This window comes from Gudongella sp. DL1XJH-153, from assembly GCF_049310905.1.
In the GTDB taxonomy this organism is placed as follows: Bacteria; Bacillota; Clostridia; order Tissierellales; family Tissierellaceae; genus Gudongella.
Window position 1 is genome coordinate 1 of record NZ_JBMEMN010000018.1, and the last position, 57,671, is coordinate 57,671.

Genomic DNA, 57,671 nt, shown 5'->3' on the forward strand with positions numbered 1-57,671 from the left:
TTGGGCTTGGAGACAGAAAAGACCACTTCCCTTCACAGATGTCTGGTGGAGAGCAGCAGCGTGTTGCCATCGCAAGGGCTGTTGCAAAGAATGCTGACCTTCTGCTTTGTGATGAACCAACAGGAGCCCTAGATTTTGAGACGGGAATCAAGATTCTGGGACTTCTTAAGGAGATTAATAAAAAGTATAATAAAACAGTAGTAATAATAACCCACAACGTGCCAATCGGTGAAATGGCTGATCGGGTCATTAAGATGCGGAGTGGTGAAATAATTGAAATAACGGAGAACAAGGATCCAATCGACCCTGAAAGGATTGTATGGTGATGAAAAAGCTGGATAAAAGACTTCTTCGCACAATTGGACATTCCAAGGGGCAGTTTATTTCCCTGACCATTGTTGTTATAGTGGCATTGATAGTTTATGTATCCTTTTCAATGGTTGCAGATCAGCTGTATAATTCCATATTCCAATACTATGATGAGACCAATTTTGCACATATATTTGTGGATGTTAACAGGGTTCCTGGCAATGAAGTTGATGACCTGCTTTCAATAGATGGTGTAAAACAGGTTCAGGGAAGGGTAGTATCTGATGTTCCATTGCGAGTGGAAGACCCCAATGAGAAGGTCAATGCAAGAATCATATCAGTTCCATCAAATGAGGACCAAATCAACAGCCTCTTAGTTCTCGAAGGAGAAGAACTCCGTCCAGGAACAAGAACCACCTCTGTACTTAAGCAGTTTTTTATAGGCCGTGATATGGAGATAGGTGATACACTTCGGCCATATATCGGTGGGACGGAATATTCCCTGGAGGTTGTTGCCCAGGTAGGAAGTCCTGAGTACATATATTTGATGGAGAATGAACAGGCTTTGCTGCCTGATGAAAAGGGATTTGGGGTATTATACGTCCCTGAGGAGTTTGCACAGTCAGCCTTTGGTTTTCATGGAAGCTACAATAACATTATAGTTACAATTGATGAAGATCAGGAAAACAGGATAGATATCATCGCTGATGATATTGAGAATCAGCTGGACAGATTTGGAATTAGAAGTATTGTAACAAGAGAGGATCACCTTAGCCACAGTGTAATGATCCAGGAGGTGGAATCCCTACAGCTGATGTCCCAGTCAATGACCATAATATTTCTTCTTGTTGCTTCTGTTGTAATCAGTATCATGCTTTCAAGGATAGTGAAGAAGGATAGAATCGGTATTGGGGTCTTAAAGGGACTAGGATATAGCACAGGGCAGATTCTGATGCATTATGTCAAGTATTCCATGGCGATTGGCTTGACTGGATCGATTATTGGGATTCTGCTTAGTATTCCTGTATCAAGAATGATGGTTGGCATATATATCCAATACATGAATATTCCACTATTCAGATCAGTAATAGACAACAAGTACCTTATATACGGAACAATTCTAACCACAATATTTTGTGTAACTGCAGGATTGTTTGGGGCAAGAAGCGTCTTGAAGATATCACCGGCTGATGCAATGAGACCGGAGACTCCAAAAGCAGGCAAGAGAATGTGGATTGAAAATTTCAAGGGCTTCTGGAGAAGGCTCACATTTAGCTGGAAGATGGTGCTTAGAAATATTTCAAGAACAAAACGTCGGGCATTCTTCCTAGTAATTGGTATTGCCTTGACCTTTGCAATAACAATGATACCGGTATTTATGTCAACAGTATGGGACACCTTGTTTGACAAGCAGTACACTGAGCTGCAGAAGATGGATTACAGCATAGATTTCTCGGTGCCACTTGAAGAAAGCGTACTTCTTGAATTGCAGCAACTTACCCAGATTGAATATATTGAGCCTAAGGTGGAGCTTCCATTTGAGCTGACGGATGGCTGGAGAAAAGAGATAGTAAATGTCATAGCTATTCAAAGGGATACCAGGATGTATGGCTTTAGAACCCCATCAGGAAGGCAGATCGAACTTCCTCAGAAGGGGATAATCATTACAGACATACTTGCAAGACAACTGAAGGCAGAAGCAGGAGATATAATTGAAATCAACAGTGTTCTTCCAGGAGTACCCAATAAGACAATTGAAGTCAAGGCTGTTGTAGAGCAGTACTTTGGAAAGAATGCATATATGGACATAGAGCAGATGTATGACATGGTAGGGGAAAGGGATATTATCACAGGAGCTCTTGCCTTTACAGACACAGATATCGTTCCTGACCTTCGGGATGTCAAGAACATCAAGGCAATAAACTCAGTACAGGATATGAGGGATATGATAATGGAGTATATGGATATGATTATTGCATCGATGGGTACCATGATGATATTTGGTGGAATTTTAGGCTTTGCAATTGTCTACAATATTACCATTGTAAGCATAAACGAGAGGATAATGGAGTTCTCATCCTTAAGGATTCTGGGCTTTGAAAAGAAGGAAATATTCAAATTGATTACTAGGGAGAATTCCCTAATGACCTTTTTCGGTTTGATACTGGGTGTGCCAATTGGGTATGCAATGTGTACAGGACTTGTGGATGCGGTATCAACAGAAATGTATACCATACCTGCTGTAATCGAACCCTTTGTGTATGTATATTCAGGGATTGCAACAGTGGTATTTGTGATTGTTGCCCAGATGGCAACATATAAGAAGATCAAGAACTTGAATTTTATAGATGCATTGAAAAACAGGATATCATGATTCTAATCTATTACGGGGATGTGAGATGATGAAAAAGAAGATTATAATTATTGGAGCCTTGGTTGTTGTGGCTGGAGCGGTGGCATTCTTCTTACTGAGAGGAGGAGACGGACTCCAGGTAAACGGAGCAGAAACTTCAAAAGGAAGCATTGAGGAGTATGTTGAGGAAACAGGAACTGTCATGGCAAGAAACAATATCCAGGTCTACTCTCCGGCATCTGGGAAGGTCACAGAGGTCCTTGTTGATGTAGGTGATACAGTTGTTGAGGGTGATGTCCTTGCGACGCTAGACGGGGAAACCTTGTCCCTACAGCTTGCCCAGCTGGATGCCCAGAGAAGCGCAGCGGTTGCTCAACTTAACGAGGCAAAAAAAGCAGGTAACGCCAATGCCATCAGAAGTTTGCAGCTGGATATTGAGCAGATGGAAGGAACAATCCAGCAAGAGGAAGAGAAGTTTTTGGATACCAGAACTCTATATGAGGCAGGAGCAATAAGTCAGGACCAGTTAAGAGCATCAGAAAGAAGCATAGAAAACCAGATGACAAACCTGGCAAAGATGAAGCTTCAGCTGAACCAGTTGAATAGTCCTGTATCTGGAAACCTGATTGCCCAGTACGAAGCACAGATAAGACAGATTGACCTTCAGAAGCAGGAGATTTCAAGTTCAGGAGATGACTACACAATCGTGGCAGGTACAACTGGAACTGTTCTTCAGAAGACAGTGCAGGAGGGAAGCTTCCTTCAACCTGGAATGAGTCTGATGGAGCTTGGGGATACAGATAATCTTTACATCCAGAGTGATATCCTTGTAAGCGAGATTTCAGATATAGAGGTAGGATTGGCTGTTAAGTTGCTAAATGAAGATCTTGGAATTGAAGCAACTGGAAAGGTACAGAAAATACATCCCAATGCATTCAGCAAGATATCCGATCTTGGAGTTGAACAGAAGAGAATAACCGTCGAAATCCAGATGGACACCATCCCCGATTTATTAAAGCCAGGATATGATTTACAGGTAAGAATAATTACTGAATCCAGTGGTGATACCTTGATAATTCCTGAGAATGCGGTGTTTACAATGAACCACAAGGACTATGTGTTTGTAGATGCAGTAGGGATCGCAGAGTTAAGAGAAATTCAGACTGGGATACAAAGTGGAAGAGTGTTTGAGGTTTTATCGGGTCTTGTAGAAGGAGAGGTTGTAATAATGTCTCCTGATGGGGAACTGGAAGAGGGAAGTAAAATTGAAGTGATAGTAGAATAAAATTCACAATTGAAAGACTAAAGGCAATTAAAAATTATATATTAAAAGAAGAGAATTCGCATTGAGAATTCTCTTCTTTTAATATATAATAGATTCTACCGACCGACCATTCGGTTTTTGGATTATATATATTAGATCAGGAGGAGTTTATATGAATAAGAGAATAATATCACTACTTATAGTAATGATAATGATAGCTGCATTTGCCTCAGGTTGTGCTGGAGGCAATGAAGATGAAGCGGAAGTAGAAAGCTTTACATCTGTTCAAACTAAGGCTGCTGAGCTTGGAACAATTGAGAATTCAGTTACAATCAACGGAAAGGTTTCAGCAAGTGAAGAGGTTTCCGTAATGCCAAAGGCAATGGGAACCGTAACATCTCTGAATGTAGCGCTTGGAGACCAGATCAGCGAAGGAGATGTCCTTTTCACAGTTGAGCAGAAGGATATGAACCTGAGTGTATCTCAGGCTGCCAATGGAGTTGACATCGCAAGAAAAAGTGTTGACCAGGCAGCAAACGGGCTGAATTCAGCAAAGATCAACTATGAATTGAACAAGGAAAAGATCCAGAATGCCCAGTTAAATCTTGAAAGAACAAGAATCCTTTATGAAGAAGGAGCTGTATCAAAATCACAGCTTGAACAGGCAGAGCTCAGCGCAAGTCAGCTTAATCTTGATGCACTGCAATCACAGGTTAACCAGGCCCAAATCTCATACCAACAGGCTCAGGAGCAGCTTCAGCAGGCTCAGATTTCCTATCAGCAGGCGCAAAGCGGATTAAGCAATACCGTAGTCCTTTCACCCATGACTGGCATTGTATCCACTCTTAATGTCAAGGAGGGACAGATTGCTGCAAGCGGTCAGCCCGCGGCAACAATTACGAACACAGATACCGTCTATGTAAGGATAAATGTTGTGGAAAATATTGTAAACAGGCTTGAAGAAGGCCAGGAAGTCGAAATTGCAGTACCTGCAGCTTTTGAGGGTTATGTCGACAGTGTGATTGACTATGTCAGCCAGACCGCTGATCCAATGAACAAGCTTTATGAAGTTAGAATTTATGTAAATAATGCTGAATATGGAATAAGATCAGGAATGACCGGTTCGGTTAAGCTCAGTATTGACAAGGCTGAGGATACACTTGTAATTGATTCAAATGCCGTGCTTGATAAGGACGGAAGGAAAATCATATATATAGTCCAGGAGAATAAGGCTGTTGAGAAGGAAGTCAAGATTGGTCTTGACACGGGAGATCAGGTTCAGATCACTTCAGGCTTGTCACAAGGTGACATGGTAATAGTTGAAGGTCAGCACTATGTTTCTGATGGAGTTGTTGTGAAAGTCGTAAGGGGTGAATAGATATGAATTTATCTAAACTGTCAGTAAAACGACCGGTCACCATTACCATGATTGTCCTAATCGTGGTTCTAATTGGTGCAATATCCCTAACGGAGCTTCCAATCGACCTGTTTCCTGAGTTTGAGGTACCGGTTGCAGTAGTTGTTACCACTTACTCGGGAACGGGACCACAGGAAATGGAGAATCTTATAACACGACAGATCGAGGGTGCAATAGCAACAGTTGTAAACATTGATAATGTTTCTTCAATATCATCGGAAGGGACTTCGATAATAATTGCCCAGTTCAACTTTGGTGTTGATATGGATATGGCTGCTCTTGAAATGCGTGAGAAAGTTGATATGGTCAAGGGATTCCTTCCAGAGGATGCTGAGGATCCAATGGTTATGAAAATTGACCCCAATGCTATGCCAATAGTTCAGATTTCACTGTCAACTGAAGGAGACCTTGCCGGGCTACAAGACCTTGCTGAGGATACCTTCAGTCAAAGGCTTGAAAGGATAGACGGGGTTGCCTCAGTAGATATATTTGGAGGCTATTCAAGAGAGATTGAAATTGCAGTTAATCAGAATGAGCTGTCAAACTATGGTCTAAGTACTGGTCAATTGACTCAGCTGCTTGCTGCATCAAATATGAATCTTCCTGGGGGAAGTGTCAGTAAAGGGGATCAAGAGCTTTCAGTTAGGGTTACGGGAGAATTCGAGGGTATAGATGATATCAGGAACATGCCTGTACCACTCAGCTCAGGAGATGTAATAAGACTTGGGGATATATCTGAAGTAAATCTTGTTACACAGGACCTGGGTACAATATCAAGGACTGATGGAAATGACAGTATTACAATGTCCCTTCAAAAACAATCTGGACGAAATACTGTTCAGGTATCGGAGTTGATAAGTGAAGAAATTGAAAAACTTCAAAGAGATTATCCAAATGTACAGATTGACGTAGTTCTTGATACAGCTGATTTCATTGTTCAGTCAATCAATACTGTTGCCAAAAATGCATTATTTGGTTCACTTCTTGCAGTTTTCATTCTGTATATTTTCCTTAAGAACCTTAGGACTACACTGATAATTGGTATAGCTATACCAATTTCATTGATAACATCTTTTATTCTGTTGTACTTTAATGGTATAACATTAAATATAATGACATTGGGAGGACTGGCCCTTGCGGTGGGTATGCTCGTTGACAGCGCCATAGTTGTGCTTGAGAATATATTCCGCTACAACTCTGAAGGCCACTCAAGGGAGGAGTCTGCCATAGAGGGAGCATCAGAGGTTGGAATGGCAATTACTGCTTCAACCCTTACCACAATTGCAGTCTTTGTACCAATAATTTTTGTTGAGGGAATTGTAGGTACAATTTTTAGGGACTTTGCACTTACTGTAACGCTATCACTGGCTGCATCCCTACTTGTGTCTCTGACCATTATTCCAATGCTATCATCAAAGATACTGAAGGTAGCTGATACTGAAAAGGGCAAGAAGAGAAAGCTGGAGAAATTGTACAAGGCCTTTGATGACATATATGGTAGGGTTGAGAAGACCTATACCAAGCTTCTTACCAAAAGTCTTGCAAGAAGAAAAATAACAATGTTTATTGCGCTGGCAGTATTTATCGGGAGTATAGCGAGCCTTCTTGTTGTAGGGATGGAATTTCTACCATCAACTGACGAAGGTATCATAAATATATCTGTGGATCTGCCACTTGGTTCAGGTATTGAGAAGATAGACCAGGTAACAAGGCAAGTCGAAGAGAGGATTGTCGAAATACCTGAGCTGCAGATCATATCAACAAGTGTAGGCGGAGGAAACTTGATGATGGGACCCGGAGGTGGAGGAAGCGCCACGATATCATTGCTGCTGGTGCCTTTATCAGAAAGAGACCGTTCAACGTCTGAAGTCTCAGAAGAAATAAGACAGCTGGCTAAAGATATCCCAGGAGCTGAGATTTCAGTATCAGCTACATCGACAACTGCTATGATAGGCTCAGGTAATCCAGTGAGCATAACAATCAAAGGTTCTGAGTTGGATGTTCTGGAAGATATTTCAGAGGATTTAAAGAGCATAGTTGAATCCGTCGAAGGAACAAGGGAAGTCACCACAAGCATAAGTGATTCAGTTCCTGAGCTTCAGGTTCTTGTGGACAAGGAGATGGCTGCAACATATGGACTAACAACTGCACAGGTTGCAAACAGTGTAAGGAACAACGCATCGGGAAGCACCGTAACAAGACTTAAGGACGGTGGAGAAGAGATTGATGTGGTAATAAGGTCAGTTGGAGATATAACAGAAAGCATCGGAAACTTTGAACAGATGGAAATATCAACCCCAATGGGAAGCAATATACCCCTTAGTCAAATTGCAGATGTGTCAATCGAAAGAGGACCAACATCAATAAACAGGGAGAATCAGGAAAGGGTTGTAACTATAAACAGCCAGATTGTTGACAGAGACCTTAACAGTATAGTATCTGATGTTGAAGGAGAGCTTGCCCAGTATCAGATGCCTGAAGGCTACAGCTACAGCATTGGTGGGGAAAATGAAGAAATGATTGATGCATTCCAGCAGCTTGGATTGGCATTGGTTCTTGCTTTGATTCTGATATACATGGTAATGGCAGCTCAGTTTGAGTCCTTGATTTATCCCTTTATAATAATGTTTACAATTCCACTTGCATTCTCAGGTGGTGCCCTTGGTCTGTTCCTTACAGGAAGGTCTCTTGGTGTCACAGCCTTGATTGGTGTTATCATACTTTCAGGTATAGTTGTAAACAATGGTATAGTCCTTATTGATTATATCAATACCTTGAGAAAAAGAGGAATAGAGAGACAAGAGGCCATAAAAACTGCAGGGCCAATCAGACTTAGACCAATCCTTATGACGAGTCTTACGACTATTCTTGGTCTTATTCCAATTGCATTGGGAGTTGGTGAAGGAGCAGAGCTGATGGCTCCTCTGGGAAGCGTTGTAATCGGTGGATTGATTCTTTCAACAGTCCTAACTCTTGTAGTTGTACCGGTCATGTATACAATTCTTGATGATATGTCAACCAAGGTTAAGAATAAAGTCAAAAGAAATGAAGAGTCAGAAAGCGAGGCTCTGTAATGTCTGGAGTAAGAGAAGAAAGAAGAAAACAGATTATTGAAGCCGCTATGGATGTATTCGGCAGCAAAGGATACCACAGGGCTAAGATGGGAGAAATTGCGGAGGCTGCTGAAATTGGGAAAAGTACAGTTTACGAGTATTTTGACAGCAAGAAGGACCTTTTTGAGGAAATGCTTAGGTTTATAGCAATGGATTATCAAAATGACGTAAAAGAAGCACTCCATACTGGCAATGGATGCAGGGAAAAACTCCTTGCATTCGCCAGAAACCATGGAAGCTTCATTAAAAGCCATATGGAACTTGCTGAAAATACAATGTCAGAATCAAACAGTGTCTCAGAAGAAATAAAAAAAGAGATGATGGCCTGGAAGATGGAAGTCTTCAGGATGATTGAGGATATCCTAAAAAGCGGTGTTGAGTCAGGTGAACTTAGGGAAGATCTTGATACAAGAACCTCCACAGCAATAATCCTTGGGGCAATAAACGAAAATTATGCCATTCAGTGCATTGTAGATAAGAAAAAGCCAGAGAAAATTGACCCTGAGCCAGTTATAGATATAATTTTTAAGGGAATAGGGATTTAGTTTTCGGTTACAGAAGTGTTACAATCAACGTTTCACCGCGTTATTACTTTGACAAACATATCACTTCAGGTTAAAATATAGTAGATAGAATAGTGAAATACTAATGGGAGGGAAATGTGATGAAAAACAAGAGAAACAGAAGGATTGCATTAGTTGTAGCAGTACTTATGCTTACAATGGCATTTTCATCAACAGGATTTGCTGCGTGGATGGGAAAGACTATGGAAGCCCAGTACAGAAATATCTCGATCTTTGTTAATAGTGAGTACAAACAGGCAACAGATGTAAATGGTAAGGTTGTTGAGCCGTTTATCGTCGATGGTACAATTTATGTTCCGCTTAGAGGAATTGCTCAGATGTTTGGATACGAAGTAGGATTCAATCCACAAACCTACCGAATCGATATCACTGGAGATGCAGCAGGTAATAGTGCGGCAGCTCAATATGAGATACTTATTCTAGAGGCAAGAATTGCTGAACTTGAGGATGAACTGGAAGAGCAGGAATCATCATCCATGGATCTTGGAGATTTGGAAGATGCACTTAACGATGACTATGATGAGTTTGATGGTGTTGATGTTGAGGATATAATCCTTGACGGAGATGAGGATGACATAGAGGTAGAAATCTATATTGATACTACCAGCTCCTCACAGTGGGATGCATGGAAAGCTTTAAGTGATGCTGACATCGAAGATTTCCTTCAGGATATTGTTGATGATATTCTTGATGAGTATCCAGATGCAGATATTACAGGATTCATAGAAGATGAATATGATGATAAGGAACTTGAATCCTTTGGAATAGACACAAGAGGAGATGTGGACCTTGGTGGTGGAAGCAGTGCATCAGGAGACCTTGGTGACCTTGAGGACCAGCTTATAGATGATTACAGGGATATCGAAGGAATCGATATTGAGAATATAATTATTGATGGAGATGAAGATGATATAGAGGTAGAAATCTATGTTGATTTGACAGATACACCTGACTTTGAGTACTGGACTGATGATATCAGTGATACAGAAATTGAAAACTTCCTACAGGACATGATTGATGATATCCTTAATGAGTTCCCAGATGCTGATATCACAGGATTTATCGAGGATGAGTATGACAATTCTGAGATAGTTGATTTTGATATATTCAGCGATGGCGATGTGGATTTTAATAGAGATTTATAGAATTTAATGAAGCATGATTAACAAGAGATGTCTATTCGGCATCTCCTTTTTGTTCCCTTTTGGCCAATAATGGGTATATATAAATTGCGAGATAAAACGTAGAGGAGGAGTGGTATAATGAACAAAAAAATATTATCCCTGATGCTAGTACTTGTAATGATCCTGGGATCATTCAGCTTTGTAAGTGCACAGACAGGGAATGAAAAGGTAGATTGGTTGATAGAAGAAGGTCTAGTTCTTGGAGATTCAGGTGGGTACAGGTTGAATGACCCAATCAGACGATCAGAGGTAGCAGCAATGGTGACAAGGGCTCTTGATGCCGAATCAGCTGCAGTGTTGCTTGAAACAATACCTAGCGCCTTTTCGGATGTTCCAGTAAGCCATTGGGCAAATGGATATGTAAACTATGCTACCAGCATGGAATATGTTAATGGATACCCAAATGGAACATTTGGTCCAGACAGAAATATTTCCTATGCTGAGCTGATCACGATTCTTGTAAGGACAACAGAGACGGAAGTCGACACCAGCAATTTTACTGGTGATTTCTGGGCAACTCCCTATATAATTGAAGCAATTGAACAAGGGATTACTGAGGGAGTAACTATTCCGGGCAGTGATTACAATGCAGCTGCCTCAAGAGAAAAGGTCTTTGAGATGGTCTATAATACGGTAATGAAAAGACTAATGGCTGACAGAGAAGTATACAAGGCAATATTTGTAGAAAACGAGAGAATTGGAGACCTTGATGAAAATGAGGTAATGGTGGTTATTCTTGCTGAAGGCGAAAATTCACCAGAGGCTGAGTTGAGATATGAAAAGGATGATGAGGAACTCCTGGTCTTAAGTCCAGATATGGATTCGGAGATGCTTCTTGGAAAGGTAGCAGATATAACAATTGACAAGGATGACAATATTTTAAGTGCAGTAATAGATACAAGCTTTGACTATTACACGGGACCTTTTGCAGCAATGGATCTTGAAGTAATGCTAAATACAGGTGATTATTTTGATGTAATAGAGGAAGCTAGTTCTTCAAGATCAATCGAACAGCTTTATGGTGTGTACCTTAATGAGGAAGCTTATGGCTACCTTGATTACGTTGAGGATAATGACAGTTCAGACGGTACCCTGGATGGTTCTTTTGTTGCTGAATTTGCCAGAGTAACCGTTAAAGACGATGTTGTTTTCTTTATTGAGTCATATATGTTTGATGACATTGCTCCTGTAATTGATGTGGAAGATGATGGTGAAGAGCTTTATGTAAGAAGCGATTATCCTTCAGCAGATGAGGATGTGTATTTTCTTGATTCAGTAGTCGGCTTTGAGAATGGTGATTTCATGACCATGGGACTTGAAGATGTATCTGTAGGGGATGTCCTGCATGTATATGATGATTTTGGAATTGTAAGGACAGATGGACAATTCACTGGTGAGTATGAGCGAATTAGAGAGTCCAGTGATGTGTTTTACGTTGAAATAGATGATGAGCTCTTCCAAATAAGAGCAACAAACAACAAGAGACCGGTTTATTCCCTTAATGGAACAGGATTCTTCACATTGTTTGATATAAATGCTGATGGCCTTTTGGAATATCTGGAAGACGAGGATGTAATGTTCATTCTGGATGTAAATGATTCACTTCAACTGATTTCAGGTGAGCTGGAGTACAATGAAAAGACAGTTCTTGTAATGGATTCTGGGACAAGAGATATTTATGTAATCGAGAAGGATGGCTCAGAGGAAAGTTACAGAACAGATAATTATTCAGTCCTTATGAGGAATCCCTCTACAGAAGGAAATATGGCCGATTTTTACAGAGGGATAATTGCGTATCTGGTCTATGACGATAACATAGTAGATAGGATTGTAAGGATAGCTGATCCTGTGGATATTGATGATGATGCAGAACTGGTACTGAGAGATGCAAGAGATAGATTTGATATTGACCTTGAAAACATGGACATCAGACTTGCTGACGATACCTATGATTACAATGATAATACCAATATATTTGTTTTAAATCTTCAGGGAGATGTTGTGACAAGAATAGATGCCATGACAATGGAGAATGTTCTTGATATGGCTGAGCAGGATTCGGATTTGAGAGCCTATGTAATCACCAACGAGGAATTCACTATTATGGACGTAGGAAATGAAATGAATTTTGGAAATTCTGATGAGATTGCTCACACAATAGTATTTACAGACTTTGTGCTTGATGATGAATTCGTAGAGAAAGAAACTTTGCTTCTTGAATTTGCATATGATCCAGATAGAGATGATTCAGTAGAAGGTGAGAATTCTGAAGGCGACACAATGGAGATTGATATTGCTGAGTTTGCAGTGATACCTGAGCTTGATTCAGGTGAGCTTGTAAGATTTACCCTTGAAAATGGAATGGTCATAGATGCTGAGATTCTTCTGGATTCTGAAAGCGAAGAATACCAGGTAATTGACATTGATACCAGGAATGAGAGAATCACACTTGATATTGATGGAACAGAAGAAGAATTCTGGCTTGCCCCTGATTATGAAGTATTCGGAGCGACATCTGTGGATGATGGAGATATGATAGCTGTTATATTTAACCCAGAAGTAGATGTTGAAATTGAGATAATATTTGTAAGATAGACCTAAAAAATAGCAAGGCGAGATAAAATTCTTGCCTTGTTGTTTTTTTGCTGTTTAATTTTCGAAATATTGGCTAAAATATAGTTGTAGGCTATAAAATCACATAGAGGAGGAATGTCCAGATGTATTTTAACAAAAAGTTTTTAAGCATTGCCCTTGCGCTTGTAATGGTGCTTGGTACATTTGCAATGCCTGTAGGGGTACTTGCTGATGGTCATGAGGTTACAATAACCATTATTGGAACCACAGACCTGCATGCCAATATCTATAACTATTCCTATGAAGACGGAAAGGATGTTGAAGACCGAGGAATGACGAAGGTGTATTCTGTCATCCAGTCAATCAGGGAAGATAATCCAAACACCCTGCTTGTGGACAACGGTGACACAATCCAGGGTACAATTCTTTCAGACGACCTTTACAACACAAAGTTGGAACTGGCAAATCCGGTAATCGATGTGATGAACTTCATGGAGTATGACGCAATGGTCCTTGGAAACCATGAGTTCAACTTTGGACTAGAGCTTGTTGATAAGATTGTAGAAGAAGCAGAGTTCCCAATACTTGGAGCAAATGTGAAGTATTCAGAGAGCGGAGAGTACCTGACAGGAATGCCTTATGTCATCAAGGAGATAGCAGGTGTAAATGTTGGAATACTTGGAATAACTAATCCAAATATTCCAAGATGGGATGGACCCAAGGTAACCTCACTCCAATTTGACAAGCCTGTAGACTCTGTTGGAGAGCATATTGACAAGATGAAGGAAGAGGGAGCAGATATAATATTTGTAACATCCCATATAGGCTATGAAGAGGAGTACGATGGCTCAGGAGACGGAGCAGAGATTTTTGTGGCAGAATATCCAGAGATAGCTGGAGTGCTTACCGGTCATGCTCATGTGACTGAAAGCCAGAAGGTTGGCAATACACTTGTTGGAGCTGCAAAAGATGCAGGAAGACAGGTTGTTAGATTTGACTTTGATCTTGTAATGGATGGGGAAGAGTGGACAATAGCGGATAGTAGAGTAGAAGTAATAGATGTACTGGAATATCCGGCAAGTGAAGAGTTGAGAGAATATGCAGCAGAGTATCATCAGAATACATTGGATTTTCTGGTTGATGTTATCGGACAAGTAGAAGCAGATTTTGCGCCTCCTTCAGAAATTCCTGGAATTCCTGAGGCACAGATAAGAGACACTGCAGTTATTGATCTGATTAACAACGTACAGCTTGAAGCAACTGGTGCTGATGTTGCAGGAGCCGCATTGTTCAGTCCGAACTCAAACCTAGAGGCTGGAGATGTAACATATGCAGATATTTTTGGAATCTACAAGTATCCAAATACACTTATAGGCATTGAGGTAACAGGAGAAGAACTTAAGGATTACATGGAGTGGTCAGCAAGCTACTACAACACATATACACCTGGTGATATCAATATAAGCTTTAATCCAAACATAAGAGGCTACAATTATGATATGTTCCAGGGAGTGGAATACAAGGTTGATGTAACCAAACCTGCTGGGGAGAGAATAGTAGACCTTATGTTTGGAGGAGAGCCTGTACTTCCTGAGGACACACTAAAATTGGCAATAAACAACTACAGATACGGTGGACTTAAGGATATGGGAGTAATAAGCGGAGAGCCATATTTTGAATCAGATCCAAAATCACTTAGAAGCTATATAGCTGACTATATTGCAGAAAATACTCCAATTGCTCCTGAGGTTGACAACAACTGGGAGATTGTAGGAGCTGACCTTGAGCATCCTTTAAGACCATACTTGATTGATCAGATTATTGCTGGAAATCTTGAAGTTCCTGTATCAGAGGATGGAAGAAGCTACAATGCAGAGGCTATTAATGCCAATGATATGATCCTTCAGGGACTTATTCCTGATGAGGTGCTTGCAGAATATGGAATAGAGGTAACACCTGTAGAACCCGCACCAGAACCAGAGCCTGCTCCAGTACCAGAGCCAACAGGAGATGATATTGAATATATCGTCAAGCCTGGGGATTGGTTATCAAAGATTGGAGCGACTTATGGAGTGGATTGGAGAATGCTTGCTGAGTACAATGAGCTAGCAAATCCAAATCTAATCTACCCTGGTCAGAAGATAATGATTCCAAGAAACTAAATAAGCTATTAAAAATGGAGCACTTCTTAAGAAGTGCTCCAAAGCTTTAGTCAGCTTCATTTTTTCTATCTCGTTCAATTGTTTTCTTGTTGAGGATAAATCCAATACCAAGAAGTGTCCAAAAGACCGGAGCAACGGATACAGTGCTGTCGTTGGAAATACCAGTGAAAAGATAGATTACAACAGCCATAAAAATTGCCAGTCCTGCAGTGTCGATAAAATCATCATAATCTCTTTTAAAGAAGTATGCCTGAAAGCTTGATACAATATACATCCCAAAGAGAACCAGAAGTGCAAGAACTGAAAGAATACCTGTATTTACAGCGCTTTGAAGATACATGCTATGTGGCTTGTCAACAATGGTATTTGTGCTTGTAAAGCCAAGGAACTTTCCAACATAGTCATTGTTTGGAAAATGCAGTGCATAGGTATCTGCACCATGACCAATAAAGATAGTTTCTTTCAGCATAGGGATTGTTCTAGACCATATATATCCTCTGCTTGAAGCAAGCCTTTCCCTACCTTCAAAGCCAACATAGGGGGCACTGATATCAGTGATATATTCTCCTCCATAGCCGATTACCTTAATTTCTCCATCATCTTCAACAAACTTAATGTTACGTCTTCCTCTGTTGGTTGATATTGTAGTCTCTAGAACTGGATTTTCCTCATGAACTTTTATTGCAAATGAGTGAGAATTAAACGGTTCGATAGCAGGCATAATAACATTTTCTTCGACACTTGCCTCAATTAGATTCCCATCACCATCCATTAATGCAAATGAGTTTTCTGAGAATGTAATTTTCATTGAGTAGTCTTTGAATATAATCTCAGCTGTATCATCTTCAAGCACAATATCCTTTAAGTCAGCCTCTTGAGAGGTTTTGAGGGATTCATAACCAGCTTTTAGTCTGTTAACAAGTAATCCATCTCCTGTTTGATTCACGCCAACAAATACAACACCAACTGCAATTGCGATGATGGCAAATGATTTCCAACGTCTTATGACAAGTCTTCTGAAAAATATTATCATAAGTATTCCAAAGACAACCATCGAAAACATTCCGGCTCTTGATCTTGATCCAAGAAGTGCAAGGAAGGAAGCTACGCTTACAATACCAAAGAATATCTTGTATCTGTAATCCTTTAAAAGCAGAAACAGCGTAGTCCCAAGAACAAAGATCATACTCATATAAACGCCGACGTAGTTGATATTATATAGCGTTCCATAAATGGACTGGCTTGATGCAAATGTAAATCTAAGACTTTCCGCGATATGCTCATATTGGGCAGGTAGAATCAATTTCTTACCAAGGTCTGTCATTAGAAAGTCTTTCCCGAGGAACTGAGAAAAGCCCAGAGCAAACATTGCTAATGCTGAAGCCCCTAGAGATGAAAGTACGACTTTAACTTGTTTTTCATTGTCAATAAAGTTATATCCCAGGAAAACCAGCACCATATATGCAAGCAATACATACATGTTCTCATATCTGTCCACAAATCCTTGCAGGGAAACCTGCCTGTAGGTTGCAAACAATGTGGATAAAATAACCAATACTCCATATGCAATCATTGGATAATAAATTTTACTTCTTCTTAGTTCAATATTCTCCAGGAAAAATTTTCTGTAGAGGAATAAAAGAACTCCAAATCCTGTAAATATAAGCAGCCAGTACATTTTGTAGTATGAGAAGAAATCAAAATTCTCCGCATAGTTTGTAAACATAAGAGTAGCACCGTTTGGTGGAACGACCTTAAGGAATACTATCAAGGGAACCACTGCGGCAATCAGTGCAAGAGGTATTACAAGGAATATATTGTAATTATTATGGTTTCTATTTGATCGTTTCTTTTTATTTTTCAATATGTATCCTCCGTTCGTTGTCTATTTGCTTTTAATATTATACCATAACTATAGAAAATTTAACAAAGACATCAAAATAGATTCGTAAAACTGTTTCAGAATAAAGGAAACTATAGAATTCTACGTGAATTAATGATAAAATAAAATTCGATTCGTCCATATAACAGGTTGATTTTTCCATACGTGTGGGTTATGATATTTGTGTGAGTTCATGATGAGGAGGAAATAAATTGGAACAGCAATATAATGAGGATGAGATAAGTCTAAGGGAATTGATCGAAGCCCTGTTAAGACAAAAAAAATTAATAGCAATAATAACAATTGCATCGGTATTATTGGCTGGAATATATAGCTTCGTAATACTTGAGTCTACATATGAGTCCAGAATGATGCTTATGGCAGCGAATGTAAATCCCCAGAATACTGAAATGGCAGTAGATGGAGATGTTGACAAATTGCTTGATGCCATGACAAATATTCCAACAATGAATGTTGAATCATACAGGCAGCAGATAACTACACCAGAGGTATTAAGAAAGACAATCGAGGAACTTGATTTAGGGGAGATATATACAATCGGTAGTCTGGCAAGAAAAATTCAGCTTGAAACTGTTAAGGAAACTCAGCTTATTACCATAAAAGTTGAGGACACAGACCCTGAAATGGCAGCTGCAATAGTTAATTCCGTGGGAGAGAATTTTATAAAGTATGTTACTGAAAGCACTAAGAGCAGAGCAAATGCGTCATCTCAGTATGTTGCAAATCAAATGGAAATTGAAAAGAGCAATTATGAGGATGCACTACTTGAACAAAAGGAGCTTCTTTCACAGCCAAGAAGCAGCCAAGAAGTTTCAATGGAGATGGAAGCTATTCTAACTCAGCTTACAGAGTTTAAAACTGATAAGAATTCCCTTGAAGTCAGAAAAGAAGCATTAAATGCTTCAATACAAGTTTCATCAAATACTCCTGGGAATGGAAGCTCCCTCACCTTAAACCAAAATACGGGAAGAGTGATTTTGGATTCAAGTGAAACCACCTTAAGAATGGAGCTTGCTGAGGTGGAAAGTGAACTTGATAGTATGGATAGGATGATTCCAGAGCTTGAAAAAACTGTAGAGGAACTAAGAGTAGAATATCAGGATAAATATCACAGAGAGAGTATAATAACCCAAAGAGTTGACAGAGCCAAGGGAATCTATGAATCATTCCTGAAAAAGTACGAAGAATTGAGAGTTACCGAGTCTGCACAGATTGGTGAAGCTAGTGTTGTTGTGGTTTCAAGAGCTTATGCTCCTGTAAATCCAGTTGGTCCACGAAAAGCACTTAATATGGCAATTGGACTGGTACTAGGACTAATGATTGGTGTGTTTGCTGCATTCTTTATAGAATACTGGAAACAGTCTGAAGTAGACAGTAAAAAAGGATTATCATAGTGCAATAGTCAGACTGAGAGGTCTGGCTTTGTTTTCTTAAGGAGAGGGTAGTGTGTTAAGGCATAGAAATAGAATAATACTGCTTGGGATAGATATTTTTCTTGTCAATCTGTCCATTTTGCTGTCTCTATTCGTAAGGTTCGAGGGACAATTAAACGATCAGTTTATGCAGTATTTTGTAGTCTACAGGGAAAATTTCATATTGATAACAATAATCAAGATACTTGTCTTCTATTACTTTAAGCTTTACTCCAGTATCTGGAGATATGCCAGTATAAATGAGATGATAAAAATAGTATCGGCGAGTATAGTAGCAAGTGCGCTTATGATAAGTGTTCTTTTTCTAAAACAATCTGTGTTGCCAAGATCCGTTTATGTCATTGCAACATTGTTTGACATGATGTTTATTGGTGGTTTCAGGTTTAGTGTTAGAAGTATAAGTACCATGTATTTTGGAATCAAGAAAAAAGGACAGGTCAGAAAGCGAATCATGGTAGTCGGAGCAGGAGATGCAGGTGCCATGATTATCAGGGAATACAAGAATCATTACAGTTCCACCAGCACACCAGTAGTTGTTGTGGACGATGACAGAGCTAAGCAAGGCCAAAGGATCAGTGGTGTTCCCGTTGAAGGCGGGAGGGAATACATTCCTGAACTCGTTAAAAAGTACAGCATAGATGAAATTGTAATAGCAATTCCTTCTGCATCAAAAGTGGAGATTTCAGAAATCGTTAGAATCAGTAAGAAATCAGGTGCAAAACTCAAAATTCTTCCAGGGATCTATGAGTTGATTGATGGAATGGTAAGCGTTAATTCAATACGAGAGGTTCAGATTGAGGACCTTCTTGGAAGAGAGGAAATCAAGATTGATATTGATGAGGTTAAGGAGAATCTTCGAGGGAAAGCCATTATGGTTACTGGAGGCGGAGGTTCAATAGGATCAGAACTATGTAGACAAATTGCTATTCAGAGGCCTTCAAAAATTGTTATGGTGGATATATATGAGAATACTACATATGATGTCCAGAATGAGCTTAAAAACACCTACAAAGAATTGAATCTAAAGGTATATATAGCATCTGTAAGAGACAAACAAAGAATTGGGGAACTTATAAGACGAGAGAGACCAGACATCATTTTCCATGCGGCTGCCCATAAACACGTTCCTCTAATGGAAGATAGTCCTAAGGAAGCGATAAAAAACAATGTATTTGGAACATGGAACCTGGCGAGGGCTGCCATCGAATCCGGAGTGGATAGGTTTGTAATGATATCCACTGACAAAGCTGTTAATCCAACAAACATTATGGGTGCCAGCAAGAGATTGTGTGAGATACTAGTTCAATCTATGAACCCACTTTCCAATACAGAATTTGTTGCAGTCAGGTTTGGTAATGTTCTTGGTAGCAATGGAAGTGTAATTCCTCTTTTCAAGAAGCAGATTGAGGCCGGTGGACCTGTCACGGTTACACACCCTGATGTTATAAGATATTTTATGACAATACCTGAAGCTGTTCAGCTTGTATTACAGGCTGGAGCAATGGCAAAAGGTGGGGAGATTTTTGTACTTGATATGGGAGAGCCAGTAAAAATTATGGATCTTGCAGAAGATTTGATAAGACTTTCTGGATTTGAGCCATTTACAGAAATCCCAATTGATATTGTGGGTTTAAGACCCGGAGAAAAACTATTTGAGGAACTTCTTTTGGATGAAGAGGGAATACTTGAGACAAAGAACAACAAGATTTTTGTTGCAAAGCAATCCAAAATTGACTATGAGAAACTAAGCGGAGAACTTAACAGACTGTACGAGGTCATAATCTCGGAATCAGATGAGAAAACCAAGGACTACGTTAAAAAGTTGGTTCCAACCTATGTAGAGACAAATGAAAATGGTGTAAATCCTAGTTAGGATTTACACCATTTTTTTAAGTCTTAGAATCTTTTCTTCTTAAGATAAAGACCAAGTGCCATAAACGCTGCTCCAAATCCTGCAAATACTGTTGGGTCTGAAGCGCCAGTTGCTGGAAGTGTAGCTTGTGGAGTTTCTTCTTCCACTACTTCAACTTCTGGTTCTTGTTCTGGTTCAGGCTGTTGTTCTACAACGATAACTGGTGGTAATTGAGGAGTAGGTTCAGTATCAATGGTCAATACTTCTTCATCGTCATCTTCCTCAGGTTCATCATCGTCGTCTTCTTCCTCATCATCATCGTCGTCATCACGTGGTGGACGAAGTCTGTTTATAAATTCAACTTCCTCTGAGGAGCTTTCAAGGATTTCTGCTTCAACATTATTGTCTGAGAAAAGTCTAAATGCACTGTTTATGCTAACCTCTCTTACTCTGTATAGGCCATCTTCAAGATCTTCGAAGGTTAAGCTTCCATTACCATCAATAAAGCCATCATCAATGGTTACCCAGCCACCTTCACCTTGCACTTGCAGTTCAAAGTAGAATCTAGTACTCCTGCTTATATTATTCCCTGAGCTGTTTTGAACTATCTTAGTTACTTCGATTTCACCAAGCTCTGGTGGAGGAGTATCTTCTTCCCTAACATTGGTGAATATAGCTTCTCCCATATCACCATCATTTTCAAGTTTAGTTTCTTGCTCATTTTCGCTTTCGCTGTGAAGCATATATCCCTCTGGAATATTAATTTCTGTTACCCTATATTCACCTAGAGGCAAACCAGTTAATGTTTCAGATTCTCCACCTTCTAGTAGGACGGTACTTTCATCAATTTCTACCCAGCTGGTTTCCTCATCTTCTTCTACCATCATTTCTATCTTGAATTCAAACTCGGTAGTATCATCATCAATTTCTTCATCATCCTCATCGACCAATATCTTGGAAATTTCGATTGATCCTTGAGGAACTTTCATGTTTTCAAATAGAACTGAATCTTCAGGCTCATTTTCTGTAAGCTCTACTTTAAGTCCATTCTCACCGTTAAGAATGTAGCCTGTTTTTGATTCTTCAGTAACCCTGTACTCACCAAGCGGTAGAACCAAATCTAAGGAGCTTCCTCCTGCTACAACAAACGGACTGTCTTCTAGTTCAACCCACTCTTCTGCATCCTCATCATACATCTCAACGATAAATGAGAATTCTGTAGAGTCGACTATTTCAGATGCTTGACCAGGTGTAACTATTGATTTTATAATTGTCAACATACCATCCGGTATCTTAACATTAGTAAATAAAACTGAATCTGCAGGTTCTTCTTCTGTAAGTTCTACTTCCAGTTCATTTTCACTATCTAGCCTATAGCCAAATTCTGATTCTTCAGTAATTCTATATTTACCAAGTGGCAGATCCAAATCTAAAGAACTGCCTCCAGCTACAGCAAATGGACTGTCTTCTAGTTCAACCCACTCTTTTGCATCCTCATCATACATCTCAACGATAAATGAGAATTCCGTAGAGTCAATTATTTCAGATGCTTGACCAGGTGTTTCTACTGATTTTATAATTCTAAGTGAGCCATCTTCTGGAGTGTCCATTATATTGGTAAATGATACATATTTGCTATCGCCATTATTCTTTAACTCAATCTCAAGTTCGTTGTCAGTATCAAGAGTATAATCACTATCAATGTCAATTTCGGTTACTCTGTACATACCAAGAGAAAGTCCAGTTAAAGTATCTGAATCATTCCCGGTTAGGATAACGGGGCTGTCATCAATTTCCCCCCACTCACCTTCAACCTTCATCTCTACCTTGAACTTGAATTTTGTGTCATCATCTTGTATTACTTCATCATCCTCATCTGTGACGATTTTCTCGATTTCAATTTCTCCTACATACTTTGTATAGAATGTGATATTTGAAAGGTCTGGTTCTCCACTAGGATTGCTTAGGTCGCTGTTGTCAAAGCTTCCTGAGTAAACACCATCATCAAAATAGATTACATCGTTATCTGTTCCACCTTTTATTACTACAGCATAAATAGGATAATCATCACTTTCGAACTCAACTTCTATAGCACTTCCTGTTACTGTAATTCCATTGCTAGATCCTTCTGCTTTCCATGAGTTCCCTTTCCATTCAAACTTTGCTAGTTCAACATAAGGGTCTTCAAGATCCAGATTTCCTCCGCCTTGTACAGCAAAAGATACATGCATGCTTAGTATCATTGATAAAGCTATAAGGAAGGTTAATAGTTTCCTATACTTGCCCATCATCATTCTCACTCCTTTTCTTTTTTTTAGACTCTATGTTTGTGAGTCTATGTAATTGTGCATGCAATTTTCAGCTTTTAATTTCTACTTCTGATTAGTCTAACAACTATTATCCATAAGCTTCATCCCCTTATAATTATCCAAATAAAAAGCCGCTATGAATTAACATAGCAGCTGAACGGCCATACCCAGAACGGGCTTTAGACTTCGAGCTTTGCGCCCCTGGCTTTCGCCAAGTTTGCCTTTGTATGCTGGAGGCTTATAATAAATTTGGTAAATACATCCTAACATTTACAAACATTTCCTCATTAAAATACGAAAAGCTACCATGTTTTCACATAGCAGCTGAACTATCATAGCCTAATAGCTTTAGACTTCCCGCTTTGCGCCCCTGACTTTCACCAGGTTTGCCTTTTTTATGTTCTATCTTAACCTATTTATACCACTATTTTAAATGGCTAAACCACAATAGCATTAAAACATAAATTCAAAAAAGTGGTAAAACGTTGTCATCAGGGGTATATAGTTATTGCGTATTGATAAATAGATAAATTAAAGGAGGAGAGACAATGTTTAGAAACAAAAGAATCATCGGTATGGTAATGTCATTAGTCTTGGTTCTTGGGCTTATGATTATGCCAGCTACAGTATCATTTGCAGCTGGGCATGATACTCTTACAATTGTTCATGTCAATGATGTTCATGGAAGATTGGAAGAAAATGATTATGATGGAACTCTAGGGTATCCAAAAATGAAGACTTTCCTGGATGGACTAAGGGAAGAGGATCCAAATCTTCTATTATTACATGCAGGTGATTCATTCCACGGAACAATCCCAGCGAACCTGACTGAGGGAGAAGCAGTAGTTGACGTTATGAATGCCATGGAGTTTGATGCAATGGTTCCTGGAAACCATGATTTCAACTTTGGCTATGAAAGATTGCTTGAGTTAAAGGCAATGTCAGATTTTGATATTCTTGGAGCAAATGTTGTAAAAGAAGATGGTACATCAGATTTTGATCCATACATGGTTTATGAGATGGAAAATGGTATGAGAGTTGGAGTTTTCGGTTTAGCCACTGAAGAGACAAAAACAAAGTCTCATCCAAATAATACAATGGGTATAGAGTTTGCAGACATTATTGAATCAGGAAATGATGCAGTTGAAGCTCTTGAAGAAATGGAAGTAGATATTATAGTTGCACTTATCCACCTAGGTATCGACGAATCCTCAGTTGACACAGCATATAAGCTGGCAGACAATGTTGAGGGAATAGACCTTATAGTTGATGGTCACAGCCACGATGTAACTGGTGAGGAGAGAAACGGTGCATATATTGTACAGGCTGGAAACTACTTGAACCATATTGGTGTGGTTAAGGTATCCATGGTTGATGGAGAATTAGCATTCGAATCAACCCAGCATCCTTATGAGGAGCTTAAGGAACTTGTGGCTGATGAGTATATAGCTGGAATGATTGCGGAAACAACTGCACCAATTGAAGAAATGCAGCAAGAGGTTGTTGGAAATACTCTTGTTGAGCTTGATGGTGTAAGAGATAATGTAAGAGCAGGTGAAACTAACCTTGGTAACCTTATTACAGATGCTATGATAGTTGCTTCCGGTGCAGATGTTGCACTTACAAATGGTGGAGGAATCAGAGCAAGTATCGATGCTGGAGAAATAACTCTAGGAGAGGTATTGGAAGCATTCCCATTTACCAATGTATTGACTAATATTGAGGTGACTGGAGAAGAACTTATGTTAGCGCTTGAGCATGGAGTGAAGGACTATCCAGCAACAGCAGGACAGTTTCCACATGTTAGCGGAATGAGCTACACCTTTGATCCTAACCAAGAGGTTGGATCAAGGATAGTTTCACTTATGATTGGTGGAGAACCAGTTGTAATGGAAGAAACCTATATGCTGGTAACTAATGACTTCCTTGCTGCAGGTGGAGATGGATACACAATGTTTGAAGGAAAAGAGATCCTTGCTTACTCTGGATTGCTTTCAGAGGTACTTGAAGATTATCTAAGAGCTAATCCTGAAATAAGCCCAGCTGTTGAAGGCAGAATAGTAGCACTTCCTATGACTGAGCCTCCTGCTGAGCCAGAGCCAGCACCAGAGCCAGAGCCGGCACCATCTGAGGATATTGCATATGTAGTTAAGCCAGGAGACTGGTTGTCCAAGATTGGGGCAGCATATGGAGTAGAATGGAGAGTTCTTGCAGAGTATAACAACCTTGCAAATCCAAACTTGATATTCCCAGGACAAGTTATTAATATACCACAATAATAAATTAAAAAGATTAATATGATTAATTTGGGGGAGCCTGGCTCCTCCAAATTTTTTTGTCTTTTTTTAAGATCATATAGGTACATTTTCATCTCTTCTGCAATGTAAGAAGTAGAAGGGAGGTGAGACAATGGCGATAGAGGTTATGGCAGAAAAGAAAACGTTGAAGCTTGAGCTTGATGCTGGAATCGTTGATGGTAGACAAAGGATTTCTTCAAAATCCTACAGCAATGTCAAGCTGGATGCTACTGATGACAACATTCATGTATCCGGAGAGACTCTTGCAGGGCTTCAGAATCTTCCACTGATGAAAGTCAAGAAAGTTGAGGAATCAGTAATTACAAACGTATAGTAATATGGGATTATTTTAAGGAGGAGGTGAAAGGATGGTAACAACAAAACTAGAAATGGATTTTCTGGATGATCAGAACAAGAACTACAGAATCAGCATCAGTGAACCAAGAGCTGATCTTACGGATATGGAAGCAATTGCTGCGATGGATTCGCTGCTTGCAGCAGGTGTGTTCCAGTCTAGAAATGGTGACCTTGTAGGAAAGGTCGGTGCAAGAATAGTAACAACTACGGTGGATGAAATGGTAGTTTAGAAAGAGGGCCTTTGGCCCTTTTTCCATTAATGAGTTACCTGGGGGACGTGAGTTACCGGGGGGACGTACCCCGCGGGCACATTTTTTCAAAGGAGAGTGATAATCTTGGAAGATATTTATTCAAGTGTTGCCAATCTGGGCTTTCCAATTGTTATCTCAGTCTATCTGCTGGTCAGGATAGAAGGGAAACTGGATGAGCTCACAAAGAGCATCACTGAATTGGCGCATGCCATAGCAAAATAGGCAGAAGAAAAGGCAGAATCAATTGATTCTGCCTTACAACATTATTAAGGAACTAAAGGGTGTCGTTGGTTTCTATTGGTGATGACGGCAATACAAGGTTACCTGATAAGTCTCTTATATATGATGGTGAATCAATTACTCTTACTGCATATTCAGATTCAACTGATGTACTCTTAGGTGAAATAATAAGTGTATCAGGATAACTTGAATCCAAAGTTGTTGCATACTCATCTTCACTTAAGACCTTGTTGTCTGCAAGTCTTGTAACTTCAATGTCCCTTCTGTAAAGGCTAGCACCGTCATCCTCAAGATCCTCGCTAAATTCAATCTCCAGATTGCCGTTTCTGATGTCAACCCTTTTGCTTACTAGCATCGGAGCAACTTCATCATGAACGTCGAAGCCACCGTATGCAACACCAGTGTCAATGGATGTTCTAATGTTATTCCTTCGTACAATTGAAGCATCCCCATCCTCTATGGTAGTAACTGATTCGCCAAGTATTATAGTAACAACATTTGTTCCATCAGCTATGACTCTTGAAACATCTATACCATCAAAGTCAAAGTCAGTAACCGCTGCTTCGATGATGGGCATGTTGAATTTCACTTTAACAACCTCTGGTTCAGTAAGAACTGCCTGCTTTCCAGGAATCGAGCTGTAGAAATCTACAACATTCGCTTCACCAGTGGAGCTTTCATCAAATTCCAAACTCAATAGCAGTGGGTTAGTAAGATTTCCAGAAACGCTTCTAAGGCCAACAACTTCAAGTTTGGTTAGGTTATCTTCCATCCCAACCATTGTATCTTTTCCAGAAATAGTATCTGGAAGAGTAAGGGTTAGAGTGTTTCCTGCATCATCAAGATATATATTTGTTCCTGAAGATAGTGGAAGCTCTGATCCATCGAATGTCATCACATAGTTGGATGTGTAGCTTGCACTTTGTCTGTCCATTTCCTTGTCAAACTCCATTACGATAATATTGCCATATCCTGTGTAGTTAAGGAGTCTTGGTCTTTCCAGATCCTTCATTTCAAGAGTGGTTCTGTAATCCTTGATTGTCGTACCCGATAAGTCCTTTACTCCTGATATGTCCAGTCTTAAATCTCCTGCCGGAAGCGTTGTATAGAGTTCGAGTGTAAACTCTCTGCCTTCTCCGGTTACCTGTCTGATAAATATGTTCCTGCCGCTTGAATCTCTCAAACTGTAATATGAGGTATCATTAGCTTTTACATTCTTATTGTATGTTACCCTGATTGTTTTTCCATCCTCTGATACTATTGCACTTAAGACCTCGGGATCTCTGGTTTCATCCTTTGGAGTAAGTTTGAATTCCTTTATTTCCATCATATTGCCCCAATAGTCTGCAAAAGTGTTGACATAGAGGGAAATTTCCTTTGTAGGAAATGGCTGTTTTTCAAACAATCCCACTACCTTGTTTCCGTCAATTATAATTTCATCTGCATAGTTTATACTGGTGCCTTCCCTTTGGAATATATTGCTTCCCTGTGTTGCGGAAGGATCAATATCCTCTGAGAATACCAGTGTAACTCTTTCTGTTGTAACGTTTATACTGTCAACTGCAGGAGCAACTTTATCCCTGTCAACTTTAAACTGTCTGTAATCAACATTCATTCTCTTTCCTGAATAATCTTCCAGCCCGGAAGTCTCAATGGAATATGTTCCTGACTGAAGAACTGTACTGGTTGAACTGTAGCTTAAGGTTATGTGGTTATCCTCTAGTACAGGATTTCCAAGAGTGTTTGTCTGATTGAAGCTGAAGTTATTCATAGTTGGTATTGTTCTTATTGGCTCCGAGAAATATATTCTTATTCCCTTGTAACCAAGTACATCAATGCCTGTTACTCTAGGTGCGTCATCATCAGATGCACCAAATGCTTCGTTTATATCAATGGCTTCTCCTGATTCTGAAAGGATATTTGCAGCCTTGATTGTGTATTGGTTATTATCAGTCATTGTTCCATTAAGTACCAAGACGATTGTTCTGTCACTGTCTTCAAACCTTACATTGTTGATTGTACCTGCGCTTGTTGAATAATTGTAGGTTGATGATGCAAGTGTTGTATCAACTGCCTTGTTGAATTTGAGTTTAATCTCCTTAAGATTGTCTGCGTAAACATCCGTCAGATCAAACTGTATGCTGGAGATTCTAAATGACTTATAGGATGTTGCCTTTGTATCTGTATAGTATCTGTATTCGTATTCACCTAAAACCAGTCCATCCACATCAAAGCTGAAATCCCCGTCAAGATCCAATGGAATATCATAGTTCTTTGCAGTTCCCTGAGATGTTGATTTGGGTCTTATGTTTAGTTGGAGTTCGTCTATTTCATCATCATTTACTCGTCCACTGAAGGTCACTCTATCGTTTCTTATAACTGTTGTTTCAGTAATATCTATTGGATTAAGTCCAAGCATAGCAGCAAGGGGAGTAGAACTCCCCTTCATGTTTAAGCTTAATGCATTTACAACCATTGCAGCTACTTGTCCTCTGTTAAGTGTGGCATCTTTTGAAAAGCTAAGACCTTTCATAATTCCGATACTCTGTGCAAAGGCGGGAACACCATGCCAGTCCTTTGCTTCTTCGTTGTATCCAAGTGATCTCAAGAGAACTGTCTGAAACTGCTGAACTGTAACACTTTCTGTGATACCAAATCTACCTGTGTTGTCACCTTGAATCAAACCTTCATCCCTTGCCCATAAGATATATGGGATGGCCCAGCCGTGCTCAGGTCTTAGATCTGGGAAGGTATTATTCGCGACATAAAATTCTGCCTCGTCCTCTTCACCGTATAGCCTTGAAATAAGTACTACCATTTCTTCTCTTTTGAGATTCTGTTCAAGCATAAGATCTCCGCTAGGAGTACCTCTTAACACACCCAAGTCCTTTAGGAAATCACCTTCTTTGGTGTAGGGACTTGCTGCTGAAACCGGTGCTGCCAAACCCAGAAGCATTGTTAATGCAAGGGCTAAAGACAATATTTTTTTCATGGAATCAATCCTCCTTGTTCTTTATTCCTCATGATTGTATTATACAATAAATAGAGGGTTAAAGATATTACAATTAGGTTAAAGAGCTTATGATATTAATTTAGCTAGGTTTTGCTAATTTACTCAAATTTTGGGTATACGAAATTAAGGAGGGATGCTTATGGAAAATATATTAAACTCAATGGTAATACCATTTGTAAAAAACGTAGCATTGTCAATAATTGTACTATTGGTTGGACTTGTTGTGATCAGAAGGATTACAGAGTTTGTAGGGAAACAGGTTGAAAGGTCAAAGATGGATGATACACTTAAACCTTTTATGATGTCACTAATAGGTGGAATCCTGAAGGTATTGTTGCTTATCAGTGTAGTTGGAATTCTTGGAGTTGAAACTTCATCATTTGTTGCTGTCCTTGCTGCTGCAGGTTTTGCTATAGGCCTTGCATTTCAGGGATCGCTTTCAAACTTTGCAGGTGGAGTACTTCTACTGATAGTAAGACCAATCAAGGTTGGGGATTACATCGAATCAAATGGCTTTGGCGGAACAGTTGAGGCAATCGATATACTTAACACAACTTTAAAGACTCCTGACAACAAGGTGGTATATATTCCAAATGGAGACCTGTCAAACTCTAGTATAGTCAATTATTCAATAAAGGAAACAAGGAGAGTTGACTGGAAATTTGGTGTAGGATATGAGCAGGATGGAGACAAGGTAAAGAGAGTTCTTAATGAAATCGTAACTGCACACCCACTTGTTCTCAAAGATCCGGAGGTGTTTGTAAGGATGAGCGAACACGGCGACAGCGCTGTAGTATTCACTGCAAGAGCATGGGTAAATGCACCGGATTATTTTACGGTTTTCTTTGATGTTATGGAGACAGTAAAGAAGAGATTCGATGAGGAAGGAATTTCAATTCCATATCCTCAAATGGATCTTCATATGCCGAAGTAGATCATTAGGGCAGGGGAACCTGCTCTTTTTTGTTATCCTTTTTTAATCCCTTTGTCATTTTTCTGTCACCTCTTATCATTCTCTCGTTGGTATAATTAAGTTGTCAAAATCACTAAGGAGGGAACAAAATGACAAATATGAAAAGAGTCTTATCTCTTGTACTAATCCAAGTAATGGTCCTTACAGGAGGAACAATGGGATTTGCAAATGAGATGGATGAAACAGATGTTGAACCAATATCAGCACCAGTTGAAGAGCAGGAATTTGAATATATAAGGTTTGAAGGGGAAGTTGAGGAAGTTGATGAAGGTGACGACAATTTTAGAATCCTTGTTAAAAGGGATACGGAGGAAGGACTTGACGCCCTATATGCATATATCCACGAAGATATGCTTCTATTAAGTGAAAAGAATATGGATGCTGCAGTTAAAGAGGATATCGAAGTAGGAATGGATGTTTCAGTAATCTATCATAAGACAACTGTTATGGCTTTAAGCTATCCGCCACTTCTTGGACCGGATGTAGTTGTTCTTCATGACGGAGAGGAGCATTCAACATATGTTGAATATTTTAATGAGGATCTTTTAAGTGCAGACGGGTCCCTTGTTTTGAATATAGCAGAAGAAACAGAGATTATTGATTTTGAGGGCAATGCATTAACAGAAGAGGATTTATATGAAAGAGATCTTGTAATATTCTATTCAATAGTTCTTGAAAGCTATCCTGCACAGACAACTCCACACAAGATTATTGTGATGCCTGAAAGAGAAGAGGAGACTCCAAATGCAGCAATAATTCTTACAGAAGAGGTAATAACAACTGATGAAGGTGTTAGGATGATTCCTTTAAGAATGGTTGCAGAAGCTTTGGAATTTGAGGTGACTTGGGATGCTACTGATAAATCAGTGGAAGTTGTAAAGGGACCTAACTGGTCGACTCTTACAATAGGAAGAAATGTATATAATTTTGCAAAAATGCTTGTTAAGCTTGAGTCAGCTCCGGTTCTTGTAGATGGAAGCACTTATGTGCCAATGTCTTTTGTAGAGCAGGTACTTCAGGCAAATGTTGAAATAAATGAAAATGGAAGCGTGATAATAACTGAATAGTTTCTCCTTATAATCCGACTGGAATATTACAATTATATTTCAGTCGGCCTTTTGTTGTGGTAGCACAAGATAGTATTGGGTATCTATATTATGCGAAGATGATATAAAAAAAGGAGGTCTTTGAGATGAAAGTATGGAGCCGCGGGTTGGCGATATTGCTTGCGGGAGTTTTAATTCTTGGTAGTGGAGCTGCTTATGCAGTAAGCCCAAATGCGATTGCCAAAGAGAAGATGAATCCTGGTAGAATGAAGGCGATGGAGAAGATAGGCAATTTGATGGAAGTGATGACTGGAATTGTCGATGATGTTGAGGTCGATATCTTTTCAATGGAAAATGGCAATGTTGGATTGATTGAAGGTCGGATTGATATCAATGAAAAGAAATACGACTTTGAGGACTTTATGGGCAACACAAAGCTTAAGGTCAAGCTTAACAATGTGACAGTAAACATTGACTCTGAAGGAAATTTCAGTCAACCGATGCCAATGTGGAAAATAGAACCATTAAGTGTTAGAGTTTATATGGGCAAGATTCTGGTTTATTCCAATGTAGAAGATGATCTTGATGAGATTAGGGATGAGATAGATCTCGAAAGAGCACTGGATAGGGCAGAAGCAGCTATAGATAAGCTTCCGGAGGATTTGGATGACTTGACCATTGAGGATATTAATCTTGTGGAAAGAGCAAGAATTGCAGTAGATATCCTAGGTGAAGTAGTGGAAAGAGACTCAGATGAAGAAGATATATATGAGAGTTATCTAGTAATTGTTGAAGACGCTGAGGATATGATTAGAGACATTCTAGAAGAGCTAATTGAATGGGAAATCGACCTGGACGAAACAGCAGTAGACTCAGGAATGTATTATGGCAAGCTTTTAATTAACAGAAGCATATCCGAAGAATTGTTGGTAATTGTAGACTTTGATGATGTTGATGCAGATGATATGGAGCTTGAGATTGCTCCAAACGGTCATGTATGGTTCCAGACTGATGAAACCGATTTTGAAGTACGTGTAGAATTGGATGGAGTAGAGATAGAAGAATTGACAGTAGACTTTGATTAATACAATCAATCCCCTCTTAAGTGAGGGGATTTTTTTCTGGTAACTCTTTAACGCAATGGGTATAATGTTCTTAAGGGTTAAATGAGGAGGTTATGCCATGGAATTGTCAAAGGATGTCTTGTTGAAGGAAATTCAGGATTTACGGGATGAAAACAAGAGATTGAGAAAGCAGATGGAGGAGTTAAATACCAGAGACCGACTTACAGGGCTGCTAAACAGAGGGGCTCTCTATGAAAGGCTTGAGTATGAAGCTGTTCGGACTGCAAGAGGTCAATCCTATCTAAGTCTTTTGCTTATAAGGATATCGGATTTCAAAGCTCTTGTTGAAGAGCATGGAAGGGATACGGCAGATGTTCTTGTCAAGTTGATGAGTCAGGCTATTTCCGAATCTGTAAGATCTGTTGATATTGTTGGAAGATATGAAGACGGAGGCTTTTTATTGCTATTGCCTGATGTTCAGCCAAACAAGGGAGCGATAGTTTCAGAGAGGTTGAAAAAAGCCATAGACAAGCAGATCAGCCCCATGGGAATAAGAATCAAGTACAGTGTTGGAGTTAGACTGTACAAAGGAGAACCAATAAATGAGCTTTTAAGCGAGATTGAAAAGCTTGCTGCCAGCTCTGAGGTAGAGGGAATTGGAAGAGCGCACAGGTAATTATTCTTATTTAGCATATAAAAAGACCGAGAGATTTAAACTTCTCGGTCTTTAAAAGCTTTTTGACTAATTTATAAACATCTGTGTCCAATAGATTCTTCCATTGTCGTTGTATACCCCGACGCCAAGGTTTCCGAAATTAGTGCTCATAATGTTCTTACGGTGACCTGGTGAGTCCATCCATGCCTGAACAACTATCTCCGGTGTTGGCTGTCCCATTGCAATATTTTCTCCAGCATATCTGTAGCTTATTCCAAACTCTTTCATCATTTCAAATGGAGACCCGTAGTTTGGAGAAGTATGTGAAAAGTAATCATAAATTGCCATATCTTTTGACTTTTCATAGGCTACCTTCGACAGTTCAGCATGCAATTTCAATGGTTTTATGCCTTCTGCTGCTCTTTCGATATTTACAAGATCAAGAATTCTCTGGTTGTAGTCAACAGTTGTCTTAACCTCGGGAAGTGCCCTGTACTGCTCGTACTTGATTCTTAGAAGGACAGTTGCGGCCTCACTTCTGGTAAGGGTGCTGTTGCCTCTAAATGCACCATCCACATACCCAGTAAGGATTCCACTTGAATAGGAGTTAAGTACCGCATTTTTGGTTTCCGAACTACCCAGAGATGATATTTCCCAGATATCCTTAATGAGCTGCTCGTATTGTGGCAAATCTGCCTGTGGTCTGTAATTTTGGTGGTCCAGTACATTTGATACTATTCTTGCCATGTTGTATCTTGATATTGGTGAATTAGGATTTGCTGATGTTTCTTTGCATGCTATTCCAAGTGAAATAGCCTTGCTTATGTATCCGTCTGCCCAGTGTGTTCCCTTTGAAGGGATATCTTTGTAGCCAAGTATTGACATTGTTGACTTTATAAACTCAGCTGTAGTTATTGTGTTTTGTGGTCTGAAGGTACTGTCCGGATATCCCTGGATTGCACCCTCTCTAATAAGCAAGGTTATATTTTCGTGGTACCAGTCATTTGTATTCACATCACTGAAGCTTGCTGCCTCAGCCTTGAGTGGTTGTATTACTATTATAATGGCTAGAATAAGGCCAAGAATTTTTCTCATTATTATCACACTCCCGTTTGTATTTTATCATTCTGTAAAACTACTTTCAATTCAAAATTTGCACAAATAAAAAACAAATACTGTGAAAGGTTCGTAGCTATCCTCTTCATTGTAAACTCTCCTTTCGGTAGCTGGCTGCCTTTTCAGGCCCTGTAGCTTTGCGTCCCTTCCTCTCGGTAGGTTTGCCTTTACGTTTGACAGTATACAAAAGGATTGACCTTTTTGTATTTGTCATAGTGGGTTGCTATTTAATTATTATCTTTATTATACCACGATGGAACATAAAATCAATTATGTAAACTAAATGTAACAATTGAAAAGACAATTAATATCTAAGGTCTAAGAATTTCTAGTTAACAATAAACAACGAACAACTTAGAACCAAGAACTAAAAGCGAGATGTCTCGACAAGCTCGACATGACAGGTTTTATTGTCTTCCCGACCGAAGTGGAGGGATCTAGAACCTAACTGGGTATTGCGAAAGATTCTTCACTGTCTATTATACGGTGTTCATTAGCCTATCTTGCTTTGCAATATAAGCTATGCCATAATAGAGATAGAATTCGTTAACGGAGGTTGTTGCTAATGTATTTGAATTGTTTTGATGAAGTGAAGAGTATTACCAAGGAGCTTGTCAGGATTCCAAGCATTGTAAAGACAAGCGGTGAAAGCGACGTGGCAAAATGGATTTACGACTACTACATGAAACTGGACTACTTCAGGAAGAAGCCTGACCAGGTTGTATTTCAGCAGACTATCAATGACGAGATAACAAGGCACAATGCCATTGCACTGGTCAAGGGTACAAAGGGTGAATCAAACAAAACAGTGATACTTATGGGTCATATTGATACCGTCGGTGTGGATGACTTTGGTACAAACAGGGAAGCTGCGTTTAATCCTGACAAGCTTCCGGAAGTTCTTAGAGGGATGAATGTCTCCAAAGAGGTTCTTGAAGACATAGAATCAGGTGAGTATATGTTTGGCCGAGGTTCTCTCGATATGAAGGCTGGAGTGGCTGGTCATATGTATCTGATAAAATACTTTTCCGAGAATCCAGAGGAACTTGACGGTAATCTTATAGCAATAGCAGAGTGTGATGAAGAGGACAATTCACACGGAATAATATCGGCTTTAAAGATTCTTAAGCAGTGGAAGAAGGAGCACAATCTCCAATATGTGGCTGCAATAAATGCCGATTACTCAACACCCTATCACAAGAAGGATGAAAACAGATACGTATACTTCGGTACAATCGGCAAGTTGCTACCTTCCTTTTATGTAACTGGTAAGGAAACCCATGTTGGGGATTCATTTGGAGGATTTAATCCAAACACGCTTGTTGCAGAAATTACAAGAAAAATTGACCTTAATCCTGAGCTTTGTGATGAAGCACAGGGAGAGGTAACCGTACCACCGACAAGTCTCAAGCAGACAGACACAAAGGTTGGCTACACTGTACAGACTCCCCTTGCAGCATACAGCTACTACAACTTCTTTACACACAGCATGAGTCCAAGGGATGTAATAGTGAAGATGAAGGAAAAAGCTGAAGAGGCATTTGATGAAGTGCTCGAGCGAATGGATGATTCCTACAAGAAATATTGTGAAATGGGAAATCATACTTATATGCCGCTTCCATATAAAAAGAGAGTATACACCTGGGAAGAGTTCTACAACGAACTTGTAACCATACATGGGGAAAAGTTCAAGCTAAATATTAGAAACTTTGCTGCTGTTCTAAATGAAAAATATCCAGCCATGGACTTAAGAGATTTTTCAGTGGCTGTTATTCAAGAGGCTTGGAAATGGTCCGTGGACAAGTCCCCCGTTGTTGTCATTTACTACTCATCCCTGTTCTCATCAAGAATTGAGATGACAGGAAAGACTCCAAATGAAAAGTCGCTACTTGACTCTGTAAAGGGTTCAATCGACCTTGTACAAGGGCATTCTGAAAAACCAATTGTTATAAAGATGTTCTATCCATATATTTCTGACTCAAGCTTTATGGCATTATCAGATGATCCAGACGAGCTGGTTGCTCTTGAAAAGAACATGCCCTCCTGGGGAACAAAGTACAACCACCCAATTGAGGATGTAATGGATATCAATGTGCCTGTTGTAAATATTGGAACCTATGGCAAGGACGGCCACAAGTTCACTGAAAGGGTTCATATGAAATATACCTTCGAGAATGTGACCAATATGACATGTAATACGATAAAAAGTCTGTTGGGATAGAAAAAAATTCGATGTAACCTAAATGTAACTATACTCCCTCTTTCTAATGGGTATAAGAATTATATGGGAGGGGGAGTATTACTTATGAATAAAAAGACATTATCCATACTTATGGCACTTGTCCTGATTATAGCATCAGGTTCAACTGTATTTGGTGATATACAAGATAAACTAGACGGTCATTGGGCTGAGAATACAATAGACAAAACTTTTGCGAGCCATTACTTTCCATATCTTGCCAGGGATGATTTTCAAAACTTCCAGCCTGATAGCGAAATTTTAAGGGAGAGTTTTACTCTTTCTTTGGCATCATTGTGCAAGGAAGAGGGTTATACTGTTTTAGGAATTGAAACTCCAGGAGCACTTACAAGAAAAGCAATGGTGAGAATTATAGGAAATAGGCTGATGGAAATTGGTCTAGATTCAGCAGAAGGTCATAGTCTTCCATTTATGGATATATCATCAATGGATAACGAAGCAATTAATTCCCTGAAGCTGCTTCACAGGGAAGGCATTGTAAAGGGTGAGAGCAACAGTGTTTTCAATCCGGGTAGGAATCTGACACAGGCTGAAGCTATAATTGTACTTCAGAGGACCCAGTCTGCCATTAGAGGTTATAAGGAAATTGAGTTCAGGACCCTTGGAGTCACCCAGAACTACACCAACCAAGAGGAGGTTGTAACACGAGTATCTGACAATGTTGTGAATTTGGTTATAACCAAGGAGTTTCCAACACCTGGATATACAATATCCGTCGAGAACATTCTAAGAGAAGATGGGTACTACAAGGTCCACTTTAAGATAACACCACCAGATCCAGATACAATCCTAGCTCAGGTAATAACATACAAGACAATTACCATTGAAATAAGCAAGGAAGAGCTGGGAGAGCCACCATATGATTTTGTGGTTGAAGGTTTCAGGGATATGTAAATAATGATTAGTGATTGCCGCAGGATTTCCTGCGGTATTTTTACGAGCTGATTTAGCGCTTTAACAGAAAGGGACAGTATGGTAAAATCTATGTATAAGAAAATCGATTCTTACTCTAGATTCAACTAGTTTTCTTTATTTCAATTTTCTGATATAATTAAGGTTAATTATTTTTGCAATAAAGGAGGGGAAGAAATGATCAGTTTAGCTGAAAAGGGCAACATCTTAAAGGAATCTGAAAAAAAACTTGCCGTTGCTTCAACCCATGAGAAGAACATTGCTCTTAAGGAAGTTGCACATTCAATAGACCAGAGCAGGGAATTTATCCTTAAGGCCAATTCCTTGGATGTTGAAAATGCAAGATTGTCAGGAATGAAGGAAGGCCTCGTAGACAGGCTTATGCTGGACCATGGAAGGATTGATGGAATCATTGAAAGTCTTTATACGGTGATCAAGCTTCCCGATCCAATATGGAAATCCGACAGGGTATGGACCCTGGAAAACGGACTTACAATATCAAAAATGACAGTGCCTCTGGGAGTAATAGGAATAGTTTACGAGTCCAGGCCAAACGTTACAGTTGACGCATTTGGGCTTGCTCTGAAATCAGGTAATGCAATTCTTCTAAGGGGAAGCTCGACGGCCATCCATTCAAATGTCGCTCTGGTAAAGGCTATAAAGGAAGGCTTGCAAAAGACTGAAATTCCTGAGGGCGTTGTTGAATTTATAAACGATACTGACAGGGATCTGGTGCTGGAAATGCTAAAGAGCAACGACTTTTTGGACCTGGTTATACCAAGGGGAAGTGGAGCATTGATAGATTTTGTAGTTAAGAATGCCACGGTACCTACACTTCAGACCGGTGAGGGAAACTGTCATGTATATATAGATGATACAGCTAATCTCCATGACGGAGTAAAGATTGTGGTAAATGCCAAGACCCAGAGGGTCGGTGTATGCAATGCATGTGAAACTCTTCTTGTGAACAGGAAGGTTGCAAAGGAGTTTCTACCAATGGCCTATGAAGCACTAAAGGACAAGGTTGAACTGAGGGCCGATGAGGAAACAAGGGAAGTGATCCCTGCAAAATCTGCAACTGAAGAGGACTGGGCAACTGAATTCCTTGATTTCATTCTTGCAATAAAAGTTGTGGAGGATGTGGATGAGGCAATAGACCATATAAATAAATATGGTACGAAACACTCAGAGTCCATAATAACTGAAACTCTGGGCAACGCCCTTAAGTTCCAGCGGGAAGTGGATGCATCCACGGTTTATGTAAATGCATCAACAAGATTTACAGATGGCGGTGAGTTTGGCTTTGGAGCTGAAATGGGAATAAGTACCCAGAAGACCCATGCACGGGGGCCCGTTGGACTTGAACAGCTTGTAACAAACAAATACCTTGTTATGGGTCAGGGACAAACCAGAAAGTAGGAATATTATGGACGATAGAATAATAAGAAATGCAAATAAAATTGTGATAAAGGTGGGGTCAAGCACCCTTACAAGTAAGGACGGAACCATCGACAAGGATTTTCTTGAGAATTTTATTCTTCAGGTCAAAACCTTGATGGAACAGGGCAAAAAGATAATAATAGTATCATCTGGTGCCCGGATTGCGGGAGTTGCGACACTTGGCAAATGGTCAAGGCAACAGGATATCCATTACAAGCAGGCACTCTGTTCAATCGGACAGGTGGAGCTGATGGATTCATACAGAAGGATTTTCAACAAGCATGGAATACACGTTGGGCAGATTCTCCTCACCAAGGAGGATTTTGATCACAGCGAAAGAACCTTGAATATCAGAAATACACTGTTTACCCTTATCGATGAGGGAGTTGTACCAATAGTTAATGAAAACGACACCATAAGCGTGGATGAAATAAAAATTGGTGACAACGACATGCTGGCTGCCTACACAACAGTAGTTTGGGGAGGAGAACTTCTGACTATATTAAGTGATATTGAAGGAATATACAACTGTAATCCTTCTGAGAACGAAGATGCATGCCTGATAGATGTTGTGGAGGATGTTGACAAGCTTGAGGATGAAATCTCAATTGGGGAGACAAGCTCCTTTGGAACAGGTGGAATCAAGACAAAGCTTAAAGCTGCAAAGATGGTTAACGCCTACGGGATACCTATGATAGTGGCACACGGAAAAACCAAGGATATAATAACACAGATATCAGCAGGAGAGAAAAAAGGGACACTGTTTCTTCCCAGGAATGCATAGACTTCCTGGGAAGTCCTGTAATTTAGACTAAAGGGGAAGTTAGCATGATGTCCTTTCAGACAATTAGAAAACAAACACAGGATATATTGACTTTTGGGTTGCTTGCAAGGCTGTTGAACTTCCTTAAGGGAGTTCTACTGGCCTTTTTTATAGGAGCTACATTCAGAACTGACACATACCTTGTGGCCTTTTCTGCATCAGTATTTCTAATTGGTATAGTGGCAGATTCATTGATAGTTTCACTTATTCCGATCTATCATCAGATAGACCGGAGGGATGGGAAAAAGGGCAGATTTGAGTTTACACACAACCTTATTTCCTACTGGACAATCCTTGGACTAGTCCTAATGATTCTGAATTTCATTCTGGCACCTGCAATAGTAAGGTTATTCGGTCCTGGATTTGGACCTGAAGGTTATAACCAGTCGGTGAGACTTTTCATGTACGGTGCACCCATTGTAATGGCTCATGTGTATAGAGCCATTTTTGGTGGATATCTCCAAAGCCAGCACCTGTTCAGGGCAGGAGCCAAGGGCGGAGTTGCAAATGCACTTATATATATTGTATATCTAACACTTTTGAGCAGGTTCTTTGGACTCGAAGGCCTTATGATAACAGGAATTATTGCAGTTGGTGCTCAGGCATACATGCTTGCAAAGCCGGTTTTTAAAAAACAGGGTTACAGGTATAAGCCAATTCTTATGACCAAGGATAGGAACATTATAAGACTTAACAGATTTTTGTTCCCAATAGTAATCGGTCTTGGTATAAACCAGCTTAATCAGGCTGTTGACAACGCCGTCGGATCATTTCTTGCTGAAGGTACAATTGCAGAGTTAACCTATGCAAAAGATATAATCGACCTGTTTGTAGGAGTTGTTGTTATGGCTCTTGTTACAGCGATTTTTCCTGTGATTTCAGAGAAGGATCACAGAATAGACAAGGAGGAAGTGGATCAGTCCTTAAGGTACTCACTTAGGCTTATTACAATGGTGGTTGTACCAGCCACCGTAATGCTTCTTGTTATGGCAGAGCCAATTGTTAGGATGTTTTATCAAAGAGGTGAATTTACCACCCAGGCTACGGAAGCAACAGCACTTTTACTTGTTTACTATTCCATAGGAATAATTGGAATGAGCCTGATGCTACTTGTAACAAGACTTTATTATGCCAATGAAAATACAACTATGCCAATATTTATTGCAGCATTTGCACTTGTTTTAAATCTTATACTCAATATAGTGTTGGTATTGCTTATGGGACCGGGAGGAATTGCTCTTGGGAGCAGTCTTTCTGTGATAATTGTAGCCATCTATGGAGTGTATGACCTCGATAAGCGGATGGATTTCCTCCAGTGGAAGGATCTTACACTTAGATCCCTGAAGGTAATACTTGCCGGTGTGATGATGGCATCGGTTCTAGTGATAACAATGTCCAGTGTAACCTATTACCTTGGAGAGACACTCCTTGCAAGCATTGTAATGGTGGTTCTTGGAGCTGTTCTTGGGTTAGGAACATTCTTTGGGGTAGTTTTTGTAACCAGAGCGTAGATTTCAGTTTGGATGGAGGAAAAAGTGATGAAAAATTCTCATATAGCAAAAAGATACTGGGATGCGGATGAGAGTCAGCTGGCTGCAAGTGCTGATTTGGCTGCATCCATGGATGACCTTATAAACTTTACCATCGGTGATCCTGATATTATAACAGATGAAAGAATAATTCAGGGGGCATTTGAGGATGCCAAGGCTGGATACACAAGATATACGGAATCAGTTGGTTTAAAGGAACTAAGAGAGGAAATTGCAAAGTATTACAAGGACGAATACAATCATAAGGTTGGGCTTGATGAGATTATGGTAACCACAAGTGCTTGTCAGGGAATGTGGCTTGTTCTGGAGGCTATTCTTGATGAAGGGGATGAGGTGATTATACCTTCGCCCTATTTTCCGCCATATTCTGATCAGGTTAAACTTGCGGGTGGAGTGTCAGTGTATCTTCCTCTAGAAGAAGATGAGGATTATCAACTTAATGTGGAGAAGTTGGAACAGTTGATTACCAAGAAAACGAAGGCTGTAATAATAAATACACCAAACAATCCAATTGGAAGCTGTTTAAGCAGGGAAACCCTGGAGAAGATTGGAGAGATGGCAGGGAAGCACGATATTCTCGTAATTGCCGATGATATCTACACACTTTACAGCTACGAAATGCCTTTTATTCCAACAGCAACACTTCAAGGACTGGCAGAAAGAACCATCACACTCGGAAGCTTTTCAAAGGATTATGCCATGACTGGATGGAGAATTGGATATATCATTGCCAAGCCAGAGTTTATTGGAGTAATAAAGTCAATAAATGAAAATAATGTGTATTCTGCTCCTTCAATTTCTCAAAGGGCAGCTATCCATGCCTTGAGACTAAGGAAGGAAATTCAGCCTGGGCTTCTTCAGGAATTTAAAAAGAGAAGTTATTATGCATATGAAAGACTAAACAAGCTTAAGGGAGTCCATGTGATGGAACCAAAGGGAACATTTTACCTTTTTCCCAATATCAAGGAAACGGGACTTACTTCAGCCCAGATAACAGAAAAACTTATAAAGGAAGCACACGTCGCAGTTGTTCCAGGAAGCGCATTCGGACCTGGAGGAGAGGGGTACTTGAGGATTGCAGTCACCCTTGGAGTCGAGAAGATGGCCGAGGCTTTTGATAGAATTGAAGAAATGGATATTTTCAGATAAGGAGGAATTCATTTGAAAAAGGTTGTTCTTGTTGGTGTACCTGGAATGAATGATGAAGAGGTCGAGAATCTTGAACAATATATTAGGGAAGAAGGTGTGGAGGAGTTTTCATTCCTTGGAAAGCCGGTTCTTTCAAGAGATGAGGCTTTGGAAAAGTTAAAGGATGCTGATATTCTGGTAACCTGGGATCAAAGAATGGATGACGAGCTTTACAAGGAGCTTAACCTTACAGCATTTTGTGCTGCAAGCACCGGCTTTGACGCTGCTGATATTGAAGCTGCAACCAGGAATGGAGTAATAGTAACAAATGCAAAGGATTACTGCGTGGATGAGGTGTCTGCCCATGCGGTTATGCTGCTTCTTGCCTGTGGAAGAAGATTGTATCATGTAACTGAAAATGTGAAGGAAAACGTCTGGAGCGTAAAGGGAATCGGAAATGTAAAGAGATTTGCTGATTCAACTGTGGGTATTTTTGCATTTGGTTCAATTGCAAGGGGAGTTGCCGAAAAGCTTAAAGGCTTTGGAGTCAGGATGATTTCCTATGACCCATACGTCGATGAAGAGATTATGAAAGAGTACGGGGTCCAGAAGGTCGATTTCGATACTCTTCTTGTGGAATCTGATTATATTACAATGCACTCGCCGCTTACAGAGGATACAAAAGGAATTTTTTCCAGAGATGCTTTTGAAAAGACAAAGGACAGCCTGGTAATTGTAAATACTTCAAGGGGTGGGGTGATTGACCAGGCTGCGATGTATGAAATGCTGAAGAATGGCAAGATCATGGCGGCAGGTCTGGATGTTCTCCTTAATGAGCCCCCTACAGAGGCTGAGAAGGGCTTGATGGGGCTTTCCAATGTAATAGTAACACCTCACAGCGCATACTTCTCAGACGAGGCTCAGGAGCAGCAGCTGAGGATTACGGCAAGGGATGTCGGAAGGATTGCAAGAGGGGAAAGACCGGTTAATTTGAGAAACAGTGTCTAATCCACAAATCTCAATTCATACCCTGTCAATGAATTCATTAAAAATCATTGATTTTATGAATTCTATTGCTGGGCACATGCAAATCACAATTAAAAGACAAGATCCTTCACATTCGTTCAGGTACCCTATCAATGAAATATCTCAAAATCAAAGATTTTGGATAGTTCTATTGCCGGGCACTTATGACAGAATGATTGTCACTCTGAGCCTGCGAAGAGTCTATGCTTCTTAAATTATTTGAGACAAGAATAATCGAATTGAATAAATGAATTCAGTAAAGAGTAAGATCCTTCACATTCGTTCAGGATAACAGAATGATTTTCACTCTGAGCCTGCGAAGAGTCTATGCATCTTTGATGCGATAAAAAAAGTACAGAGGTGGTACCTTGTATTATGTATATATCCTTGCAAATTGGAACAATAAGGTGTTGTACACTGGAGTAACCGGTAATTTACAACGTAGAATATTTGAGCACAAGAATAAGTTAGTAGACGGATTTACCAAGAAATATAATGTAGATAAGCTTGTTTATTATGATTCAACTGATGATATAAGAGAAGCAATTAAGAGAGAAAAGGAAATTAAAGGATGGAAAAGATTCAAAAAAGATGAGTTGATTAGAGAGTTTAATCCTGATTGGAGAGATTTAACAGAAGACATTTACGGATAAGATCCTTCACATTCGTTCAGGATGAGAGAATGATTGTCACTCTGAGCCTGCGAAGAGTCTTAAAGCTATAAAGTATAGCAAAGATAAGATCCTCCACATTCGTTCAGGAAGACAATACTTACCGAAGTGGAGGGATCTCTCTTTAACTTTAGCTGTTACTCTACAACAATAAAGACAAAAATAGTAATTTATTATATAATAGTCTCAGAAGGATATTCTGAGATTATTAAGATTGGAGGGATATTATGGATATTATTAATGACCTCAAATCCATGCGGGAGGTTTACTGGACCAACCCCGGATACAGAAAATTTAATGAAATAGAGAACCAACTGCCAATTACATCAGATGAAGTAATGGAGGCGGAAAAGAGACTTCATCGTTTCGCACCATATCTTGCGAAGGTATTTCCTGAATCAAAGGATGGAATTATAGAATCACCTGTTTCACACATACCGGAAATGATGAGCTGGATTGAAAGGGACATCGGTCAGGCAATTCCAGGGGAATTGTACTTAAAAAGAGATGACCTTCTCTCGATTGCAGGTTCAATAAAGGCAAGGGGTGGAATCTATGAGGTACTAAAGCATGCTGAAACACTTGCTGTTGAAAATGGTATGTTGTACTATGACCATGATTACAGAAAACTGGCTGAAAAGGATTTTATAGACTTTTTCAGCAAGTACAGGATCCAGGTTGGAAGCACTGGAAATCTAGGTTTAAGCATCGGAATAATGAGTGCAAAGCTGGGATTTAAGGTAACGGTTCACATGTCCTCGGATGCAAAGAAGTGGAAAAAGGATATGCTTAGATCCAAAGGGGTGACTGTGATAGAATACCCTGACGACTATTCAAAGGCAGTTGAGGAAGGTAGGAAAGACTCTGACAACGACCCAATGAGCCATTTTGTAGATGATGAAAACTCAAGGGATCTGTTTCTCGGCTATGCTGTTGGGGGAATGAGAATGAAATCCCAGCTTGAAGAAATGGGTGTAATTGTGGATGAAAAGCATCCTCTTGTGGTTTACCTGCCATGTGGAGTAGGAGGAGGACCTGGTGGAGTTGCCTATGGACTTAAGCTAAGCTACGGCGACCTTGTGGAGTGTTACTTTGCAGAGCCGACCCATTCACCATGCATGCTTCTTGGACTTGCAACAGGAAAGCACGACCAGATATCTGTGGAGGATATCGGTCTTGACAATAAAACAGAGGCAGATGGCCTGGCCGTTGGAAGACCATCATCATTTGTGGGCAAGGTTATGGACATGCTACTGACAGGCTCGTTTACAATCGAGGATAACAAACTGTTCAGATACTTGAAGGCTCTCTATGAGACTGAAGACATTTTTATTGAACCATCAGCAGCAGCAGGTTTTAACGGACTGTTTTTAACAAGGGATAGATATATTGACAAGGAACCAGTTCAACTGGTGTGGTCAACAGGAGGAAGCCTGGTCCCAATGGAGGAAAGAAGCAAGTTTTTAGGCGATTAATCTAACTGGAAAGGTGGATTTGAATGAAGATAAACATGGAAAGAGTCAAGAGGGATATCAATAACCTGGCATCGTTTAGCAGTACCCCAGGAAGAGGAGTCACCAGGCTTGCGTTTTCAAAGGAGGATATTCAGGCCAAGGGGTATCTAATGGCACAGATGGAGGCGGCGGGCCTCCATGTTTACCAGGATGGTTACGGCAGTCTCTTTGGAAGAAGAGAGGGAACAGACCCTGATTTGCCCACTGTTATGATAGGTTCCCACTATGATACGGGAATCGGCGGAGGCCCCTTTGACGGAGTGGCAGGCGTAATTGCAGGAATAGAGATTGCAAGGGTTTTAAAGGAAAATAATATCTCTCACAGATATCCAATCGAAATTGCAGCATTCAATGATGAAGAGGGAGCCAGATTCGGTAATGCCATGTCAAATACTAGAGCAATGGCTGGATTGCTTAAGGAAGATGAGCTGGATAGTACAAAGGACATCAATGGAAAGCCTCTAAGAGAAGCCATGCAGGAATGTGGAATAAAAGTTGACTTGGAATCTGCAAAAAGGGAAAAGGGTTCCATAAAATCATTCTTTGAACTTCACATTGAGCAGGGACCAGTGCTTGAGGAATCAGGCAAGGATGTAGGAATTGTGGACTCAGTAGTGGGTCTTGACAGGTATGAAGTAAGGTTCAAGGGACTTTCGGGTCATGCTGGGACAACTCCCATGCTTGGAAGAAAGGATGCTCTTGTATCAGCATCAAAATTTATTGTAGCAGTTAATGAAATTGCAAGAGAAGCAGGCAAAGATGCAGTTGCAACAGTAGGTGAGATGAGCATTTATCCAAACGCATCCAATGTTATACCCCAGTTGGTCAAGCTTTCTGTGGATATTAGGGCTACGGAATCAGAAGTTATCAACAGGATGAGCGAAATGATCAACGAGGAACTGGAGAAAATCAAATATTCAGATCCGGTTGAAATTGACGTTCGAAGAGGAGTAGATATTCCGCCTGTTAAAATGAGTGATGAAAATGCCGAGCTTCTTAAGGAAAAGGCATCCGAGCTTGGTTTGGAGTACCATATTATGAATTCGGGAGCGGCTCATGATGCAATGGTCATGGCAGCTTTAGCTCCATCAAATATTGTCTTTGTTCCAAGTGTAGGCGGAGTAAGTCACAGACCTGAAGAATGGACAGAGTATGAGGACCTTGGCAATGGAATGGAGCTTATGCTACACTCGATTATCCAGATTTCCAAATAACCTTTAAAATGGCCTGCTGCCTGGTGGTGGGAGGTTTTTTGTTTCTTGACAACGAACACATGTTCTGGTATATTTTTCTTAGTTCATTAAAACCAGGGTATCGAAATACAAGGCTCATGCCAAAGGGCTGTTCGGGAGGTATACTATATGAAGGAATTGATTGAACAGGATATTCTTGTTATGATTCCTTCCTACGAAGGAGAATCGGGTAATTGTACCAAAGTTCATCTAAAAGAAGAGGTGATGGTTATAAATTGTACACTGAGAACTTTTTTAAGAAAGCTTTGCTCACACCATCACTTTGACCTTAAGGCATCCAACAATCACTACGGAAGGCTAATATCAGCAAGGAGCAATCTTCCAATACCAATCAATCCTGATAGGATTTACATCCAATTGAAGGTAAGGGAGCCAATTGGGAAGGATGATGGAGCGATGGGATATTTCAAACTAAATGGAATCAGAAAAATATTCTCCAGAGAAGGAGTCACATATGTACGAATGGATAATAATGTCGAGCATCCTTGTCTCTGCAAATTGGATACGGCAAAAAAACAATTGAGACAGGGAAAACTTGTAAGGGAACTGATGAGCAAGAAAAGGACCGAGCTGGTTGGAGAGGCCATTGAATACTACGCAAGTCAGGACGGCCCAGCAATGAAATCTGACATTGCTAGACTCTATATGAAGATAGATGCAATTCTTATGAAAATCGAAAACGGATACGAGTAGCTGTGTAAAGAGCAGCTACTCTATTTTTTTATTCTTTTTCCATTCCTGGTATTCTTATGTCACCCGGGAATACAAAAAGGCGTCTTGGAAGGAGAAAAACTTGGAAAGGACAATACAGGAAATATATCTTGATGCATTATCAGGAAGAGAAGAATTTTTGGAGGAGCTCTTAATGAGACTTCAACCCTTGATAATATCCTCAATCAGAAAATACTATAACAGAAAGGATGAGATGGATGATCTTCTACAGGAGGGAAGGCTGATGATTTTACAGTCAATGGAAGAATACAGGGAAGACTACAGCGTACCTTTTCTTGGATACATAAAATCAAGACTGAAATATCTTTATCTTGGCAAGAACAGAATAAGGAAGGAACTCTCTTTGAATGTGCCTGTTGGTGAAGAAGGTGAAGAGTATATTGAACTTCTAAAGGATGACTTTCTAACAGAGGAGGATTATGTAAAAAGAGAGGAACAATCAACAGTGCTGAATATGGTGTGGAATCTTCCAGGCAGGGAAAGGCAGGTTGTGGAAGGCTACTATATGGAAAACCTGTCGATTGGAGATATTGCAAAACGCAATGGAATTACTTACAGAACGGTTATAAATACAAAGCGGAGGGCTTTGGAGCGAATTAGAAGAGAAATGGAGGCAAGTGATGTATAAAATAAAACACATAGGTTGCAACTACGCTGACAGGATGGGCAAAAGTGTGGAATATATTGTAGTTCACGATACTGGAAATCCGCGAAGAGGAGCAGATGCTGACGCACATTTCAATTACTTCAACAAGCCAGGAAGAAATGCATCGGCCCATTATTTTGTAGACAGCGTGGAGATTCTTCAAATTGTCCCGGATTCCCTTGCAGCCTGGCACTGTGGAGATGGCAGGGGAAGACATGGAATCACAAACAGCAATTCCATTGGAGTTGAGCTATGCATAAACGTGGATGGAGATTGGGAGGAGACAAAGAAAAAGGGGACCCTGCTGATCAGACTTCTTATGGAAAGGCATGGGATACCGAAGGAGAGAGTAACGAGACACTTTGATGTAAGCAGGAAGATTTGTCCAAGGAAGATGAGCGAAGCCGGATGGAGGGAGTGGACGTTTTTTTACGATAAAATCTGAGATAAGAACATGTCTTGGGGTATTAAACAAAAGAGAAGCAGGAACGGGAGGGAACTTATGGATATCAAGGAAACAATTAAAGACATAGCAGATAATCATCACGGATTTATCAAGCAGGAAGTACCGGTAATCAAGAGTCTTGCATATAAGATTCTGAAGGTGCATTACGAAGATTGCAAGGATGAGCTGATTGCTGTTCACAGACAATACGGGAGGGTACAGAATGAACTTGAACTGGCTCTTGTCAAGAAGCAGATGGTTCTTCTACCAATGGCCTGGGATTATGAAAAGAATCAATCAGAGGAGCTTTTAGGTCAAATTAAACTCCTTATTGAAGAGGTTGAAAAAGACAATGAAATACTCCTTTCAGAGTTTAGGAAGCTTAAGAAAGCCACAAACAACTACACAATGCCTGAAAGTGGCTGTCCGACTTATGACAGCACATATAAAAAAATGGAGAAGCTCCATTCAGAAGTTGAAAAATATATTGGTATTGAAAGAGAAATGTATAAGAATATTTTAAGCTAAGTTGGTCCCGGGATTTTTCCCGGGGCTTTTCCTAATATGGAGAGAATATGTTATAATTTAAGCATCAAACTGGAGAGAAGGGTTGTAATGGGCGTATTTCTGATGCTTTTGTCATCTTTGTTTTTTACCTTGAGTACTTTTTTTGGAAAGCTGGTATCCAACTACACTGAAATGGATGCTGTGGTTACCTCCTTTGTCAGATATTTTCTTGGAGCAACAGGCTTGGGAGCATTTATGTTCTTTAAGGGAATTTCATTTAAACCTGTAATGAAAAAACCGGTATTTATTCGTTCTGCACTAAATGCATCTGCCTTGATTCTTTTGACTGCATCACTTAACTACACAACAATCACAAATGCAAATATGATTCATCTTACATATCCGGTTTTTGTATTTCTACTGGCTAGATTTGTAACGGGAGAGAAGCTGAAACCATCTGCATTTATTTATCTATTTTTGATTTTGGTGGGTTCTTATATCGTATCGGATCCTCATCTAAAAAGCATCAACATTGGAGATCTGATTGCTTTTACTTCTGCTTTTTTTGCGGGAACATCAATTCTATACCTAACTGAGGCAAGAAAAACAGAATCCAGCATAATCATATTGTTTTACCTAATGTTTATTGGAACATTTTTGAATTTCCCGTTTGTTGTCGAAGATATTGGACTATTGTCCCTTGATTCAGCGGGGATAGTACTTCTTGCCGCGGGAACTGGATTTCTTGGGCAGGTCTTTACAACTGAAGGCTTTAAATACGTTGGTTCTGCAACCGGGTCAATGCTGTCATCCAGCAGAATGGTAATGGCTGCAATGATGGGTTACTTCTTCCTGTCGGAGCCACTTAATCTAAGAATTATATCTGGTATTGTACTTATATCCATTGCTCTTTTAGGAGTAAGCGGATATTTCAATGTCTTGGCAGGTAAATTTCACAAAAACAGAGATATTAACAAAAGTCAGGAGGCGGAAAAATGAAGATACTAATAGCATCCGATTCTTTTAAGGGGTCAGCAGGTACATTGACGGTTGCAGAAAACATCGAAAAAGGTTTTGTTAAAATATATCCTGATACTGAGTTTATTAAGCTACCCATGGCTGATGGCGGTGAGGGAACCGTCGAGACTCTTGTTGAGGGTACTGGTGGCAGCTATGTCTACGAGAAAGTTACAGGGCCTTTGGGGGATTTCGTGGAAGCCAGATATGGAATAATTCAGAAGGAGATTGCTGTTCTGGAAATGGCCGAAGCTTCTGGACTTGTTTTGGTCAAGGAAGGTGAAAGAAATCCTTTAACAGCAACTACATTTGGAACCGGTGAACTGATTCTATCAGCCTTGACAAAAGGATATAAGAAGATCTACATAGGAATTGGAGGCTCAGCAACAAATGACGGTGGAGTTGGAATGGCAAAAGCCCTTGGATATAGATTTCTTGATGAGCAAGGAAATGAGATTCCTGATGGAGGGGGAGCTCTTGGTATGCTGGAGCGGATAGATGCATCAGGTCAAAGTCCACTTCTTCGGGATGCTGAAATCATTGTTATGTGTGATGTTGACAATCCCCTTTATGGTAGGGATGGCGCTTCGCATGTATATGGTCCCCAAAAGGGAGCTGACATGGAGATGGTCGAGCTTCTGGATAAAAACCTTATGCATTATTCAGAAGTGATCAAGAGAAATATGAAAATGGATATTTCAAACATACCAGGTTCCGGAGCAGCAGGAGGACTTGGTGCGGGACTTATGGCCTTCTGTGGTGCAGAGCTTAAGCCTGGGATCGAGATGGTTTTGGATATGCTTCATTTTGACGACCGCTTGGAGGATGTTGATCTTGTTGTAACAGGCGAGGGGAGAATTGATGGTCAGTCCCTCAAGGGAAAGGTTCCCGTGGGAGTTTCAAAACGTGCAAAGAAACAGAAGAAGCCTGTTGTTGCAATTGCAGGAGGAGTCGGTGAAGGAGTTGAGGATCTTTACTCCCTTGGAATAGATTTGATACTTCCAATTGTAGATAGACCTCTTGGATTAAAGGAGGCAATGCAAAATTCCGAGATGCTTCTGAAGGATACAGGTGAAAGACTGGCAAGGATCATAAAATTGGGTGAACATCTGAGAACATATTGAAAGTTTTCTTTGTAAAAATCCAAAACATTGTTTATAATTTAAATAGATAGATAATTTATTAACAAAATCTATTTATATAAGGAGTGGATTTATGTTTTTGGATAAGCTGGACAAATATAATGTTGTGGATATTATGAGTACCAATATCGTGAAAGTACACTATAAGTCCTCTAGACGAGAGGCTATAAAAAAGATGTTGGATCAAGGTGTAGAAGATACAGTTGTGTATGGCGATGAAGAAAAAATAATGGCTGTGCTTACCTTCAAGGATATTATAAAAAGCATAGAGTTGGAAAATGACCTGGAAAAATCGGTAAATATAATTGGAACACAAGATGTAGTGGATATAGGTGCAGATGAAAAGGCAATCGAAGCAAGAAACATCATGAGAAAAAAAAGAATTGGACGATTACCGGTAAAAAAAGAAAATGAAATTGTAGGGATAGTTAGAATAAACGATATATTGAATAAAGTATATTCTAAAATTGATAAAATGTATGAAACCTTGGAAAGTGTCCTGAATAACATCCATGAAGGTGTATGTGTCATTGACAAGGACGGGATGGTTCTATTATGGTCAAAACAGGCTACAAAGCTATATGGGGTAAAATCTGAAGAGATAGTGGGTAATAAGTTGGAGGACTTTTTTCCCACTGCTTTGCTGCTGACAGCACTGGAGGAAAAACAACCAATAGAAAATGTCTATCACAGTCCTAGAAAGGGTAGTTATGTCATTATAAGTGCCGTGCCAATATTTGTTGATGATGAGCTTGTGGGTGCCGTATCTACGGATAGAGATATTACGGAGACTGCCAATCTTTCTGTTGAACTGCAATCAACAAAGGAAAAGCTTAGCTTTCTTCAGCTGGAAGTCAACAAGATAAATGAGGGCCAGCATTCGTTTCATAAGGTCATTGGTAAAAGTGAAATCATAAAAAAGAGAATTGATAAAGCCAAAAAAGTAGCTCTAACAAATAGCAGTGTCCTAATAGGAGGAGAAAGTGGAACTGGGAAAGAGGTTTTTGCAAGAGCCATTCATCAGGCGAGTGGCAGGAAGGGACCTTTTGTAGCCATAAATTGTAGTGCAATACCAGAGAGCCTTTTTGAAAGTGAAATGTTTGGTTATGAAGGGGGAGCATTTACAGGTGCCTTAAGCAAGGGAAAGATAGGAAAACTTGAATTAGCGGATAAGGGGACCTTGTTTTTGGATGAGATTGGCGATATGCCACTGTATATGCAGGCGAAATTGTTAAGGGTTATTCAAGACAGACAAGTGGTCAGGGTCGGTGGAGAAGATCCCATAGATATAGATATAAGAATAATATCTGCAACTCACAGGGATTTAAAGAAAATGGTTGCAGAGGGAACCTGCAGAGAGGATCTGTTCTATAGGTTGAATGTTGTAAACATTCAATTGCCAAGCTTGAAACACAGGAAGGAAGACATACCAATATTTATAAGAGCCTTTATGAATGAATTTTGCAAAGAAAACAATCTATCCCTTCCCAAGATTGATGCAGAGGTATTTCACATACTTATGGATTATGATTGGCCAGGAAATATCAGGGAACTAAAAAATACCGTGGAGCATCTGGTTGTGTTTTCCAAGAATGGAGAAATATCCAAAAGTAGCATACCAGAAGAAATGCTGGATAGAGTACATGATGTAGATAGTTCGATTACCGTACAAACCTACGATTTGAAAGAAAATATCAAGAACATGGAGATTGAAACAATCAGAAAAGCCATGGAAGCCGTAGATGGAAACAAAAATCAAGCAGCTAAACTCTTAAATATTCCAAGAAGCACATTGTATCATAAAATAAAATTCTGTAATTTGGTAGAGTATTTGTAGTAAGTATCCAAATTTTGTCCATAAAAAAACGAAATCATTATAGGGTGTCAGCACATTGACAGGTGTCAGTGTGCTGACACCTTTTTTTTATTATCCATTATGGCCAATCTGGATGGCTATATTTGGATAAACTTGATAAGGACATTTAGTTTAAGCCATGCTTTAGATCTATTGTTTAACAGATATATATTTCATAAAGTGTCAATAGACTGACATATATAGTTAAAATAATATCTTAACAAGCAAAGACAATTCATCAAATGGAAAAAAAACAAAAAAGAAGCAATAAGACAATGCGGGGGAATATTCGTATAAGTTATTTGATTATTTCTATAACTGTATTATACAAGGAGGATGATATGAAATGAAGGAAGTGTATTTCCGGGTTACTGTCACTTTGTATTATAATAATATCGAATTGATAAAATTGTTATTACTGAGTTATCTCAATGCAGCTCATTTTATTAAACAAATTAATATGTGCTATAATTAGAATTCAAGTCCGGCGTGACAGTGGATGTGAAAGCATAGTATAAAAAATGAACAAGGCACTCTACGCGATTGTGAATGTAGGGTGCCTTGCCTGTTTTTTTTGACTTACAGGTAGATCGGAATTTGTCTAAAATAGCTTGAACGAGTTCATAAGTTTACAAGTTTGCATTTTTCTTGATTTCCATTTAACATTTTTTCCTTAAATACAGTCAACTTAACGAAATGTTTATCCTTCAAAGGTTTTCATTATCTTAATAAACATATCAACAACTCTTGAATCAAAATGAGTGCCACTTAGCTCACTGATGTGATCAAGTGCCTTTTCTTTTGACCAGGCTTCACGATAAGGACGGTCACTGGTCAAAGCATCGTATACATCAACAACAGCAAAGATACGTGCTGCCAGAGGAATTTGTTCCCCTTTAAGTCCGCGAGGATAGCCGCTGCCGTCCCATTTTTCGTGGTGACAGTACGGTATATCCAATGCCGGTTGTAAGTAATTGATCGGTGAAAGCATCTCAAAGGCATAAACCGGGTGTTTGCGCATAATCTCCCATTCTTCATCCGTCAATTTACCGGGTTTGAGCAGAATGCTGTCTGGAATACCCATTTTGCCGATATCATGCAGAAGAGACCCACGATGCACATGGGCTAGATGTTCTTCTTCTATTCCCATTTTCTTCGCGATACGCATGGTTAACTCGGTAACCCGCTTGCTGTGATCCTGAGTTTCCTCATCTTTTAGGTCAAGAGCGTGAGCCCAGCCTTCTATAGTCGCATCGTATGCTCGGAGCAAGTTTGTGTTGGAACGCTCCAATTTTGAAAATAATTCAGCATTATCAATAGCAATGGCTGCTTGGCCAGCGAGAGTCTCCAAAAATGCCAACCATTCTCCATTGGAAGCAATCCGTTCTCGATGGAAGACCTCCAGCACACCCAGGACAGTTCCCTTGGCGATAAGGGGCACGGCATAGTATGCAACGAAACCCTCCTCTGTTAGTAAGGAGATATGATTAAAATCATGTTCATGTTCGCGCAGGTCGTGGATATGAACAGATTTACGATTTATAGCCATAGCACCAACGTACCCTTCGCCTAATGGGATGTTGATCCCCTCAATTCCTCTACTTCGAAAACCGCGCCAGTGCTCATAATTCAGGGCGCCGGTGTGTGGATTGAGGCGCAAAATGGCTGCAGCGTCAGTTCCGAGCATCTTTGTGACTTCATCCAGAACGACTTGAAAGGTGACTCGCAAATCCAGACTGCCGGTTATGGCTAAGTCAATGTTGCGCAAGGCTTGTACCTGATTCAGGCGGTTTTTTGCTTCTCCAAACAACCGAGCGTTAGTAATAGCCGAAGCCGCCTGATCAGCAATTCCTGAGAGTAAGGTGATGGAGTCTTCAAATAGATTTACCTTATTCTCATCTCCAACAATAAGTAATCCCAAAGTCGAGCCGTTTCGTTTGATGAGTGAGTGGGCTACGCAATAAATGCCGTGGCTCAACAGTGTCTGCACATATGGCAGTTTGGATACAGCAGGTGCATTTTGTACCATACTGTATCCCTGCTTGTTAAGTAGTAATTCAACATCATCCCAACTGAGGGGCCCAAACGCCCGAGTCACTTCCTCAGGCAGACCTTCCGAAGCTGCTAGATTAAAAACACGTTCATTGCTATCATATCTTAGATATGCAGACATACTCATTCCAAGGGCTTTACAGGCTTCGTAACAAACTATCTTCTTCACCCTAGCTGGCTCCAATTCAGCATTGAGGTGAGACGCTATCTCTAGCAGGGCTTCGGTTCGCTGAGCATGGTGGTGTGCTTCAATTTCGGCTTGTTTCCGTTCGGTAATGTCCATGATAGTTCCAATAATCTTTACAGCTTTCCCTTGATCATCCGTCCTTATCGCTCCGATGTCACTTACCCAGCGTTCAACACCATCGTTTTGACGAATAATCCTGCACTCCTGACGGTAATTGACATGTTCTTCCATCGATTTTTGGTGAGCGGATAAAGCAGCTTCCCGATCGTCCGGATGGATAAGAGATGGCCACACTTCAAGCGGATGCAAATCATTTTGTTCCAATCCCAGTATTTCATCTAAAACAGTTGAACTTTGACAGGTATCTCCAATTAAATCTACAACATAGTTGCCCAATCCTGCAACTCTTTGAGTCTCTTCTAGTAACTTGACACTTTCAGCAATGGTTTTCTCAAATTGTTTATGTTTAGTAATATCACGGCCAACGGCCTGAAATTCAATGATAACATTGTCTGTGTTAAAGATGGCATTATCTGTCCACTCTTGCCAGATTTCTGACCCATCATCACTAATAATCTTCTGTATATAGGTTTTAGTGGGCAAATTAATACTCAGTGAATCCAGATGCTCTTTAATACTCTTGTAATCTGATTCAGAGATTAATTCAATAAACTTCTTACCGACTAATTCTTTTTCTGAAAATCCAAATTGTTTACAATAGGCTTTATTAACGAAAGTTAGGGTAGTATCCGGTAGAAATCGGCAAATCATCTCCTCCTGAGTCTCCATAACAGATAGCAAATATTGATCCTTTTGCTGAATCTCATGAAATAACTTGCCTAATTTTCCCTCATAGTTCGTTACATCACGTGCTACAAAGTAGATCAGTTTCCGTTCAGCATCAGGAGAGGAATTCCAGGAAATCCATTTATACGAACCGTCTTTGCATAAATACCGGTTATTAAAGGCATAGACTTTTTCACCCTTTATTAATTGATCGGCCATCCTGATGGTTGGTTCTCTATCATCGGGATGCACAAAATCAAGGTATGGCTTGTTCAAAAGCTCTTCTCTGTTCCACCCCAAACTTTGTTCCCAGGCATTGTTGATCTCCACAAGATAGCCTTCCATATTGGCGATGCCCACCAAATCAATGGAAAGGCTAAAAAAGTTATTTTGCTTTTCTTCCAGAATTTTCCTGTCGGTAATGTCGCGGCTACTTATAACCGCACCTACAACCTCTCCCTCATGATCCAATAAAACCTTCCCGGCTGACTCCAGCCAGATATAATGACCTTGTGCATGTTGAAAACGGTATTCCTGAAAGTCTCTGCCTTTTGTATCAATACCTTTCTGAAACAAAGCCAATATTCTTGACCGATCATCTGGATGAATGTAGTCAAAAGCACTTTTTCCTATTAGTGAATTTTGACTATATCCCAGTACTGTGCTGCATGAAGAGCTGATATACTGGAAAAATCCTTTTTCATCCGTTTGACTGATTATATCTTTAATCTCATCCATAATCAGTTTTAAATCAAAGTCTTTATTACTACCCATCTAATAATACCTCCCCTTACATTAAACCATATTTTTCGACCTATATAGTTCAAAGGAATCCTCCTTCTGCTTAACACCTTTTTAATCTATTGCTATTGCTATTGCTATTGCTATTGCTATTGCTATCTGCTAGCGTTAAGTAAATTGCTTAAGAAAAAGTAAATGATATCCAATCTGTTCTCTCCACCTCTGAAAATCCGAAAAACATCCAATCTGTTCTCTCGTGAGAGCCTAACATCTAACCTACTCTGTCAGCAAGTACCGACATCTAATCTGCTCTGTCACACTCAAGTTTGCATGCTTGGACTTATTCCCATTAACCGATAAATTCACAACTTTTAACCTCCGGTTTATGAACAACAATAATCGCAAATCCCCTTATTCCAAGCCTTTTGCACACACTCACCCCTTTACCCTTGACATCATTACTACGCACTCCACGTGTTTTGAGATGAGGGGATAGCTATCATATTTATTGTTCCAAGCCCTTTTTTTATCAAGGGTCGTATTAGGGAACATATCCAAGATTGACTGCCGTTTGAGGGAATATATCTACTAATTTTACATGAATTTTAGAAAACCCAAAGTGTAGGAAACGCATATAGATATCGCCTCCTATAATCATTTATACAATCAGATCGACTCTTAATATGGATTGTTTTAACCTTTTGTTTGTTCCACTACTTTAACAAATGCATCCACAACCATAGGATCAAATCTTTTGCCAGCATCTTCTCTTATTTCTTCAATAGCTTCTTCTATCGAGATTTTTGAATTGCTATACGGGTTTGTTCGAAAATCACAGGATTCAGCAACAGCAATAATACGTCCTAGAAGTGATATTTCATCCTTCTTTAAACCTTTTGGGTAACCTAACCCATCCCATTGCTCGTGATGATCCAATGCACCGACTGCAATATCCATTGTTTCGTTATAAAGATTAAGAATCCTATAACCGACAATAGTATGCTTACGCATCGTCTCATATTCTTCATCTTTTAAATTCCCCAAATTATTTAAAATATGATCATCTAATATTATTTTACCGATGTCATGGTAGTAGCCCGCATCACGGACCCTTCGTTTTTCTTCATTCGTCAAATCAAGTGCAGCAGCTATCTTTTCACATATATCACTCACATTTTGTGAATGGATTTTTTCTCTTTCGGATCTTTCATGTAGCTCTTCTAGTATTGAACTTAATTGATCCATATGGTTTTTATTTGTCATTGTACTTTTGCTTTCGTACATTTTTTCTTCAGCATTTTTTAACACAGCGTTTATAGAGTCTCCAATGTTAATTTTGGTCGACTTCCCTAATGCTATGCTGGCGCTAACAGCTTTCACTTTTACTTTTCCAACTTCCTTAATAATCCGGTTCAATACAGAATCTGCATCTAATTCACTGGTAGCAGGTAAAAGGATTATAAACTCATCTCCTCCCACACGAGCAATAATATCATCTTCTCTGCAACTTCTTTT

The 57,671-nt window shown here is 39.8% G+C and carries 42 protein-coding genes and 3 riboswitches (1 of these 45 running past the window's edge); of the genes, 36 read left to right on the plus strand and 6 right to left on the minus strand.

From position 1 onward, the window contains the following. The 9 genes from ACOEN1_RS08150 to ACOEN1_RS08190 form a co-directional block, all read left to right on the plus strand. Positions 1–326, plus strand: a 326-nt coding sequence (locus ACOEN1_RS08150) for an ATP-binding cassette domain-containing protein (RefSeq protein WP_422486334.1), incomplete at its 5' end; no start/stop codon positions are given. Next, entirely contained in the window at positions 326–2,683 is a 2,358-nt protein-coding gene (locus tag ACOEN1_RS08155; RefSeq protein WP_422486336.1) for an ABC transporter permease, read from the plus strand. The genes ACOEN1_RS08150 and ACOEN1_RS08155, both read left to right, overlap by 1 nt. A 28-nt stretch (positions 2,684–2,711) precedes the next feature. After that, positions 2,712–3,947, plus strand: a complete 1,236-nt coding sequence (locus ACOEN1_RS08160) for an efflux RND transporter periplasmic adaptor subunit (protein ID WP_422486337.1) — start codon at positions 2,712–2,714, stop codon at positions 3,945–3,947. Positions 3,948–4,098: 151 nt separating this feature from the next. Beyond that, a complete protein-coding gene (locus ACOEN1_RS08165; RefSeq protein WP_422486339.1) occupies positions 4,099–5,304 on the plus strand; it encodes an efflux RND transporter periplasmic adaptor subunit in 1,206 nt (401 codons plus the stop codon). A 2-nt stretch (positions 5,305–5,306) separates the two neighbouring features. Next, complete coding sequence (locus tag ACOEN1_RS08170; RefSeq protein ID WP_422486341.1) at positions 5,307–8,417, plus strand: efflux RND transporter permease subunit; 3,111 nt, start codon at positions 5,307–5,309, stop codon at positions 8,415–8,417. After that, positions 8,417–9,001: a TetR/AcrR family transcriptional regulator gene (locus tag ACOEN1_RS08175; RefSeq protein WP_422486343.1), complete on the plus strand. Its 585-nt coding sequence runs from the start codon at positions 8,417–8,419 to the stop codon at positions 8,999–9,001. The genes ACOEN1_RS08170 and ACOEN1_RS08175 overlap by 1 nt, the downstream gene beginning before the upstream one ends. Before the next feature lie 119 nt (positions 9,002–9,120). Further along, complete coding sequence (locus ACOEN1_RS08180) at positions 9,121–10,185, plus strand: stalk domain-containing protein (protein ID WP_422486345.1); 1,065 nt, start codon at positions 9,121–9,123, stop codon at positions 10,183–10,185. Between the two features lie 117 nt (positions 10,186–10,302). Then, positions 10,303–12,819, plus strand: a complete 2,517-nt coding sequence (locus ACOEN1_RS08185) for an S-layer homology domain-containing protein (protein ID WP_422486347.1) — start codon at positions 10,303–10,305, stop codon at positions 12,817–12,819. A 122-nt stretch (positions 12,820–12,941) separates the two neighbouring features. Continuing rightward, positions 12,942–14,960 (plus strand): 5'-nucleotidase C-terminal domain-containing protein, encoded by a 2,019-nt coding sequence (locus tag ACOEN1_RS08190; RefSeq protein WP_422486349.1) that lies wholly within the window; start codon positions 12,942–12,944, stop codon positions 14,958–14,960. A 46-nt stretch (positions 14,961–15,006) separates the two neighbouring features. Here ACOEN1_RS08190 and ACOEN1_RS08195 read toward each other — a convergent pair whose 3' ends face one another. Continuing rightward, complete coding sequence (locus ACOEN1_RS08195; protein WP_422486351.1) at positions 15,007–16,824, minus strand: O-antigen ligase family protein; 1,818 nt, start codon at positions 16,822–16,824, stop codon at positions 15,007–15,009. Positions 16,825–17,054: 230 nt separating this feature from the next. Here ACOEN1_RS08195 and ACOEN1_RS08200 point away from each other — a divergent pair, with 230 nt between their 5' ends. Continuing rightward, positions 17,055–18,257, plus strand: coding sequence for a GumC family protein (locus ACOEN1_RS08200; protein WP_422486352.1), 1,203 nt, complete (start codon positions 17,055–17,057; stop codon positions 18,255–18,257). A gap of 52 nt (positions 18,258–18,309) precedes the next feature. Further along, entirely contained in the window at positions 18,310–20,169 is a 1,860-nt protein-coding gene (locus ACOEN1_RS08205) for a polysaccharide biosynthesis protein (RefSeq protein WP_422486354.1), read from the plus strand. A gap of 23 nt (positions 20,170–20,192) precedes the next feature. Here ACOEN1_RS08205 and ACOEN1_RS08210 read toward each other — a convergent pair whose 3' ends face one another. Further along, on the minus strand, positions 20,193–22,439 hold the full coding sequence (locus ACOEN1_RS08210; protein ID WP_422486356.1) for a DUF7601 domain-containing protein: 2,247 nt from the start codon (positions 22,437–22,439) through the stop codon (positions 20,193–20,195). 163 nt (positions 22,440–22,602) lie between these two features. Beyond that, positions 22,603–22,689, minus strand: a riboswitch (cyclic di-GMP riboswitch). Between the two features lie 84 nt (positions 22,690–22,773). Beyond that, positions 22,774–22,858, minus strand: a riboswitch (cyclic di-GMP riboswitch). A 147-nt stretch (positions 22,859–23,005) separates the two neighbouring features. Here ACOEN1_RS08210 and ACOEN1_RS08215 point away from each other — a divergent pair. From ACOEN1_RS08215 to ACOEN1_RS08230, 4 genes are all read left to right on the plus strand, one after another. Continuing rightward, on the plus strand, positions 23,006–24,736 hold the full coding sequence (locus ACOEN1_RS08215; protein ID WP_422486358.1) for a 5'-nucleotidase C-terminal domain-containing protein: 1,731 nt from the start codon (positions 23,006–23,008) through the stop codon (positions 24,734–24,736). 130 nt (positions 24,737–24,866) lie between these two features. Further along, positions 24,867–25,088 carry a DUF1659 domain-containing protein gene (locus ACOEN1_RS08220; RefSeq protein ID WP_422486360.1) on the plus strand — a complete coding sequence of 74 codons (222 nt, stop codon included), beginning with the start codon at positions 24,867–24,869 and terminating at the stop codon, positions 25,086–25,088. 34 nt (positions 25,089–25,122) lie between these two features. Next, entirely contained in the window at positions 25,123–25,341 is a 219-nt protein-coding gene (locus tag ACOEN1_RS08225; protein WP_422486362.1) for a DUF2922 domain-containing protein, read from the plus strand. Between the two features lie 105 nt (positions 25,342–25,446). Beyond that, the gene (locus tag ACOEN1_RS08230) at positions 25,447–25,584 is read left to right on the plus strand and encodes a YvrJ family protein (RefSeq protein ID WP_422486364.1); all 138 of its coding nucleotides are present in this window, start codon (positions 25,447–25,449) and stop codon (positions 25,582–25,584) included. A 52-nt stretch (positions 25,585–25,636) separates the two neighbouring features. On the opposite strand, the gene ACOEN1_RS08235 is transcribed toward ACOEN1_RS08230, so the two are convergent. Beyond that, positions 25,637–28,594, minus strand: a complete 2,958-nt coding sequence (locus ACOEN1_RS08235; RefSeq protein ID WP_422486365.1) for an S-layer homology domain-containing protein — start codon at positions 28,592–28,594, stop codon at positions 25,637–25,639. A gap of 160 nt (positions 28,595–28,754) precedes the next feature. Here ACOEN1_RS08235 and ACOEN1_RS08240 point away from each other — a divergent pair, with 160 nt between their 5' ends. The 4 genes from ACOEN1_RS08240 (at position 28,755) to ACOEN1_RS08255 (ending at position 32,374) form a co-directional block, all read left to right on the plus strand. Further along, positions 28,755–29,549, plus strand: a complete 795-nt coding sequence (locus ACOEN1_RS08240; protein WP_422486367.1) for a mechanosensitive ion channel family protein — start codon at positions 28,755–28,757, stop codon at positions 29,547–29,549. Between the two features lie 128 nt (positions 29,550–29,677). Then, positions 29,678–30,655, plus strand: a complete 978-nt coding sequence (locus ACOEN1_RS08245) for a copper amine oxidase N-terminal domain-containing protein (protein WP_422486369.1) — start codon at positions 29,678–29,680, stop codon at positions 30,653–30,655. 125 nt (positions 30,656–30,780) lie between these two features. After that, complete coding sequence (locus ACOEN1_RS08250; protein WP_422486371.1) at positions 30,781–31,719, plus strand: hypothetical protein; 939 nt, start codon at positions 30,781–30,783, stop codon at positions 31,717–31,719. A gap of 97 nt (positions 31,720–31,816) precedes the next feature. Next, a complete protein-coding gene (locus tag ACOEN1_RS08255) occupies positions 31,817–32,374 on the plus strand; it encodes a GGDEF domain-containing protein (protein ID WP_422486373.1) in 558 nt (185 codons plus the stop codon). 66 nt (positions 32,375–32,440) lie between these two features. On the opposite strand, the gene ACOEN1_RS08260 is transcribed toward ACOEN1_RS08255, so the two are convergent. Then, positions 32,441–33,448: an S-layer homology domain-containing protein gene (locus ACOEN1_RS08260; RefSeq protein ID WP_422486375.1), complete on the minus strand. Its 1,008-nt coding sequence runs from the start codon at positions 33,446–33,448 to the stop codon at positions 32,441–32,443. A 123-nt stretch (positions 33,449–33,571) separates the two neighbouring features. Next, positions 33,572–33,645: riboswitch (cyclic di-GMP riboswitch) on the minus strand. Between the two features lie 389 nt (positions 33,646–34,034). Between ACOEN1_RS08260 and ACOEN1_RS08265 the strand changes: the two genes are divergently transcribed. The 17 genes from ACOEN1_RS08265 (at position 34,035) to prdR (ending at position 52,372) form a co-directional block, all read left to right on the plus strand. Then, a complete protein-coding gene (locus tag ACOEN1_RS08265) occupies positions 34,035–35,690 on the plus strand; it encodes a M20/M25/M40 family metallo-hydrolase (RefSeq protein WP_422486377.1) in 1,656 nt (551 codons plus the stop codon). Positions 35,691–35,774: 84 nt separating this feature from the next. Beyond that, a complete protein-coding gene (locus ACOEN1_RS08270) occupies positions 35,775–36,623 on the plus strand; it encodes an S-layer homology domain-containing protein (RefSeq protein ID WP_422486379.1) in 849 nt (282 codons plus the stop codon). A 195-nt stretch (positions 36,624–36,818) separates the two neighbouring features. Next, on the plus strand, positions 36,819–38,060 hold the full coding sequence (locus ACOEN1_RS08275) for a glutamate-5-semialdehyde dehydrogenase (protein ID WP_422486381.1): 1,242 nt from the start codon (positions 36,819–36,821) through the stop codon (positions 38,058–38,060). 7 nt (positions 38,061–38,067) lie between these two features. Beyond that, positions 38,068–38,865, plus strand: a complete 798-nt coding sequence (gene proB / locus ACOEN1_RS08280) for a glutamate 5-kinase (protein WP_422486383.1) — start codon at positions 38,068–38,070, stop codon at positions 38,863–38,865. A 44-nt stretch (positions 38,866–38,909) separates the two neighbouring features. Further along, positions 38,910–40,415, plus strand: coding sequence for a murein biosynthesis integral membrane protein MurJ (gene murJ, locus ACOEN1_RS08285; RefSeq protein ID WP_422486385.1), 1,506 nt, complete (start codon positions 38,910–38,912; stop codon positions 40,413–40,415). A 27-nt stretch (positions 40,416–40,442) separates the two neighbouring features. Beyond that, positions 40,443–41,603, plus strand: a complete 1,161-nt coding sequence (locus ACOEN1_RS08290; RefSeq protein ID WP_422486387.1) for a pyridoxal phosphate-dependent aminotransferase — start codon at positions 40,443–40,445, stop codon at positions 41,601–41,603. 12 nt (positions 41,604–41,615) lie between these two features. Further along, the gene (locus ACOEN1_RS08295) at positions 41,616–42,590 is read left to right on the plus strand and encodes a C-terminal binding protein (protein ID WP_422486389.1); all 975 of its coding nucleotides are present in this window, start codon (positions 41,616–41,618) and stop codon (positions 42,588–42,590) included. A gap of 386 nt (positions 42,591–42,976) precedes the next feature. After that, positions 42,977–43,261: a GIY-YIG nuclease family protein gene (locus ACOEN1_RS08300; RefSeq protein ID WP_422486391.1), complete on the plus strand. Its 285-nt coding sequence runs from the start codon at positions 42,977–42,979 to the stop codon at positions 43,259–43,261. A gap of 245 nt (positions 43,262–43,506) precedes the next feature. Next, complete coding sequence (locus tag ACOEN1_RS08305) at positions 43,507–44,754, plus strand: D-serine ammonia-lyase (protein WP_422486393.1); 1,248 nt, start codon at positions 43,507–43,509, stop codon at positions 44,752–44,754. Positions 44,755–44,777: 23 nt separating this feature from the next. Further along, complete coding sequence (locus tag ACOEN1_RS08310; RefSeq protein ID WP_422486394.1) at positions 44,778–46,007, plus strand: M20 family metallo-hydrolase; 1,230 nt, start codon at positions 44,778–44,780, stop codon at positions 46,005–46,007. A gap of 147 nt (positions 46,008–46,154) precedes the next feature. Continuing rightward, a complete protein-coding gene (locus tag ACOEN1_RS08315; protein ID WP_422486396.1) occupies positions 46,155–46,739 on the plus strand; it encodes a hypothetical protein in 585 nt (194 codons plus the stop codon). A gap of 100 nt (positions 46,740–46,839) precedes the next feature. Continuing rightward, positions 46,840–47,406 carry a sigma-70 family RNA polymerase sigma factor gene (locus ACOEN1_RS08320; protein ID WP_422486398.1) on the plus strand — a complete coding sequence of 189 codons (567 nt, stop codon included), beginning with the start codon at positions 46,840–46,842 and terminating at the stop codon, positions 47,404–47,406. Further along, a complete protein-coding gene (locus ACOEN1_RS08325) occupies positions 47,399–47,869 on the plus strand; it encodes an N-acetylmuramoyl-L-alanine amidase family protein (protein WP_422486400.1) in 471 nt (156 codons plus the stop codon). Before ACOEN1_RS08320 ends, ACOEN1_RS08325 begins: the two co-directional genes overlap by 8 nt. Positions 47,870–47,926: 57 nt before the next feature. Further along, positions 47,927–48,397 carry a hypothetical protein gene (locus ACOEN1_RS08330; protein ID WP_422486402.1) on the plus strand — a complete coding sequence of 157 codons (471 nt, stop codon included), beginning with the start codon at positions 47,927–47,929 and terminating at the stop codon, positions 48,395–48,397. A gap of 36 nt (positions 48,398–48,433) precedes the next feature. Continuing rightward, positions 48,434–49,375 carry a DMT family transporter gene (locus tag ACOEN1_RS08335; protein ID WP_422486404.1) on the plus strand — a complete coding sequence of 314 codons (942 nt, stop codon included), beginning with the start codon at positions 48,434–48,436 and terminating at the stop codon, positions 49,373–49,375. Then, entirely contained in the window at positions 49,372–50,517 is a 1,146-nt protein-coding gene (locus ACOEN1_RS08340; RefSeq protein ID WP_422486406.1) for a glycerate kinase, read from the plus strand. The genes ACOEN1_RS08335 and ACOEN1_RS08340 overlap by 4 nt, the downstream gene beginning before the upstream one ends. 91 nt (positions 50,518–50,608) lie before the next feature. Beyond that, complete coding sequence (prdR, locus tag ACOEN1_RS08345) at positions 50,609–52,372, plus strand: sigma-54 dependent transcriptional regulator PrdR (RefSeq protein WP_422486408.1); 1,764 nt, start codon at positions 50,609–50,611, stop codon at positions 52,370–52,372. Positions 52,373–53,090: 718 nt separating this feature from the next. On the opposite strand, the gene ACOEN1_RS08350 is transcribed toward prdR, so the two are convergent. Then, on the minus strand, positions 53,091–56,189 hold the full coding sequence (locus ACOEN1_RS08350) for a PAS domain S-box protein (protein WP_422486410.1): 3,099 nt from the start codon (positions 56,187–56,189) through the stop codon (positions 53,091–53,093). A 660-nt stretch (positions 56,190–56,849) separates the two neighbouring features. After that, positions 56,850–57,671 carry the final stretch of a diguanylate cyclase gene (locus ACOEN1_RS08355; RefSeq protein ID WP_422486412.1) on the minus strand. Its footprint extends 1,509 nt past the window's final position, so the window shows 822 of its 2,331 coding nt (coding positions 1,510–2,331); its start codon lies beyond the right edge, outside the window — the gene reads right to left on this strand; it ends in the stop codon at positions 56,850–56,852.

Coding starts and splice junctions, on each gene's coding strand:
- ACOEN1_RS08155 (WP_422486336.1), top strand. CDS start 326: ATGAAAAAGCTGGATAAAAGACTTCTTCGCACAATTGGACATTCCAAG.
- ACOEN1_RS08160 (WP_422486337.1), top strand. CDS start 2,712: ATGAAAAAGAAGATTATAATTATTGGAGCCTTGGTTGTTGTGGCTGGA.
- ACOEN1_RS08165 (WP_422486339.1), top strand. CDS start 4,099: ATGAATAAGAGAATAATATCACTACTTATAGTAATGATAATGATAGCT.
- ACOEN1_RS08170 (WP_422486341.1), top strand. CDS start 5,307: ATGAATTTATCTAAACTGTCAGTAAAACGACCGGTCACCATTACCATG.
- ACOEN1_RS08175 (WP_422486343.1), top strand. CDS start 8,417: ATGTCTGGAGTAAGAGAAGAAAGAAGAAAACAGATTATTGAAGCCGCT.
- ACOEN1_RS08180 (WP_422486345.1), top strand. CDS start 9,121: ATGAAAAACAAGAGAAACAGAAGGATTGCATTAGTTGTAGCAGTACTT.
- ACOEN1_RS08185 (WP_422486347.1), top strand. CDS start 10,303: ATGAACAAAAAAATATTATCCCTGATGCTAGTACTTGTAATGATCCTG.
- ACOEN1_RS08190 (WP_422486349.1), top strand. CDS start 12,942: ATGTATTTTAACAAAAAGTTTTTAAGCATTGCCCTTGCGCTTGTAATG.
- ACOEN1_RS08210 (WP_422486356.1), bottom strand. CDS start 22,439: ATGATGGGCAAGTATAGGAAACTATTAACCTTCCTTATAGCTTTATCA.
- ACOEN1_RS08215 (WP_422486358.1), top strand. CDS start 23,006: ATGTTTAGAAACAAAAGAATCATCGGTATGGTAATGTCATTAGTCTTG.
- ACOEN1_RS08220 (WP_422486360.1), top strand. CDS start 24,867: ATGGCGATAGAGGTTATGGCAGAAAAGAAAACGTTGAAGCTTGAGCTT.
- ACOEN1_RS08225 (WP_422486362.1), top strand. CDS start 25,123: ATGGTAACAACAAAACTAGAAATGGATTTTCTGGATGATCAGAACAAG.
- ACOEN1_RS08235 (WP_422486365.1), bottom strand. CDS start 28,594: ATGAAAAAAATATTGTCTTTAGCCCTTGCATTAACAATGCTTCTGGGT.
- ACOEN1_RS08240 (WP_422486367.1), top strand. CDS start 28,755: ATGGAAAATATATTAAACTCAATGGTAATACCATTTGTAAAAAACGTA.
- ACOEN1_RS08245 (WP_422486369.1), top strand. CDS start 29,678: ATGACAAATATGAAAAGAGTCTTATCTCTTGTACTAATCCAAGTAATG.
- ACOEN1_RS08250 (WP_422486371.1), top strand. CDS start 30,781: ATGAAAGTATGGAGCCGCGGGTTGGCGATATTGCTTGCGGGAGTTTTA.
- ACOEN1_RS08255 (WP_422486373.1), top strand. CDS start 31,817: ATGGAATTGTCAAAGGATGTCTTGTTGAAGGAAATTCAGGATTTACGG.
- ACOEN1_RS08260 (WP_422486375.1), bottom strand. CDS start 33,448: ATGAGAAAAATTCTTGGCCTTATTCTAGCCATTATAATAGTAATACAA.
- ACOEN1_RS08265 (WP_422486377.1), top strand. CDS start 34,035: ATGTATTTGAATTGTTTTGATGAAGTGAAGAGTATTACCAAGGAGCTT.
- ACOEN1_RS08270 (WP_422486379.1), top strand. CDS start 35,775: ATGAATAAAAAGACATTATCCATACTTATGGCACTTGTCCTGATTATA.
- ACOEN1_RS08275 (WP_422486381.1), top strand. CDS start 36,819: ATGATCAGTTTAGCTGAAAAGGGCAACATCTTAAAGGAATCTGAAAAA.
- proB (WP_422486383.1), top strand. CDS start 38,068: ATGGACGATAGAATAATAAGAAATGCAAATAAAATTGTGATAAAGGTG.
- murJ (WP_422486385.1), top strand. CDS start 38,910: ATGATGTCCTTTCAGACAATTAGAAAACAAACACAGGATATATTGACT.
- ACOEN1_RS08290 (WP_422486387.1), top strand. CDS start 40,443: ATGAAAAATTCTCATATAGCAAAAAGATACTGGGATGCGGATGAGAGT.
- ACOEN1_RS08305 (WP_422486393.1), top strand. CDS start 43,507: ATGGATATTATTAATGACCTCAAATCCATGCGGGAGGTTTACTGGACC.
- ACOEN1_RS08310 (WP_422486394.1), top strand. CDS start 44,778: ATGAAGATAAACATGGAAAGAGTCAAGAGGGATATCAATAACCTGGCA.
- ACOEN1_RS08315 (WP_422486396.1), top strand. CDS start 46,155: ATGAAGGAATTGATTGAACAGGATATTCTTGTTATGATTCCTTCCTAC.
- ACOEN1_RS08325 (WP_422486400.1), top strand. CDS start 47,399: ATGTATAAAATAAAACACATAGGTTGCAACTACGCTGACAGGATGGGC.
- ACOEN1_RS08330 (WP_422486402.1), top strand. CDS start 47,927: ATGGATATCAAGGAAACAATTAAAGACATAGCAGATAATCATCACGGA.
- ACOEN1_RS08335 (WP_422486404.1), top strand. CDS start 48,434: ATGGAGAGAATATGTTATAATTTAAGCATCAAACTGGAGAGAAGGGTT.
- ACOEN1_RS08340 (WP_422486406.1), top strand. CDS start 49,372: ATGAAGATACTAATAGCATCCGATTCTTTTAAGGGGTCAGCAGGTACA.
- prdR (WP_422486408.1), top strand. CDS start 50,609: ATGTTTTTGGATAAGCTGGACAAATATAATGTTGTGGATATTATGAGT.
- ACOEN1_RS08350 (WP_422486410.1), bottom strand. CDS start 56,189: ATGGGTAGTAATAAAGACTTTGATTTAAAACTGATTATGGATGAGATT.